This window comes from Streptococcus sp. 68, from assembly GCF_013277415.1.
GTDB lineage: Bacteria > Bacillota > Bacilli > Lactobacillales > Streptococcaceae > Streptococcus.
The window spans coordinates 132,776-182,789 of the sequence record NZ_VMMX01000011.1 but is presented as its reverse complement, the minus strand read 5'-3'; the positions used below and the strand labels follow the sequence as shown (position 1 = coordinate 182,789).

Annotated in this window: 46 protein-coding genes and 1 pseudogene; 14 read left to right on the top strand and 33 right to left on the bottom strand. The window is 40.1% G+C overall.

Features of this window, described 5'->3' with window-relative positions:
• Positions 1-173 precede the first annotated feature (173 nt).
• The 4 genes from patB to argR form a co-directional block, all read right to left on the bottom strand.
• Positions 174-1,940, bottom strand: coding sequence for a multidrug efflux ABC transporter subunit PatB (gene patB, locus HT720_RS07385; RefSeq protein WP_173275293.1), 1,767 nt, complete (start codon positions 1,938-1,940; stop codon positions 174-176).
• Between the two features lies 1 nt (position 1,941).
• Entirely contained in the window at positions 1,942-3,648 is a 1,707-nt protein-coding gene (gene patA / locus HT720_RS07380) for a multidrug efflux ABC transporter subunit PatA (RefSeq protein ID WP_173275291.1), read from the bottom strand.
• A 146-nt stretch (positions 3,649-3,794) separates the two neighbouring features.
• Positions 3,795-6,329, bottom strand: coding sequence for a DNA mismatch repair protein MutS (gene mutS, locus HT720_RS07375; protein WP_173275289.1), 2,535 nt, complete (start codon positions 6,327-6,329; stop codon positions 3,795-3,797).
• Positions 6,330-6,379: 50 nt separating this feature from the next.
• Complete coding sequence (gene argR / locus HT720_RS07370; protein ID WP_001231476.1) at positions 6,380-6,826, bottom strand: arginine repressor; 447 nt, start codon at positions 6,824-6,826, stop codon at positions 6,380-6,382.
• A gap of 135 nt (positions 6,827-6,961) precedes the next feature.
• Between argR and argS the strand changes: the two genes are divergently transcribed.
• Positions 6,962-8,662, top strand: a complete 1,701-nt coding sequence (gene argS / locus HT720_RS07365) for an arginine--tRNA ligase (RefSeq protein WP_173275287.1) — start codon at positions 6,962-6,964, stop codon at positions 8,660-8,662.
• A 378-nt stretch (positions 8,663-9,040) separates the two neighbouring features.
• Positions 9,041-9,286 carry a hypothetical protein gene (locus HT720_RS07360; RefSeq protein WP_023943963.1) on the top strand — a complete coding sequence of 82 codons (246 nt, stop codon included), beginning with the start codon at positions 9,041-9,043 and terminating at the stop codon, positions 9,284-9,286.
• 142 nt (positions 9,287-9,428) lie between these two features.
• Here HT720_RS07360 and HT720_RS07355 read toward each other — a convergent pair whose 3' ends face one another.
• The 5 genes from HT720_RS07355 to HT720_RS07335 all read right to left on the bottom strand — a co-directional run bounded on the left by HT720_RS07355 (position 9,429) and on the right by HT720_RS07335 (position 13,350).
• Entirely contained in the window at positions 9,429-9,737 is a 309-nt protein-coding gene (locus HT720_RS07355) for a hypothetical protein (RefSeq protein WP_049511642.1), read from the bottom strand.
• Between the two features lie 73 nt (positions 9,738-9,810).
• Positions 9,811-10,227, bottom strand: coding sequence for a hypothetical protein (locus tag HT720_RS10275; RefSeq protein WP_240156330.1), 417 nt, complete (start codon positions 10,225-10,227; stop codon positions 9,811-9,813).
• A gap of 28 nt (positions 10,228-10,255) precedes the next feature.
• Entirely contained in the window at positions 10,256-11,410 is a 1,155-nt protein-coding gene (locus HT720_RS07345) for an FtsX-like permease family protein (protein WP_173275283.1), read from the bottom strand.
• The gene (locus HT720_RS07340; RefSeq protein ID WP_173214509.1) at positions 11,400-12,080 is read right to left on the bottom strand and encodes an ABC transporter ATP-binding protein; all 681 of its coding nucleotides are present in this window, start codon (positions 12,078-12,080) and stop codon (positions 11,400-11,402) included. The genes HT720_RS07345 and HT720_RS07340 overlap by 11 nt, the downstream gene beginning before the upstream one ends.
• A 349-nt stretch (positions 12,081-12,429) precedes the next feature.
• Positions 12,430-13,350, bottom strand: a complete 921-nt coding sequence (locus HT720_RS07335; RefSeq protein ID WP_173275280.1) for an XRE family transcriptional regulator — start codon at positions 13,348-13,350, stop codon at positions 12,430-12,432.
• Positions 13,351-13,572: 222 nt separating this feature from the next.
• On the opposite strand from HT720_RS07335, the gene HT720_RS07330 reads away from it, so the two are divergent.
• Positions 13,573-14,589, top strand: a complete 1,017-nt coding sequence (locus tag HT720_RS07330) for an NAD(P)H-dependent glycerol-3-phosphate dehydrogenase (protein WP_173275277.1) — start codon at positions 13,573-13,575, stop codon at positions 14,587-14,589.
• Positions 14,590-14,610: 21 nt separating this feature from the next.
• On the top strand, positions 14,611-15,510 hold the full coding sequence (gene galU / locus HT720_RS07325) for a UTP--glucose-1-phosphate uridylyltransferase GalU (RefSeq protein WP_050392047.1): 900 nt from the start codon (positions 14,611-14,613) through the stop codon (positions 15,508-15,510).
• A 196-nt stretch (positions 15,511-15,706) separates the two neighbouring features.
• Here galU and HT720_RS07320 read toward each other — a convergent pair whose 3' ends face one another.
• The 6 genes from HT720_RS07320 to pbp1b all read right to left on the bottom strand — a co-directional run bounded on the left by HT720_RS07320 (position 15,707) and on the right by pbp1b (position 22,506).
• Entirely contained in the window at positions 15,707-16,384 is a 678-nt protein-coding gene (locus HT720_RS07320) for a rhomboid family intramembrane serine protease (protein ID WP_050392046.1), read from the bottom strand.
• Positions 16,368-16,907, bottom strand: a complete 540-nt coding sequence (locus tag HT720_RS07315) for a 5-formyltetrahydrofolate cyclo-ligase (RefSeq protein WP_050392045.1) — start codon at positions 16,905-16,907, stop codon at positions 16,368-16,370. Before HT720_RS07315 ends, HT720_RS07320 begins: the two co-directional genes overlap by 17 nt.
• An 11-nt stretch (positions 16,908-16,918) precedes the next feature.
• Positions 16,919-18,049, bottom strand: a complete 1,131-nt coding sequence (locus HT720_RS07310; RefSeq protein WP_050392044.1) for an N-acetyldiaminopimelate deacetylase — start codon at positions 18,047-18,049, stop codon at positions 16,919-16,921.
• A 67-nt stretch (positions 18,050-18,116) separates the two neighbouring features.
• The gene (gene dapD / locus HT720_RS07305) at positions 18,117-18,815 is read right to left on the bottom strand and encodes a 2,3,4,5-tetrahydropyridine-2,6-dicarboxylate N-acetyltransferase (RefSeq protein ID WP_164226280.1); all 699 of its coding nucleotides are present in this window, start codon (positions 18,813-18,815) and stop codon (positions 18,117-18,119) included.
• A gap of 228 nt (positions 18,816-19,043) precedes the next feature.
• Entirely contained in the window at positions 19,044-19,955 is a 912-nt protein-coding gene (locus HT720_RS07300; RefSeq protein WP_050243304.1) for a DMT family transporter, read from the bottom strand.
• Positions 19,956-20,037: 82 nt separating this feature from the next.
• Positions 20,038-22,506 (bottom strand): penicillin-binding protein PBP1B, encoded by a 2,469-nt coding sequence (gene pbp1b, locus HT720_RS07295; protein ID WP_173275273.1) that lies wholly within the window; start codon positions 22,504-22,506, stop codon positions 20,038-20,040.
• A 141-nt stretch (positions 22,507-22,647) separates the two neighbouring features.
• Between pbp1b and tyrS the strand changes: the two genes are divergently transcribed.
• Entirely contained in the window at positions 22,648-23,904 is a 1,257-nt protein-coding gene (gene tyrS / locus HT720_RS07290) for a tyrosine--tRNA ligase (RefSeq protein WP_173275271.1), read from the top strand.
• Between the two features lie 58 nt (positions 23,905-23,962).
• Here tyrS and HT720_RS07285 read toward each other — a convergent pair whose 3' ends face one another.
• A complete protein-coding gene (locus HT720_RS07285) occupies positions 23,963-26,026 on the bottom strand; it encodes a heavy metal translocating P-type ATPase (RefSeq protein WP_173275268.1) in 2,064 nt (687 codons plus the stop codon).
• A gap of 1 nt (position 26,027) precedes the next feature.
• Positions 26,028-26,306, bottom strand: coding sequence for a DUF6110 family protein (locus HT720_RS07280; protein WP_000910909.1), 279 nt, complete (start codon positions 26,304-26,306; stop codon positions 26,028-26,030).
• Between the two features lie 151 nt (positions 26,307-26,457).
• Between HT720_RS07280 and HT720_RS07275 the strand changes: the two genes are divergently transcribed.
• A complete protein-coding gene (locus HT720_RS07275; RefSeq protein WP_173275264.1) occupies positions 26,458-27,306 on the top strand; it encodes a putative RNA methyltransferase in 849 nt (282 codons plus the stop codon).
• A gap of 105 nt (positions 27,307-27,411) precedes the next feature.
• Here HT720_RS07275 and HT720_RS10415 read toward each other — a convergent pair whose 3' ends face one another.
• A complete protein-coding gene (locus HT720_RS10415; RefSeq protein WP_078375516.1) occupies positions 27,412-27,627 on the bottom strand; it encodes a hypothetical protein in 216 nt (71 codons plus the stop codon).
• Positions 27,628-27,695: 68 nt separating this feature from the next.
• On the opposite strand from HT720_RS10415, the gene HT720_RS07270 reads away from it, so the two are divergent.
• Together HT720_RS07270 and HT720_RS07265 are read left to right on the top strand one after the other, a co-directional pair.
• Complete coding sequence (locus HT720_RS07270; RefSeq protein WP_050116737.1) at positions 27,696-27,884, top strand: hypothetical protein; 189 nt, start codon at positions 27,696-27,698, stop codon at positions 27,882-27,884.
• A gap of 100 nt (positions 27,885-27,984) precedes the next feature.
• Positions 27,985-29,378: pseudogene (locus HT720_RS07265) on the top strand (IS3 family transposase).
• A gap of 222 nt (positions 29,379-29,600) precedes the next feature.
• Here HT720_RS07265 and HT720_RS10270 read toward each other — a convergent pair.
• From HT720_RS10270 to malQ, 3 genes are all read right to left on the bottom strand, one after another.
• On the bottom strand, positions 29,601-29,807 hold the full coding sequence (locus HT720_RS10270) for a hypothetical protein (protein ID WP_078706315.1): 207 nt from the start codon (positions 29,805-29,807) through the stop codon (positions 29,601-29,603).
• Between the two features lie 243 nt (positions 29,808-30,050).
• Positions 30,051-32,309 carry a glycogen/starch/alpha-glucan family phosphorylase gene (gene glgP, locus HT720_RS07260; RefSeq protein ID WP_173275261.1) on the bottom strand — a complete coding sequence of 753 codons (2,259 nt, stop codon included), beginning with the start codon at positions 32,307-32,309 and terminating at the stop codon, positions 30,051-30,053.
• 25 nt (positions 32,310-32,334) lie between these two features.
• On the bottom strand, positions 32,335-33,852 hold the full coding sequence (gene malQ, locus HT720_RS07255) for a 4-alpha-glucanotransferase (RefSeq protein WP_173275258.1): 1,518 nt from the start codon (positions 33,850-33,852) through the stop codon (positions 32,335-32,337).
• A 658-nt stretch (positions 33,853-34,510) separates the two neighbouring features.
• On the opposite strand from malQ, the gene HT720_RS07250 reads away from it, so the two are divergent.
• From HT720_RS07250 to HT720_RS07230, 5 genes are all read left to right on the top strand, one after another.
• Positions 34,511-35,782: a maltodextrin ABC transporter substrate-binding protein gene (locus tag HT720_RS07250; RefSeq protein WP_173224770.1), complete on the top strand. Its 1,272-nt coding sequence runs from the start codon at positions 34,511-34,513 to the stop codon at positions 35,780-35,782.
• 110 nt (positions 35,783-35,892) lie between these two features.
• Positions 35,893-37,185, top strand: coding sequence for a sugar ABC transporter permease (locus tag HT720_RS07245; RefSeq protein ID WP_173275255.1), 1,293 nt, complete (start codon positions 35,893-35,895; stop codon positions 37,183-37,185).
• A 1-nt stretch (position 37,186) separates the two neighbouring features.
• A complete protein-coding gene (locus HT720_RS07240; protein WP_004236955.1) occupies positions 37,187-38,029 on the top strand; it encodes a sugar ABC transporter permease in 843 nt (280 codons plus the stop codon).
• Positions 38,030-38,290: 261 nt separating this feature from the next.
• Complete coding sequence (locus tag HT720_RS07235; protein WP_173234499.1) at positions 38,291-39,091, top strand: DUF1189 domain-containing protein; 801 nt, start codon at positions 38,291-38,293, stop codon at positions 39,089-39,091.
• Positions 39,092-39,100: 9 nt separating this feature from the next.
• Positions 39,101-40,087, top strand: a complete 987-nt coding sequence (locus HT720_RS07230) for a LacI family DNA-binding transcriptional regulator (protein WP_173275252.1) — start codon at positions 39,101-39,103, stop codon at positions 40,085-40,087.
• Between the two features lie 107 nt (positions 40,088-40,194).
• Here HT720_RS07230 and HT720_RS07225 read toward each other — a convergent pair whose 3' ends face one another.
• From HT720_RS07225 to rgg, 12 genes are all read right to left on the bottom strand, one after another.
• Positions 40,195-41,136 carry a YitT family protein gene (locus HT720_RS07225; protein ID WP_050261019.1) on the bottom strand — a complete coding sequence of 314 codons (942 nt, stop codon included), beginning with the start codon at positions 41,134-41,136 and terminating at the stop codon, positions 40,195-40,197.
• The gene (aspS, locus tag HT720_RS07220) at positions 41,114-42,877 is read right to left on the bottom strand and encodes an aspartate--tRNA ligase (RefSeq protein WP_049539080.1); all 1,764 of its coding nucleotides are present in this window, start codon (positions 42,875-42,877) and stop codon (positions 41,114-41,116) included. The genes HT720_RS07225 and aspS overlap by 23 nt, the downstream gene beginning before the upstream one ends.
• 134 nt (positions 42,878-43,011) lie before the next feature.
• Positions 43,012-43,242, bottom strand: coding sequence for a hypothetical protein (locus HT720_RS07215; protein ID WP_000832181.1), 231 nt, complete (start codon positions 43,240-43,242; stop codon positions 43,012-43,014).
• 17 nt (positions 43,243-43,259) lie between these two features.
• Positions 43,260-43,901: a type II CAAX endopeptidase family protein gene (locus HT720_RS07210; RefSeq protein ID WP_173275250.1), complete on the bottom strand. Its 642-nt coding sequence runs from the start codon at positions 43,899-43,901 to the stop codon at positions 43,260-43,262.
• A gap of 9 nt (positions 43,902-43,910) precedes the next feature.
• Positions 43,911-44,651, bottom strand: a complete 741-nt coding sequence (locus HT720_RS07205; protein WP_173275247.1) for a DUF3169 family protein — start codon at positions 44,649-44,651, stop codon at positions 43,911-43,913.
• Between the two features lie 11 nt (positions 44,652-44,662).
• Entirely contained in the window at positions 44,663-44,851 is a 189-nt protein-coding gene (locus HT720_RS07200) for a hypothetical protein (RefSeq protein WP_001046123.1), read from the bottom strand.
• A complete protein-coding gene (locus tag HT720_RS07195; protein WP_049513531.1) occupies positions 44,838-45,026 on the bottom strand; it encodes a hypothetical protein in 189 nt (62 codons plus the stop codon). The genes HT720_RS07200 and HT720_RS07195 overlap by 14 nt, the downstream gene beginning before the upstream one ends.
• A complete protein-coding gene (locus HT720_RS07190; RefSeq protein WP_173275244.1) occupies positions 45,026-45,232 on the bottom strand; it encodes a helix-turn-helix transcriptional regulator in 207 nt (68 codons plus the stop codon). The genes HT720_RS07195 and HT720_RS07190 overlap by 1 nt, the downstream gene beginning before the upstream one ends.
• A gap of 9 nt (positions 45,233-45,241) precedes the next feature.
• Complete coding sequence (locus tag HT720_RS07185; protein ID WP_173253475.1) at positions 45,242-45,556, bottom strand: hypothetical protein; 315 nt, start codon at positions 45,554-45,556, stop codon at positions 45,242-45,244.
• A gap of 144 nt (positions 45,557-45,700) precedes the next feature.
• Positions 45,701-46,981, bottom strand: coding sequence for a histidine--tRNA ligase (gene hisS / locus HT720_RS07180; RefSeq protein ID WP_173275242.1), 1,281 nt, complete (start codon positions 46,979-46,981; stop codon positions 45,701-45,703).
• Between the two features lie 77 nt (positions 46,982-47,058).
• Positions 47,059-48,306, bottom strand: coding sequence for a transporter (locus tag HT720_RS07175; protein WP_173275239.1), 1,248 nt, complete (start codon positions 48,304-48,306; stop codon positions 47,059-47,061).
• 305 nt (positions 48,307-48,611) lie between these two features.
• Positions 48,612-49,463: a quorum-sensing system transcriptional regulator Rgg gene (gene rgg, locus HT720_RS07170; protein ID WP_173275236.1), complete on the bottom strand. Its 852-nt coding sequence runs from the start codon at positions 49,461-49,463 to the stop codon at positions 48,612-48,614.
• Between the two features lie 123 nt (positions 49,464-49,586).
• On the opposite strand from rgg, the gene HT720_RS07165 reads away from it, so the two are divergent.
• Positions 49,587-49,928: a metal-sulfur cluster assembly factor gene (locus tag HT720_RS07165; protein WP_001204052.1), complete on the top strand. Its 342-nt coding sequence runs from the start codon at positions 49,587-49,589 to the stop codon at positions 49,926-49,928.
• The last annotated feature ends 86 nt before the right edge of the window (positions 49,929-50,014 follow it).

Below are 50,014 nucleotides of genomic sequence, written 5' to 3'. Positions count from 1 at the left end.
TGCTTTGAGCAACCTACGGTTAGCTTCCTAGTTTGCTCTTTGATTTTCATTGAGTATAACGATAGTCCTATCATATCACTCAAAACAACTTTCGTCTAATATGTTTTTTTAAAGGCCGTGATAAATATTTTTTATGGACAAGAAAAAGCTGCCCACATAGGACAACTTTTTTCTTATTCGAAGACAAATTGATTGTGATAGAGTTCTGAGTAGAATCCACCTAGTTTCAAGAGTTCATGATGGTTACCACGTTCAATGACTTCTCCATCTTTAAGGACAATAATCTGGTCTGCATTGAGAATGGTTTTCAAGCGATGGGCAATGACAAAACTGGTTCTGCCTGCTACAACCGCCTCCATGGCATGCTGAATCTTGCTTTCTGTCACCGTATCTACGTTTGAAGTTGCTTCATCGAGAATGAGAACTTCTGGATCTGTCATCAGAGTTCGAGCGATAGAAATCAATTGTTTTTGTCCTGTCGAGAAGATGCTCTGGTCATCATCGATAAGGGTATCATATTTATCAGGCAAACTTTCGATATAGTCGTGAATGTGGGTTGCCTTGGCTGCTGCCTCAACCATTTCCTGACTGGCATCTGGCACACCAAAACGGATATTGTCTCGAATCGTTCCGCTAAATAAAACCGAATCTTGCAAGACAATTCCCACCTTGCTTCTGAGACTATCTAAATCATAGTCACGAATGTCTTTGCCGTCAAAATAAATACCACCAGCATCAACATCATAAAAGCGATTGATAAGGTTCATAATAGTCGTTTTCCCTGACCCTGTCGGACCAACAACTGCTGTCATCTGACCTTTAGGGGCAGAAATGCTAACATCTTTCAAAATAGGTTTATCAGGCAAGTATGAAAAATCAATGTGACTGATTTCAACACCTTCTTGCAACTGAGTGAAGGTCGGGGCGTTTTCAGGTCGGATTTCTTCCTCTGCATCGAACATTTCCTGAATCCGTTCAGCCCCTGTAAAGGCCAACTGAAGACTTCCCCAACTAGCTGCAACTTGGATAATAGGCTGGTAGTACTGCTGGGAAAATTGGGCAAACATAACAATCAAACCTAGGGCTGTACTTGTTTCAATAGATTTATCATTCAATAGAAAAGCTGAACCCGCAAAGATGACGATAGCTGTGTTAACCAAACTCATCCCATTCATGACAGGGAACAGAATTCCTGAGAACATTCTTCCTTTAAAGGTTGCCTTGCGCACGCGCTCATTTTGTTCAAGAAAGCCTGTCATCATATCCTCTTGAATTCCTTGCACAATCACGGCTTTTTGGCCTGAAATACTCTCGTCCATATAGGCGTTGAGCTTCCCTACCTCTTTCTGCTGGAGGTTGGTATATTTCCGTGCCATTTTTACGATAAAAATCAGCATGAGGAAGGCTACTGGTGTGCTGGCAATGGTGATGAGGGCCAGCGTCACATTTCTCGAAAACATGACAAGAATCAGACCAATGTATAAAACAATATTGCTCATGACCTGAACCAGACTTTCATTAAAGGCTTGGAGGATATTATCCAAATCACTGGTAAAACGAGATAGGATATCGCCATCTTGTCGGCGGTCAAAGAAAGAAACCGTCAAGCGAGCAAGCTTACCGAATAGGCCTTTGCGCATCTCGTTGGTCGATTCTGCAATCACGCGCGTCATGAGACACATGTATATGACACTGGAGATAAATAGAACCAAAACCAGCAGGCCAAGATTGACCATGATTCCTGATAGGCTTTGCCAAACAAGTTCTGGATTACCATCTTGATAAGCTTGAACTAAATTAGCTAACTGCGTCACTGCTTGTCCAGAAAAGACCGGAAAGAGGGCTTGGGCAAGAGTCGCCAGAACAATCATCAGGATGACAACTACAAATGATAGCTTATAGACTTTAAAATAATTCCAAAAAAATTGAACTGTCTTCATTTTACTCCTCCTTTCCTTTCTGTGTTTCATAGATTTCGCGGTAAACAGCATTGTTGGCAACCAAGTCTGCATGCGTACCTTGACCAATCAATCGTCCTTGATCTAGAACCAGAATTTTATCTGCATGGACAACCGAGCTAATCTTTTGCGCGATGATAATGGTTGTTGTTCCCTTCAAGTCCTTATTCAAGGCTTCTTGCACCAGGCGCTCTGACTTGGCATCCAAGGCCGAGGTCGAATCGTCAAAAATCAGAATACGTGGATTGCTGACAATTCCACGAGCAATCGACATCCGTTGCTTTTGCCCACCAGAGAAATTAGTCCCCCGTTCCTCAACTGGACTTTCAAAGGTTTTCTCCATACGATGAATGAATTCGCTAGCCTGGGCAATATTGGCTGCACGCTCCATTTCAAATAGAGTAGCATCTCCCTTACCCTGTCTCAAGTTATCAGCAATCGTTCCACTAAAGAGAATGGCACGTTGAAGAACGATAGACACTGTTTTACGCAGGGTCCCTTCACTCACTTCTCGAATATCCTTGCCACCGATTTTGATAGCCCCTTCCTGCGGGTCAAAGAGACGTGGAATCAATTGAGCCAAGGTTGATTTTCCTGCACCAGTCGCTCCAACGACACCAACCATTTGACCAGGTTCAATAGTAAAGCTCACATCTTTCAGCATCGGTTCCTTGTCCATTGGATAGGTAAAGGTCACATTTTCAAAGCTAAGACTTCCGACCAACTCTTCATCTGGGACATCCTTGAAAGTCATGGCTGGCTCTGCGTCCAGAATTTCTCGAATACGACGCATGGAAATCATGGCACGACTGACAGAATTTCCCAAAAATCCAACCATAACAATGGTAAAGATAATCTGGCTTAGGTAATTAACAAAAGAAGCGATGGAACCAACAACAGACGGATTCGACTGAACCATTCCAGCAACCAGCCAAATAGAGAGGAAAACCGCCCCGTAGCCGACCAACATCATAAAGGGTTCCACTACTGAAAAGGCATAACCAATGTAAAGGTTTTGACCGAGAAGTTCGTCTGAAACCTCCGTAAACTTAGCAAATTGCTCTTTTTCTTGGACAAAGGACTTGACCACACGAACGCCACGCAAATTTTCCTTGGCAATGGCATTGATGCGTTCAAGAAGGGTTTGAAACTTGGCAAAACGAGGTCCCATCATTCCCATCATGACAGCAGTCAAACCAAAAATCAAGACTACCATGAGAACAATCACCCACCACAGAGAAGGTAAGGTTTGAACCGCCAAGATAAACGAACCGATGAACAAGAGGGGAAGTCTGAAAAGAATTTGGAAGGTCATCATGACGACATTCTGAATCTGGTTGATATCATTTGTCATGCGAACGACTAGATTTCCCGCATTAAATTGTTCAATATTGGCATAAGAAAAGGTTTGGATTTTACGGAAGGCATCCTCTCGAAGGTCGGATGAAACTCCTTGGGCAATATAGGCTGCGAGGACAACATTGAGCCCACCAGCAACTAGACCGACCAAAGCCACACCAATCAACCAAGCCCCGATACTATAAATAGCTTCATATTTTCCAGCAAGGAGGGCGTCTAACACTTCCTGCAGGTAACGCGGTTGCAAAAGTGAACTGGCAACCATCAAGCCTGTCATCAGGAGCGAAGCCAAGGCCTGCCACTTGTAGGTTTTTATTTTCTGAATCAGCATACTTTCTCCTTAAAAAATAGACAAAAGGGAGCGACAATGCGTCAGCTCCTTTTCATTCTGTTTGTGTGATGTTATTCTAGCAAAAAAGTGGGGGATTGTCAAAGAAGTCTCCTTGATACAGCTAGACTAACTAGTGAGTCTTGGTTTTATAGTTTCTGTTTTAACTCAACTAAGACATTCATAGCCTGCATAGGTGTCATATTGTAAACATCCAGTTTAGCTAATTCTTCTAGGATAGGATGTTCTTCAGTCGTATCAAAGAGTGAAATCTGTTCTGTGACAGCACTTGTTTGCCTCACGGGAGCAGGACTTTCTGTCCCTTGATTCTCTAACTGAGTCAAAATCTTATCCGCCCTTGCTAAAAGGTCTGCCGGCAAGCCAGCAATCTTGGCAACATGGATACCGTAGGATTTATCAGCTGGCCCTGGTTCAATCTTGTGAAGGAAGGTAACCTGCCCATCCTGTTCCAAAGTTGCCACGTGGACATTGACTAAGTGTTGTAAACTAGACTCCAGACTAGTCAACTCATGGTAGTGGGTCGCAAAGAGGGTCTTGGCTCCGATATGTTCATGGATGTATTCGATGATGGACTGAGCAAGAGCCATACCATCATAAGTTGCAGTTCCCCGTCCCAATTCATCAAAGAGAATGAGAGAGTTCTTGGTCGCATGCGAAATGGCATTGTTGGCCTCCATCATCTCTACCATGAAGGTTGATTGACCCGAAACCAAATCATCGGCTGCTCCGATACGGGTAAAAATCGCATCAAAAATCGGTAAATGGGCGCTTTCTGCTGGCACATAAGACCCCAACTGGGCCATAACCGCCGTCATGGCTAATTGACGCATGTAGGTTGACTTACCACTCATGTTTGGCCCTGTAATCAGTTGAATACTGGTATCTTCTGCCATCTGAATCGTATTTGGAATATAGGTCTGAGCTCCCATAACCTTTTCAACGACAGCATGGCGCCCTTTCTGGATATCAATCCGCGAATCATCTCCAAACTCAGGTCGAATCAAATGCTGGGTTTCAGCTACAACCGCCAGACTTTGCAAGACATCAACGGTCGCAATTCCTTGAGCTAAAGCCTGCAAACGCTGGATGTACTTGCTGACCTCTTCACGAATGCGCATAAAAATTTCGTACTCTAGATTAGCTGACTTCTCACGCGCCTCCAACATATCGCCCTCGATACGGGCTAATTCTTCGGTTCCAAAGCGTTCCGAGTTTTTCAGCGTTGCCTTGCGGAAAAAGTGGGGTGGCACATTTCCCAGTTGTGAATTGGTCACATGGAAATAGTAGCCATCCTTTTTATTGTAGTCAATCTTAAGCGTGCTGATACCAGAGTTTTCGCGTTCCTTAGCCTCAATCTCAGCAATCCAACCAGTCCCTTCTCTGAGAACGCGACGGTACTTGTCTAAAGTCTCATCAAATCCAGTCCAGATAATTCCCCCATCTGTAATCACATGAGGAGCTTCAGGAGCAATCGCTGCACTAATCAAGTTCTCCAACTCTGGAATGGCATCTAGTTGTTCGATGAGATAGGCTAGAGCAGGTTGCTCCATCCCTTCTAAAATCGCACGAATCCGTGGCACACTAGACAAGGTAGTCGCCAGCTGCAAGAGGTCCTTTGGATTGGTCTTGCCAAAAGAAACCCGACTAGCCAAGCGTTCGATATCATAAACACCCTTGAGACTGTCTGTCAAATCACTACGCTCAAAGAAGTGGTCAAGAAAGACCTGCACCACCTCTTGACGTTGGATGATTCGTTCCTTATCAATCAAGGGACGATGAATCCAAGAACGCAAGAGACGCATACCCATAGCCGTTTTGGTTTCATCCAAAAGCCAGAAAAGACTGCCTTGTTTCTTGCCTGAACGAGCATTCTCAACCAAATCCAGACTAGCCTTGGTCGCATAATCCATCTGCAAGAAATCCTTGATTTCATAGCGGATAACAGGTTTGAGGTGGTTCAATTCCCTCATCTGGGTTCGATGGACATACTGGAGCAACTTACTAGATGCCGCTTGCTCCACAGCTGCTAATCGTGAATCCAGTAAATGAAGGTCTTCAAAGCCTCCTTTTTCATAGGAAAGTACCAGATTCATCTGACGACTAAGGATTTGTTCCTCTTCCTCAGACAAGTCATAGCCCAGCACCACTTCTCGTGCCTTGAGATTACGGATTTCCCCACAAACCAGCGTGAAATCCAAAAGACCTGTCACATAAAAGTCACCCGTCACCAGGTCCATATAAGCTAGGCCAAATTGATTGCCTTCGCGGTCTATGGCAACCAAAAAATTATTCTGACTGTCCGGCTTACTGCTATCAACCACTGTCCCTGGCGTAATGACCTGAACAACCTCTCGTTTCACAACCCCAACTGCTTGTTTAGGATCTTCCATCTGCTCTGCGATAGCCACCTTATAACCCTGCTCAATCAAGACATCAATGTACTGTTGGGCAGAATGATAGGGAACACCCGCCATAGGAATCGGATTGTCGGCATTCTTGTTGCGACTCGTTAAGGAAATTTCCAGAATCTGCGCAGCATTGACCGCATCCTCATAAAATAATTCATAAAAATCACCCATCCGAAAGAGCAAAAAAGCATCTGGATATTGCTTTTTTATATCCACATACTGTTGCATGCCGGGTGATAGCTTTTCTGTCGCCATTTTCCGTCTCTCCTTGTCAAAAATAAGTCTTGAGAGCAACTCCCAAGACCTTACTTATCTTTCATCAAATCTAGCAAACGATCTTCCATGAGTTTGGCAACGTGCTGGTCTCGACAAATGACCAATAAGGTATTGGCACCAGCAACTGTTCCTAAAATCCATTCATCCTTGTTTGCATCTACAATATTTGCCAAAACAGAGGCTTCTCCCAGTTTGGTATGAAGCACCAAGGTAAACTCTGCTCTCGCAACACCTTCTAAATGATGAGACAAAAATTCCACCAAATCAATCTTTTCTGTCTCATTTGCTAGTACATAATACACCATATCATTTTTCTTGACCTTGGTCAAGCCGATTTCGCGCAAATCACGAGACAGGGTTGTCTGCGTCACAAAAACATTATGCGCCTCCAACCGATCTTGAATTTCTTTTTGTGTACTTAATTTCTCCTCAGTAATCATTTTTTTTATTAACTGATGACGATCTCTTTTTCTCATAAAATCCTCTTATGTGAATATTTATAACTATTTTTATAACTATATTATACCAAAAAAATAGGAGATTTCAAAAATTTTTTCTTCTTTCTTTAAAATTGTGATAAAATAGTAGAAAAGTCCAAAAAGGAGCTCTTAATGAATACAAAAGAATTGATTGCTAGCGAATTGGCTAGCGTCATTGATAGCCTAGACCAAGAGGCTATTTTAAATTTACTGGAAACCCCTAAAAACTCAGAAATGGGAGACATCGCTTTCCCTGCTTTTTCTCTTGCAAAAGTCGAACGTAAAGCACCTCAAATGATTGCGGCTGAACTGGCTGAAAAAATTAACAGCCAAGCCTTTGAAAAGGTTGTCGCAACAGGACCTTACGTTAACTTTTTCCTTGATAAATCTGCCATTTCTGCTCAAGTATTGCAAGCTGTTATCACTCAAAAAGAACACTATGCTGACCAAACTATTGGCAAACAAGAAAATGTTGTTATCGATATGTCTAGTCCCAATATCGCTAAACCATTCTCTATTGGTCACCTGCGCTCAACTGTCATCGGAGATAGCTTATCACATATCTTCCAAAAAATCGGTTATCAAACGGTCAAGATCAACCATTTGGGAGACTGGGGTAAACAGTTTGGGATGCTGATTGTTGCCTACAAAAAATGGGGTGACGAAGAAGCTGTAAAAGCTCATCCAATTGATGAACTTCTTAAACTCTATGTCCGCATCAATGCTGAAGCTGAAAATGACCCTAGCTTGGATGAAGAAGCACGCGAATGGTTCCGTAAACTTGAAAATGGAGACGAGGAAGCTCTCGCTCTTTGGCAATGGTTCCGTGATGAAAGTTTAGTAGAATTTAACCGTCTTTACAATGAATTGCAAGTCGAATTTGACAGCTACAATGGGGAAGCCTTCTACAACGATAAGATGGATGCAGTTGTAGACATTCTTTCTGAAAAAGGACTTCTTGTTGAATCAGAAGGTGCCCAAGTTGTGAATCTTGAGAAATATGGAATTGAACATCCAGCCCTTATCAAGAAATCTGATGGTGCAACTCTCTATATCACACGTGACTTAGCTGCAGCCCTTTACCGTAAAAACGAATACCAATTTGCTAAATCTATCTATGTCGTTGGTCAAGAGCAATCTGCCCACTTTAAACAGCTCAAAGCTGTTTTGCAAGAGATGGGCTACGATTGGAGTGACGACATTACCCATGTTCCTTTTGGTTTGGTTACAAAAGAAGGGAAGAAACTCTCTACTCGAAAAGGGAATGTCATCCTGCTAGAACCTACTGTTGCAGAGGCTGTTAGCCGTGCCAAAGCCCAAATCGAAGCTAAAAATCCTGAATTGGAAAATAAAGACCAAGTAGCGCATGCTGTTGGGGTTGGAGCCATTAAATTCTATGACCTCAAAACCGACCGTACAAATGGATACGACTTCGACTTAGAGGCTATGGTATCCTTCGAGGGTGAAACTGGACCTTACGTTCAATATGCCTACGCTCGTATCCAATCGATCTTACGCAAAGCCGATTTCAAACCAGAAACAGCTGGCAACTATAGCTTGAATGATACTGAAAGCTGGGAAAGCTGGGAAATCATTAAACTCATTCAAGACTTCCCACGTATTATCAACCGTGCGGCAGATAACTTTGAACCTTCTATCATTGCTAAATTTGCAATTAACCTAGCTCAATCCTTTAACAAATACTATGCACATACACGTATCTTGGATGAAAGCCCAGAACGCGACAGCCGTCTAGCCCTCAGCTACGCAACCGCAGTCGTTCTCAAAGAAGCCCTTCGCTTGCTTGGAGTAGAAGCGCCAGAGAAGATGTGATTCAGTACTAACAATTGGAACTAAAGTTCCTAATTGTTAGACGCTAGCCGCTTATATGCGGACTAGCTAACTGCTTCACTAGCCATGGACTCTAAATATAATCGATTTAGAGTCCATGACGTCGTAACTAGAGACACTTGTCTAAACGCTTTACTAATTCATCTAACCAAATAATATCGATTTGGTTAGGTTCATGTCGTAATATTTTAAATTACTTGATTGCAAAATAATCTAAGTAACTTACACTAAAGCCTATACGTAATTTGGTTTAGAGGCCTATCAAAAATCTTATCAAGTTTTGCTGACTTGTTCTGCTATTTTAGGTCCACTAAATCGATTTACTCACTACTACTTCTTTATCATACAGGGAGATTTCCTATGAGCCAATATGCTTATGTCCTCGTTGTGATTAGCTTGGTTTTCCTTTTTCTGCTCAATAAGTACGAGAAGGAGAGACTGCAAAGGCTCTACCAAGAACAACTTTTGAAGGATGAAACATTTAGGGCTGACATCAAGGAGAAAATTCACACGACTGAAAATATCAATGATGTCATTGCTTACATCAATAAAACTTATCATCTGGGAATGTTGCTATCAAAAGACATTACAGATCAATTGAAATAAACCTAACTATACTATAACGAATATAAAAACCGAGACTGAGAGTTTAATACTGAGTCTCGGTTTTTAGTATGTTCAGTTGAAACAAGTGTTGAAAACTTGTTGTAGCAATTCTAATATAGGGATGGATAGACTTTTAAAAATATCATTTACAAATATTTTTAAAGAAATTAAACTCCCTATATTTACTATTCTTATAGACTGTTAAATCAACATCCTCTACAACTTCTTTCACATCTATATTGACATCATAGGGCAAAGAAAGAAAATCTAAATTATAAAATTCTGTACTCATCTCTTTTAAAATAAGAAGGTCTAACAAGTAGTCCTCCACTCTGATTTCAACTTGAATTGTCTTAGACATGAAATTTTTTAGAATCATAAAGTCCTTTACTTGCTTTCTTTTAGGACTGATATACTCAAATCTTTTTCGTTCAAAAATAATTTTCTCCAAATGTTACACCATGTCAATAATATAATTTTCTAAATAACTGCAGAAGCAATTCTTCTTTTTAATGCCGGCTTCATTAAAATTTCCCTTGTTTAATTCTTCCAAAAATTTTTGAAATAGTGCAAATAAAAGCTCCTAGTAAAAATTCCTGTAGGAAAAATCCAAAATAAGTTCCTAACTGTAAATTTCTATTGAATGTAAATACGGAAGTTTCAGATTGAATCGTATTTTGTTCTATAAGCGTCATAGGAGTAACTCTGAGAATTCCAAACATCATTAAAGCATAGATTATTCCAAAAATAATTAATAACACCCAGCTGTGCTTACTTCTAGAAGAAATACTTCCCGATAACAAAGCTAATACTATTGACGGTATAATTTGTACAAACAGCATAAATTGAAAAAGATTAAAATTATCTAGTGTAAAAAAACATATTGTAAATTCCACAATTAGCAATAGAGAAAATACTCTATCTATTTTTGTAAATTTCATTCTACCTCCTTTAAATTCACATCCATCATTACCTTAGACCTTCAATAACATTTTTATTTGCTGCAACCATTGCAGGCATAATACTAAATACAATTCCAAATACACCCGTTGTGAATAGAGTAATCAAAATATGATCCAGAGTTAATGTCGTAACAAAACCACTCATATTCATTAAAATAACAAATAATGTCGCTACTCCAATACCAGCTATAGCTCCCATAATCGATAAAAGAGTCCCCTCCATCATATATGATTGATAAATATCAGATTTTTTAGCTCCCAAAGCTCGACGAATCGCTATCTCCTTGCTACGTTCGCTAACAGAAGACAACATAGCATTCATAACCCCAAAACCAGCTACAAAAATTGAAATGCTTGATAAAAGTGCAATGAAATTTAATATTGTAGTAGCTTGAGCCTTTGTTTCCTCATATACCCTTCTATTATCTATATATGCATAGGTTCCTTCCTTTCGGAATGTTCCATAAGTATCTAAAGCAGATAAAGCCTTATTTATATTCTCCAACTGATTAGTTTCTACCACTAACTCATCAAAATATTCCCTTTTTCCTAAAAGTAACTCTTTGATTTCATTAGTAACCAATAAAGAAGGTAATCTTTCATTAACAGCTGATCCATAATATATTGCCTGGATTGGATATTCTTTCCCAGATATATTGATAGTCTCTCCTAAAAAAGTTTCAATATTTTCCTTTCGAGTCAATGACATGAGAGCCTTATCGCTAATAGCGACACCTCCATCTAGTTCCTCTAAGGCTCTTCCTTTTAATAAAGCAGGCATAACTAAACCATTCTTATTCAAATCGCCCAATGTTCGAAAACTAAGATTCTGCTTAGAATCATTAAAATACGTTTCAGCATACAAAGCATAAGAGCTGGAAGAAAGTCTTGCATGTTTTCCAATAGTTTGCTCAACCAATTGTTTATCTTCCTGTGTAAACCCTCTAATATCCAACATATTTTGAGGAGTATAAGTCATTGTTGCTGTGTCTTCTTCTATCTTTAAATCATTTCCTAATGTAGAAGTTGTATAGGAAGAACTTGATAGTATTACTAATAAAACAAATGTTGCCACTGTGATGGCTAGGGATGTCAGAATACTCTGTCTTTTATTCCTCTTTAACAGCTTTAAAGTATCTATTAACAGCTTTTTAAACTTCATGTAATCCTTCTCCCTCAAGTGTTAGATACCCATTTTTCATTCGATACCTTGTTCTACAATGACTGGCAACAAACTCATCGTGAGTTACTACAATAATTGTCGTTCCAGAATGATTCAAATTTTGTAGGATTTGCAATATCTCATTCCTATTTTTCTCATCTAATGCACCTGTAGGTTCATCTGCTATAAGAAATCTAGGTTTATGAGCAAGAGCTCTAATTAAAGCAACTCGTTGCTTCTGTCCGCCTGATAAATGACTTGGGTACTCATTCATCTTATCTATAAGCCCTAAGTCTTGTAATAAACTATCAATGTATTCTATATCTGGCTGTTGATCAGAATATAGGAATGATAATAAAATATTTTCTTTAACAGTATATTCATCAATAAGATGAAATTGTTGAAAAACAAATCCAATATCACGATTACGGTAACTTGCTTGTTGATTTTCATTTAACTTCTCAATACTTTTTCCGTCTAATATATATTCTCCTTCAAATTCAGAATCAATCAGTCCCAAAATATTGATAAATGTCGATTTGCCCGAACCTGATGGTCCCATTATCGATACAAATTCTCCTTCAGCTACCTTAAAATTTATTTCTCTTAAGACATTATTTTTTAGCGTCCCTTGTCCGTAACTTTTGCTAATATTTTTTAGTTCTAACATAGACCTTCCTATTCTATCTTTATTATTTATAAATCCAAAAAATGGCAACAACTAGCACTAACATATTTTCTCTCCTTATTTTTTCTACAGGATTATTATACTTCTATGTTACACATTCTCCAAGGTCATAAATGTCACTAATTTCAACAACTTATCTACTAATAAGTACTCAATTAGTATAAAAAGGAACTCGATACGAACTCAATCTAAGGGAAAAACATAATAACTCTTTAAATGATAAAACGCATAATATCAAGTTTTTAAACACCTGATATCATGCGTTTTTATGATTTCGAAAACTTTCTCTCGGTCTTTTTAACTAGTGACATTTTTGTCACTTTTTTATTTTCTAATGTTTATTTTTAAAAAAATCCTGGAGGTCATGTTGCCATTGTTTTTCTAGCTGTTCTATCAAATGACTATTATCAATCATTCTAGCAAATATTTTTGCTTCTTGAAAATAATTTTCAGCTACTGAATAATCTTTTTTTACAAATAATGCATAGCGCCACTCCCATAGTCGAATAATTGGTTTTTTCTGATAGTCGTATGATTTTGAGGTAATTTCATTTAATTTGTAAAGAATATCTTCAAATTGACTGTAATTAGCAATTTTTTCAAATATTCCTAACAACAAAAGTAATGAATCTCTGATTAGAAATGAATATTCAATATCAAACATCTCAACTTGTTGTAAAATTTTATCAGCTATTACTAAGAAGGTATTCACTTCAATCTCATCTATTATTGTATCTTGGTGTACTAATCTTACCAAAAATAGCTTTATGATTAAAATATCGTTAACTTCATATTTTGATTTCAACAAAATGTGATCGAAATACTCTTGTAAAATCATTCCTAAATTGCTATCATCATTCCACCAACCAAAATCATCATATGCTTGTAAAACATCTATGATAAACCTTTCTTCCTCAGGAAGTCTATCATAATATTCTTCAAAAATCTTATCAAAAACACTCTCTTTCTTTTGGGCGATAGTTTCATCTTCGTATGTAGGAGTCCTCATCAAGAAATACTTCAATTCTAGGTATTCCTTATCCAACTCTATATAACTTGGCATCAACTTGTAATCTTCAACTCCCAAACGCTCAGCGATATATTTTAACTTTGTTAGTGTTGGTCTGGATTCTCCATTTTCAATTCTAATTAATTGACGGATACTTAATTCAGACTCATCACCACAAAATTCTGAACGACTGATTTCTTTAGCCAAACGTAATCTTTTAATTTTTTCGCCAAACTCTCGCAACCTACAAGAACCTCCTGAGTTGTTTACCTCTATTATAGCATATACTGAATCAAACTATCTATCAGATTTCTTCTCACTTTAACTAAAGACTAAGAGTTTAATACTGAGTCTCGGTTTTTGTGTATTTTTGAAGTCACAAAGCCACCACTCCCCAGCAATGCAAGTGCAAAATCCCCTAGAATATGATAGAATAAGAGAAAGAACTCTATTAAGGAGGAAATCATGGAAAAACAAACCGTCGCCGTCTTGGGGCCTGGTTCTTGGGGAACTGCCCTTTCACAAGTCTTAAATGACAATGGACACGAGGTACGTATTTGGGGAAATCTTCCCGAGCAAATCAATGAAATTAATACCTATCATACTAACAAGCACTATTTTAAAGATGTCGTTCTAGACGAAAATATCATTGCCTGCACCGACTTAGCAGAGGCATTAAAAGATGTAGATGCGATTTTGTTTGTTGTCCCAACAAAAGTGACACGACTTGTTGCCCAACAAGTTGCAAAAACCTTGGATCATAAGGCTATCATCATGCACGCATCAAAGGGATTAGAACCTGATAGCCATAAACGATTATCAACCATTCTTGAAGAAGAAATTCCTGAACATCTCCGCAGTGAGATTGTCGTTGTGTCAGGGCCTAGTCATGCGGAAGAAACCATTGTGCGTGACCTGACCTTAATAACTGCTGCTTCTAAAGATTTACAAACAGCTCAATACGTTCAAGAGCTCTTTAGTAATCACTACTTCCGACTTTATACCAATACGGATGTTATTGGAGTTGAAACCGCTGGTGCTCTTAAAAATATTATCGCTGTCGGTGCCGGAGCTTTACATGGTTTGGGATTTGGTGACAATGCCAAGGCAGCCATCATCGCTCGAGGCTTGGCAGAAATTACCCGCCTAGGGGTGGCACTCGGGGCTAGTCCATTGACCTATAGTGGCTTGTCTGGTGTAGGAGACTTGATCGTAACGGGAACCTCCATCCACTCTCGTAACTGGAGAGCCGGAGATGCCCTTGGTCGTGGAGAATCCCTAGCTGATATCGAAGCCAATATGGGAATGGTGATTGAAGGAATTTCAACGACTCGAGCAGCCTATGAACTAGCGCAAGAACTTGGAGTCTATATGCCGATTACGCAGGCCATTTACCAAGTTATCTACCACGGAACCAATATCAAAGATGCCATTTATGACATCATGAACAATGAATTTAAAGCAGAAAATGAGTGGTCTTAACCCTCTAAAGAAAGGATTCTTATGGCACTGAAAGTTAGAAAAGCAGTCATTCCTGCTGCTGGACTAGGAACTCGATTTTTACCAGCAACCAAGGCTCTTGCCAAAGAAATGTTGCCAATTGTAGACAAACCAACTATCCAGTTTATCGTGGAAGAAGCTCTCAAATCAGGTATTGAAGATATTCTAGTTGTCACTGGTAAGTCAAAACGTTCTATTGAGGACCACTTTGACTCAAACTTTGAGCTTGAATACAATCTTAAGGAAAAAGGCAAAACGGATTTGTTAAAATTGGTAGATGAAGCAACTGGTATGCGCCTCCATTTCATTCGCCAAACTCACCCTCGTGGTCTTGGAGATGCTGTCCTACAAGCCAAAGCTTTTGTAGGAAATGAGCCCTTCGTTGTTATGCTGGGCGATGACCTTATGGACATCACAGATGAGAACGCCGTTCCTTTGACAAAACAACTGATGAATGATTACGAAAAGACACACGCATCAACCATTGCTGTCATGCCTGTACCACACGAAGACGTTTCATCATATGGAGTCATTGCTCCTCAAGGAGAAGGAATCAATGGTCTCTACAGTGTCGAAACTTTCGTTGAAAAACCAGCTCCCGAAGATGCACCAAGTGATTTAGCAATTATCGGTCGCTATCTTCTGACACCAGAAATTTTCGACATCCTCGAAAAGCAAGCTCCTGGCGCTGGAAATGAAATCCAGCTTACCGACGCTATTGATACCCTTAATAAAACACAACGTGTTTTCGCCCGTGAATTTACAGGAGCTCGTTACGACGTTGGGGATAAGTTTGGATTTATGAAAACATCTATTGACTACGCCCTCAAACATCCACAAGTCAAAGATGACTTGAAGGATTACCTCATCCAACTTGGAAAAGAATTGGCTGAGAAGGAATAATACTCTTCGAAAATCTCTTCAAACCACGTCAGCGTCGCCTTACCGTATATATGGTTACTGACTTCGTNNAGTGCTTTGAGCAACCTGCTGCTAGTTTCCTAGTTTGCTTTTTGATTTTCATTGAGTATAAAATAAAAAGATAAGGTTCAAAAAATGCCTTATCTTTTTTCATTACACAACTATTATTATAAGCTCGTCACATTCCCATTCCCTTGTAGAGAAGTAAGACTGCGAGTCCTACGAACAACACTAACGCTACCAGTCTCTGACTAGCGCCATACATCCGTCTTTCTCCTCTAACTGGAAAGATAACTGCTAGAAATGCGCCACCAACTGCACCTCCGATATGACCTGCTAGACTGATTCCTGGAATCAGAACACTTCCAATAATGTTAATCACAAAAAGTGTCAGATAAGATTGCCCCAACTGCTGGATATAAGGATTACGCGTTGCATAGCGAAGAACAATAATCGCAGCAAATAGCCCATAGAGAGAAGTAGAAGCTCCTGCTGCTAAGGATTTTGGACTAAATACAAAAACAAAGAGATTGCCCATCATTCCAGATAAGAGATAGAGAAAGCAAAACTTCTTGGATCCGAAAATCTCCTCTACTTGCCTACCAAGATAATAGAGCGAAAGCATATTAACAATGAAATGCTCCCACCCAATATGAACAAAAATAGCAGAGAAGAGACGCCAAACCTGCTCGGGAAAGAGCCGAATAACAGGCCCATACATAGCTCCAAATCGAAATAGGGTATCTGCCCTGTAAAAGTTTCCTCCTGTGGTCACCAACATTAGTAGAAATACCAAGGTCGTCACTAAGAGGAAGAAACTCGTCACAGGGTAACGCCTATCAAAGATTTCTTTCATCAATCAGAACCTCCTGAACAGGAATATCATGCTTTTCAGGGATAAAGTCCTGAACTTGATAATGATAAACCGTACTCAAAGTATGACCAGTAAACTGTTCCAGATAGCGGTCATAATAACCTCCGCCATAGCCAATTCGATAACCCTTTGTCGTAAAAGCCAGCCCCGGAACATGAATCAAATCAATCTTAGAGGCATCCAATACTTCCAAATCTCCCTGTGGTTCCAGTAAGCCAAAGGAAGTTTTTACCAACTGCTGCGGATCATAGACCACAAAGTCCATGTGCCCCTTGGGATAGGTTTTGGGTATCAGAACCTTCTTGCCATCCTTCAGCGCCTGCTCAATCAATCCCTGCGTTTGAAACTCATGAGGAAAAGAGAGATAGGTTGCAATAACCTTGGCTTCTTGGTAAAAGGGGTGTTGTAACAATCGCTCGGTTAAAGCTTGCTCTATAGCCTGTTTTTGCTCTTGAGATATAGTCTTCATTTCTTGCAAGACTTGCTTGCGTAATTCTGCTTTCATAGACAATTCCTCTACTCTGCTGCCTTCTTTTTCAGGAAACTAGAGACCGCATCCACCCCAATAGATAAAGCCTCTTCCTTAGGACTCATTTGAGGGTGATGAAGAGCGTAGGGACTATCGATACCTAGCCAAAACATAACACCATCAACCTTTGAAAGAAGATAACCAAAGTCTTCACCTGTCATAGCAGGCTCGATATCAATCAGCTCGATTCCGTCTTTTTCTTCAAAGAAATCCATCAGTTCACGCGCCAAGGCTGGATTGTTCTCAACAGGTAGGTATCCACCTTGCTTGAGTTCCACTTCAACTTCCATATCAAAGGCAGCTGCAACTCCTTCTGCAACTGTTTTGACCCGCTTTTGCACCAAGAGGCTCATATCCTGAGTTAAGGCACGAATAGTTCCATGTAAAAAGGCTGTGTCTGTGATGACATTGTTGGTTGTTCCAGCCTGAAAAACGCCAAAGGTCACCACTGCTCCCTCGATTGGGTTGACATTGCGGCTGACAACTGACTGCACTTGGGTTACAAAGTAACTAGCCGCCACCAAAGCGTCATTGGCTTCATGCGGAAAGGCTGCGTGGCCACCTTTGCCTTTGAAACGAATCTTCACCTCACAAGTCCCTGCAAAAAGTGTATGAGTATTGGTCGCAATCTGGCCAACTTTCAGATCTGGACGGACATGGAGGCCATAAAACTGGTCTGGCAACCAGTCTCCAAAAGCGCCATCCTCATACATGAGCATGCCACCAGCTTCATTTTCTTCAGCAGGCTGAAATAGGAAGAGTAGATTGTTCTTTGGTTGCTCCTCAAGGGCGCGCTCAAGACAGCCCAAGGCAATGGTCATGTGGAAATCATGTCCACAAGCATGCATACTACCTTGGTGCTGAGAAGCGAAAGGAAATCCTGTTTGTTCAACGATAGGCAGACCATCAATATCTGTCCGCCAACCAATGGTCCTCTCTGGCTGACTTCCCTGCAAATAGACCAAAATACCTGTCCGCCAAGTACGAACTTGAACAAACTTCTTGCCCGCAGTCAATTTCTCAATCACATCTAGCAAATAAGCATGAGTCTTGAACTCCTCCAAGCCAATCTCTGGAATCTGGTGCAAATCTCGTCTAGTCTGAATCAAATCTAACATCTATCTGTCCTCCTATATAGCAGAAAGAGGCTGGAAGAAGGGTTCCGCCTCTATTTTTCTTTTACAATTATAAGGTACGAAGCGCATCTTCTAGCGCTGTTTTTTGTTGGGTTTGGGCATCAATCTCTTTGATGATACGAGCTGGAACACCTGCTACTACTACGTTTTCTGGGACATCTTGGGTAACAATAGCTCCTGCTGCGACAACTGAACCACTACCGATTTGAACTCCTTCGATGACCACTGCATTAGCGCCGATAAGAACATTATCTCCAACACGGACTGGTTCTGCGCTAGCTGGCTCAATCACACCTGCAAGAACGGCACCTGCACCAACGTGACTGTTTTTCCCAACAATAGCACGGCCACCAAGGATAGCCCCCATGTCAATCATGGTTCCTGCACCAATTTCAGCACCGATATTGATGACTGCTCCCATCATGATAACAGCACTGTCACCAATTTCAACCTGGTCACGGATAATAGCACCCGGCTCAATACGAGCATTGATAGCACGTTTGTCTAGCAAGGGAACTGCAGAATTACGAGCATCTTGCTCAACAACATAGTCTTGATTTTCTACCAAACCATCGAGAAGCGGAGCCACATCTTTCCAGTCTCCAAATAGGACATTCCCTAGTTTGACAACAGAGCTAGGTACAGCAGTTGCGAGTTGTCCCTCAAATGTTACTTTCACACTGGTTTTCTTTTCGGCATTGGCGATAAATTGGATAATTTCTTGAGCGTTCATTTTTGTAGCAGTCATAAGCGTCTCCTAGTTCATTTTAATGATACCTATTCTACCAAAAAAGGCCTCAAATTTGAAGCCTTTTTGTTTGTTTTTAGGTATGATTTTTAGGGATGTGAGATAAAACGTGCTGTCGGTAAAAGCAAGCCTCTACCGATACAACCTAAAAACAATCTTCACAACTATCTCCCCGTGTTTTATTGACTATTCTAGTATAGCACACTTTTAGAATTAAGAAAAGACTTTTTATCTACTTTCTTTCGCTTCTTCTATAGACAAAAATATCATAGGCAAAATAATCAAGGCCATCGCTAGAAGAAGGGACCAATCCACTACCAATCCTAAAAATAAAACACTCAAAAGGGCAGAAGAGAGAGGTTCACTGGCACTGATAACGGAAACCACCAAAGGAGAAACCAAGGACACCGCCTTCATGGAAATGAAAAAGGCAAAAGCCGTTCCAAAGAAAGCGATAATGAGACAAATCAAGATACTCCAAATATCAAGAATAAAGGAAAGCTGATAAACCGGCGAAAGGACATTGCTAAACAAACCGGCCAAAATCATCCCCCACCCAACCGTAGGAACAAAACCATAGCGCTTCGCAAAAGGCTGGGGTAAGATAACATTAAACATGACCCCCATGGCACTCAGCAAACCTGTTATAAGGGCTAGTGGTGTCATGGATAACTGAGAGAGATCTCCCTTTGTCGCCATCAGGCAAACACCCAACATGGCAACCAAAACATAAAAAATAGCGCTTTTTGATGCTCGTTTTTGATAAACCAAGCGATTGTAAAAGAGGATAAAGACAGGGCTAATAAACTGTAAAATAGTTGCTGTCGCTGCATTAGAAAATTCTACACAGAGATAGAAAAAATACTGGACTGAGAAAATTCCCAAAATAGCATAGGCCAAAAAGGGAAGGTAATTTTTCTTATCTCGCCAAATATCTAGCACTTGCGATTTTAATTGTATTGCAGACCAAACGAGCACAAGACTCCCTGCCAGTGTCAAACGCATAGAGGTAATCCAGCCAGAGGACACTTGATAATGAGTAAAGAAATATTCTCCTAAAATTCCACAGATTCCCCAGATTAAGCCGGATAGAAGAGAATAAATGGTTCCTTTAACAATCTTTTTCTGATACTGATTCATACTTTTATTGTAACACGAAAGGGAAAAAGAAAAAAGTGGCAATCCATTGATTAGCCACTTCATTTAGCACAGTTTATAGAACTTATCGTCTCGCCCTTGAAGAAGAAGGTCGTGTAGTACTTGAGTTACTACTGTCGCTAGAACTGCTACTTGAACTAGTGCTGGAGCTTGATGGAGTTGGTAGACTCCCCACAATGCTAGACCAAGCATTCTGATAATCCGCATCACTTCCACCAATAGCAAAGCGATAACTGGTCGTTGGCGCTCCTGTCTTATTAGCCCAATAGCTGGTAACAGTCGAACCTGTAACATCTACCTCTTTTCCTTCAACAGAAACCTTCCCTGGTTTTTGACCTGTTGATTTCAAGACTTCGGATTTTACGACACTAGGATCTAAAGCGAAGCGCTCGTTCCCCCAAATGTTTGGGGAGGCTTGCTGAATCGCATTTACCAAATGAGCCATGTAATTAGAGTTATTAGAATAACCTGCTCTACGTGACAACGAATGATTATCATCATGCCCAATCCAGCCACCTAGGGTTAATCTAGGTGTCGAAAGCATGAGCCACATATTTTCGTCTTGGTTGGTTGTACCAGTCTTCCCAATCCAATCTGCATTAGCCAGATTAGGATTTAAAGAAGTCAGATTCGTCTTGAAGGTTGTTGTCACACGAGAGGATAGAACTTCTCGCAACAATCCCTGCATAATCGTCGCAGTCGCTTTTGAATAGACTTGAACTGGTTTATCCTGATACTCATACACCACTCTACCATCTGCTGCTTCAATTTTAGAAATCACATGCTTCTGATGATAAACTCCGTTATTAGCTAAGGTCTGATAGCCATTAGTATGCTGGGCAACTGTGACTTCAATACCACCACCCATTGGCAGGCTCTCAATACCGTACTCAGGAATCTCGTAACCCATCTTTTCCATATAACCCTTGACATCAACACCCTTTTCACGAAGCATACGATAGGTCCAGTAAGCAGGGATATTCCATGAATAGTTCAGAGCTTCTCCCAAGGTCATCATTCCTGTTCCCTTGCTATTAGCATACATAATCGGATTACCATTAGCAAAGTTTGTTGGATAGTTAGATAGAATCGTTTCGCTTCCCATCAAGCCCTGATCAATAGCAATACCGTAGGCCAGCAAAGGTTTGGTAGTAGAAGCTGGCGAACGTTTGGTATCAAAGGCATGATTATTTTGATTTTCTTGATAATTGCGACCACCTACAAAGCCTAGAATAGCACCTGTTTGGTTGTCCATAAGCACATTCCCTACTTCTACACGACCTGTTCCATCGTCTAAAAGATAGCCATAGTCAGAAACTGCATTTTGCATAGCAGAATGAATTTTCTGGTCTATGGTAGTAGTAATCTTATAACCACCATTTTCAATTTCCTTGGCTGCCAAATCGCGATAAAACTTCTGAGTTGCCTCATTTTTCAACTCCTTAGCGGAGACATTGTCTCTCTGAGCTAGATAGTCATACATACGTTCTTGAGCTTCTGCCAAAGTTGTAAAATATAAGTAGTCTCGTGAAATTCCTGTGACCGTGCCCGATGGTAAAAAGTCCTGTTTGAGGTCATAATCCTTGTACTGAGAATACTCGTCTTGGCTTAATGCACCTGTGCGATACATGCTGTAAAGAACTGCCTTAGCCCGTCTCAAGCCAATTTCTAGGTCTTCATCACTCTTCAACTCTCCAGTATTTTCATAAGGAGAATAGGTAATGGGACTCTGTGGAAGTCCTGCTAAAAATGCTGCTTGAGGAACCGTCAACTGACTCGCATCTACACCGAAAATCCCCTCAGCTGCCTGCTGAGCTCCTGCAATATTCTGCCCCTTATTATTTCGCCCAAAGGGAGCAACATTGAGATAGGTGGTCAAGATTTCATCTTTGCTCATATTACGTTCCAAGGCAAGAGCATCCACGATCTCTGTCGCCTTACGAGCCAAGGTCGGCGCATCCCCAACCACCTGCTGTTTAATCAGTTGCTGGGTCAAGGTTGAACCCCCACTAGAGGAACCCAAACCTACAAATTTCCCCAAGGTCGCACGAATCACCGCCTTGGGCACTACACCCTTATGTTCTTTAAAGTGTTCATCTTCCGTCGCAATGATAGCCTTCTTCAGATTTTCCGAAATTTGCTCAGATGAGATAGAAGTGCGCAACAAATCACTCTCTATGGAGGCAATCACCGTCCCATCCGCATAGGTAATCTCTGAAATAGAAGAGATGTCCTTGACCTGATGTACCAATTCTTCTGTCTGAGGTACCCGAACCCTGTCAAACAAGGCCACTCCGTACCCCAAAGCAATCCCAGCTCCCAACATTCCTCCTAGAAAACCGAGCACAAAGAGTAAGTTAAATAGGGCTTTTATACTCAGTAAAATAGCTGGAAAAATGGCTGGCCTATCTAGGGATTTAGATTTTTCGGCACTTGAATCTTTCTTGCCTGGCCTAGCGTTTTTTTTATTTCTTTGTTTTTGCTGGAAAAATTCCAGCATTTTTCGTTTTATTTCATTTAATTGATTTTGCATGGATTTCCTCACTCTATCTATTATACCACAAAAGGGAAACTTTCAATAAAATAGCCACTTTCTTCCCTATTCTGCTAGGCTATTTCCTGACTTTGTGATACAATAGATAGAAACAATAATTTTAAAAAGGAGAAAAGACACATGCACATTTTTGATGAGCTAAAAGAGCGTGGTTTGATATTTCAAACGACTGATGAAGAAGCTTTGCGTAAAGCCCTAGAAGAAGGTCAAGTTTCTTATTATACTGGCTACGATCCAACTGCTGACAGCCTTCACCTAGGCCACCTTGTCGCAATCTTGACAAGTCGTCGCTTGCAGCTAGCAGGTCACAAACCTTATGCGCTCGTTGGCGGTGCTACAGGTCTCATCGGAGATCCGTCCTTCAAAGATGCTGAACGTAGTCTCCAAACAAAAGACACGGTAGATGGCTGGGTCAAGTCTATCCAAGGACAACTTTCTCGTTTTCTTGACTTTGAAAATGGCGAAAATAAAGCTGTCATGGTCAACAACTACGACTGGTTTGGCAGCATCAGCTTCATTGACTTCCTCCGTGATATCGGAAAATACTTCACGGTCAACTACATGATGAGTAAGGAGTCTGTGAAAAAACGGATCGAAACAGGAATTTCTTACACTGAGTTTGCCTACCAAATCATGCAAGGTTACGACTTCTTCGTCCTTAACCAAGACCACAACGTAACGCTACAAATCGGTGGTTCTGACCAGTGGGGAAATATGACAGCTGGTACCGAATTGCTTCGTCGTAAGTCTGACAAGACTGGTCACGTTATCACTGTTCCATTGATTACAGATGCAACTGGTAAAAAATTTGGTAAATCTGAAGGAAACGCAGTCTGGCTCAATCCTGAAAAGACTTCTCCATACGAAATGTACCAATTCTGGATGAATGTGATGGACGCTGACGCTGTTCGCTTCTTGAAAATCTTTACCTTCTTGTCACTTGATGAGATTGAAGACATCCGTAAACAATTTGAAGCGGCTCCACACGAACGCTTGGCTCAAAAAGTCTTGGCTCGTGAAGTTGTTACACTTGTTCACGGCGAAGAAGCTTACAAAGAAGCTCTCAACATCACTGAGCAACTCTTTGCAGGAAACATCAAAAACCTTTCTGTCAAAGAGCTCAAACAAGGACTTCGTGGAGTACCAAACTACCAAGTTCAAGCAGACGAAAACCACAATATCGTGGAACTGCTCGTCTCATCTGGTGTAGTTAACTCAAAACGCCAAGCCCGTGAAGACGTCCAAAACGGAGCTATCTACGTCAACGGCGACCGTATCCAAGACCTTGATTATGTCTTGAGTGACGCTGATAAGTTAGAAAATGAACTGACTGTTATCCGTCGTGGGAAGAAAAAATACTTTGTATTGACTTACTAAGCTGTTCAACATTTATCAACAACAAAAAGGANNTCCTTTTTGTTGTTGATAACCACACCTATCTAGCCTTAATAGACAGGCTACGCAAAACTATGCGTAAGGTTGTTAGATTATGTAAGATAGAGAGATTTGAAGGACTGAGCCAATTAAACAAGCCAAAGCCAATCAAACTACTATTTACGACAACGGTATCTTGAATATTCTTCTTAATGAGTGTTTGCAAAGATGATGATAGTGAATCCAACTCTTGGAAGAAATCCAAGCGATTATCTAACAATAAGATATCACTCATCTGCTTAGAAATATCTGCACTCTCATTCATCACCACACCGATATCTGACAGGGTTAGAGCCGCTGAGTCATTCAATCCATCTCCAACCATCAAAATAGTGTGACCTGCTTTCTGCAGTTCCTCTACTAACTCAAATTTCCCATCAGGTTTCAAGTCTGTATATACCTGATCAAAGGGCAAATCTTTGACTAATTCCTCTGTCCTAACCAAGGTGTCCCCTGTTGCCAGAATCAATTTTTTCCCCTGTGCCTTAAGTTTATCCAAGGCTGTTTTTGCTTCTTTTCTCAAAGGAGTATGAATGCAGAACATTCCAATCAATTCATTCTGATAAGCCAAGAATAAGAGATTGTAGTGACTCTTGTACTCTTCAATTAAAGCATTTTGTTCTAAACTGATATGAATCTGCTCATCCTGCATCAAGACATAATTCCCAATAAGAACTGGTTGGCCATCTATATGGGACTTAATTCCCTTGCTTGCGATATATTGGAGTTTCCCATGCATTTCCTCATGTTCAATCCCCTCTATCTCAGCTTGCTTGACAATGGCATTAGCGATAGGATGATAGATGTGTTCCTCAAGACAGGCACTTATTCTTAAGATTTCTTCCTCACTATAGTCTCCAAAAGGTAACACCTTTTCAACTATAGGATAGCTAGTTGTGATTGTCCCAGTCTTATCAAATAAGAAGGTATCGACTTCCAGATATTTCTCCAGAACATCCCCATCCTTAATCACCATTTCACGGTTCAACCCCTCCTTGATAGCTGTCAAATAAGCTACAGGAGTAGAGATTTTCAAAGCGCAGGAGAAATCGACCAATAGGAAAGAAATAGCCTTAGAAAAAGAACCTGTCAATAGGTAAGTCAGCCCAGCACCCAAGAAATTATATTTGACGACCTTATCCGCCATTTTGATGAAATAGCGTTGTTTCGTTTTCTTGTTTTCTTCAGATTTCTTCATCAACTCAATCAGTTGTAAAATCCGGCTGTTCATCTGATTATCGGTTACACGAATGCGTAGCTCTCCCGTCTCCAAGACTGTATTTGCACAAACCGAATCAAACTCTCTTTTTTCAACAGGAAAACTCTCTCCCGTCAAGGAACTTTCGTTGACCATACCTAAACCTGAAACTACTTGTCCATCAAACAGAATTTCATTTCCTTGAGATAGGACCAAGACATCTCCTATTTGAACATCGGAACTCTTGATACTAACGACCGTATCGCCCTGTACCAAGAATACATCGCTTTCTTTTGCAAGAAGGCTTTGTTCTAAATCTGTTGCAGTTTTTTTCAAGGACCACTGATCTAAATGATTCCCCAAATCAAGCATAAACATGATATTGCTAGCCGTCTTGGATTGGTTCATAAACAAGGACAATAAAATCGCCGAACAGTCCAAGACCTCCATCGTTAGTTCCTTACGCGCTAGTGTTTGATAGGCTTCTCTAACATAACCCAAAGCCTGATAACAAGTCCATATATAGCGAATTGGAGACGGTACAAGACTACGAAAAAGCACACGCTTAATCGCTGCACCTGAAACAATAGAATAAGCACTCTCTTCTCTACGAATGGGAAGAGTCATCAACTCAGAAACTTTCCCTTTATCAATTCTTTTTAAAAAGGCTTCTGCATTATCTAATACAGAAAAGCCTTCTTTTATACGTAGAGTAAAGTGCTGTTGATCCATGTAAAACTGGATAGACTCAATCCCCTTTTCATCTCTCGCCAAGGAACGAAGATAGTCTTGAATATCCAAGGTGAGTGAAAAAGAAGATGATAGTCGGATATGTTGGTATCCTCTATGTAGCACTTTAAAAGACATATTATTCTCCTATAAGGCTATCTAATTGCTCTTCTTTTTTCTCTTGCTCGTACAAATATTTGGCATCTTGCAAGACATCGTCTCCATGTTGCTTCACAACAGAAACAGATGCATCTAGCTCGTCTTTCAACTTGTAAGCCTTAGCCAAAGCTTTAGAATAACCTTTTTTAGCTTCCTTACTTGCTAAGATTTTCAAACCAAGGGTACCGAATGCGACACCACCCAAAAAGAGTGATGATTTTTTCGCAACTTTTGCAACGGTTAATACTTCTTTTAACATACTTATTTCCTCCTTATCATTATTATATAGCAATTTAGATATAAAAGCAATTTTATTCCATAAATTAGAGAATTAGTTTTATTTCTACTGAATCTCCCATCTACTTATTCCTAAGGTTGCTTTCATTTGCCTCTTTTGATACACTTAAACTATGAATACAAATCTCAAACCCAAACTTCAACGTTTTGCTTCTGCCACTGCCTTTGCCTGTCCTATCTGTCAAGAAAATCTGACTCTTCTAGAGACTAGTCTCAAGTGCTGCAACCGTCATTCTTTTGACTTGGCGAAATTTGGCTATGTCAATCTAGCGCCTCAAATCAAGCAATCTGCTAACTACGACAAGGAAAACTTTCAAAACAGACAACAAATCCTAGAAGCTGGTTTTTACCAAGCTATTTTAGAGGCCATCTCTGATTTACTTTCAAACTCAAAAAATGCCAAAACAATTTTAGATATCGGCTGTGGCGAAGGTTTCTATTCTCGCAAACTCCAAGAAAGTCACCCTGACAAAACCTTTTATGCCTTTGACATCTCCAAAGATTCAGTCCAAATCGCTGCCAAGAGCGAACCCAACTGGGCAGTCAATTGGTTTGTGGGCGACTTGGCTCGTCTTCCTATAAAAGACGCTAGCATGGATATTCTGCTTGATGTCTTCTCGCCTGCCAACTATGGAGAATTTCGTCGCGTTCTATCCAAAGACGGTATCTTGATAAAAGTCATCCCAACTGAAAATCACCTCAAGGAAATTCGTCAAAAGATACAAGACCGGCTAACAAAGAAGGATTATTCCAACCAAGATATCAAAAATCATTTCCAAGAACATTTTACCATCCTATCTAGCCAAACTGCCTCTCTGACTAAGACTATCACAACAGAGCAGCTCCAAGCCCTACTCAGTATGACACCTCTACTCTTTCACGTTGACCAGAGCAAGATTGACTGGAGCCAACTGACAGAGATTACCATTGAGGCTGAGGTTCTGGTTGGGAAAGTACTATAATTGACACAAAAAACCGCATTTCAAGAAGATCTGCGGTTTTAAATTTCAATTTTTAAACTATCTATCCCAAAAGTCTAAAACATTTAAAGCTTTTAGCTTCTCCATTTATTTTCGATTCGAAATAATAAATTTATCAATAAATAGCAATTGATATAAGGCAAGTACAGATCCCCAGAAACTCCCTCGAAGCGAGATTTCTTGATGATTGAGAGGAAACAAATCATGGTTACCTATATAGAGGCAGATCAAAATAACAAATAAAATCCAAAATAAATCCGTCCATTTATATTTTGAAAAATATTTTTTAACATAATAGCACATTTTCTTGACTACAATAACATTATATGATAAAATGTAAGCGGATACAAATAAAAAGGAGGATTGATATTATGAACGAAAAAAAACATACATATTTTATTTGTGCAAGTATTATTATTTCATCTATAATTTTAGGACTCTTTATTTATAAAGGAATTTATGACGGATTTGACGTTTTGGGTCAATTTACAAACGATGGCCTCAGGGTAATTAGTACTAATATTAGTACTGTTGGTAATAATATTAGTAATAATAGGTAGTTAATAGTAATAGAATTCAAACAAAAAACGGTAATTTAGTGAATGAACTGCACCCCAAAAGTTAGACAGAAAAAAATCTAACTTTTGGGGTGTTTTTATCATGAAGTTAACTTATGATGATAAAGTTCAGATCTATGAACTTAGAAAACAAGGATATAGCTTAGAGAAGCTTTCGAATAAATTTGGGATAAATAATTCTAATATTAGATACATGATTAAATTGATTGATCGTTACGGAATAGAGTTCGTCAAAAAAGGAAAAAATCGTTACTATTCTCCTGATTTAAAACAAGAAATGATTCATAAAGTCTTACATGAAGGCTGGACTAAAGATAGAGTTTCTCTTGAATACGGTCTCCCAAGTCGTACGATACTTCTTAATTGACTAGCACAATACAAGAAAAACGGGTATACTATTGTTGAGAAAACAAGAGGGAGAGTACCTAAAATGGGACGTAAGCCAAAAAAGAGACCTGAAGAGAGAACAGAATTAGAACGTCTTCAAGCAGAAAATGAGTACCTGAGAGCGGAGAATGCCATCCTAAAAAAGTTAAGAGAACTCCGATTGAAGGAGGAAAAAGAGAAAGAAGAAAGACAGAAATTGTTCAAGAATTAATGACTGAGTTTTCGTTAGATATTCTTCTAAAAGTCATTAAACTAGCTCGTTCGACCTACTACTATCACTTGAAACAGCTAGATAAACCAGATAAGGACCGAGAGCTTAAAGCTGAAATTCAATTCATTTTTATCGAACACAAGGGAAATTATGGTTATCGTCGGGTTCATTTAGAACTAAGAAATCGTGGTTATCTGGTAAATCATAAAAGAGTTCAACGCTTGATGGAAGTACTCAATTTACAAGCTAAAATGCGACAGAAACGAAAATATTCTTCTCATAAAGGAGACGTTGGCAAGAAGGCAGAGAATCTCATTCAACGTCAATTTGAAGGCTCTAAAATAATGGAAAAGTGCTACACAGATGTGACAGAATTTGCCATTCCAGCAAGTACTCAAAAGCTTTACTTATCACCAGTTTTAGATGGCTTTAATAGCGAAATTATCGCCTATAATCTTTCAACTTCACCCAACTTAGAACAAGCAAAAGCAATGTTGGAACAGGCATTCACAGAGAAACGCTACGAGAATACCTTTCTCCATAGTGACCAAGGCTGGCAATACCAACACGATTCTTATCATCAGTTTCTTGAGGGTAAGGGAATTCAAGCATCCATGTCACGTAAGGGTAACAGCCCAGACAACGGTATGATGGAGTCCTTCTTTGGGATTTTGAAATCGGAAATGTTTTACGGTTATGAGAAGTCGTTTCAGTCGCTTAAGCAATTGGAACAAGCCATTGTAGACTATATTGATTACTACAACAATAAACGAATTAAGGTAAAACTAAAAGGACTCAGTCCTGTGCAATACAGAACTAAATCCTTAATCTTATGCGTTTTGTTATGCAAAAATCACTGGAGTTTCTATACACATTAAGGGGAAATAGTTGAAATCAGTTCTCTTAATAACCATTGAATACCATATAGTACATTTATCCCAAATATGATATAGGCCGTATAAATCAAGTATTTCGATTTCTCCCGCCTCAAAGAATAGATCTTGTACAAGATAAACAAATTTAAAATAATAAATAATAGAGACAAAATCTTCCCTCCAAAATAAATTCTAAAAGTACACAGTTAAGCATAGCCCTAATCTTTATTTTCGATTCGAGATAACAAACTTATCAATAAATAGCAAGTGATATAAGGCAAGTGTAATTCCCAATAAGCACCCATGATAAGAGATTTCTTGATGGGTAAGGGGGAAAAGAGTATTATTACCCGTCAAGAGGCATGTCAAAATAACAAATAGTATCCAAAATAAATCAGTCCATTTATATTTTGAAAAATATTTTTTCCACATAAGAACACCTTCTTTCCTATAATCATATTATAATACTTTATATAAGCGAATACAAGAAATTTGAGGTGATTTTTAAGTAGATTTTGAAGCTGAAAGACCGTAAAAACCAGCATTTAAAGCCTTCACTGTATCTATAATTTCCCTATTTTTAGACAAGATTGACCCAAATCCACAGCATTTAAAAAAGCGAATTTCAATCGAAACTCGCTTTTTTACAAAATGTATTAAGTATAGATTTGTATCTTAGTTCAAGTGCCAGATATCTTCGTTATACTGAGCAATTGTACGGTCAGATGAGAAGAATCCTGCTTTAGAAATGTTAACGATAACTTTATCCAACCATGCGTCACGGTCTTCGTAGTCAGCCAACATTTGCTCTTTCACTTTGATATAGTCTTCCAAGTCAAGAAGAGTCATGAACCAGTCTTTGTTGATCAATTCATTGCAAAGACGTTCCAAGCGCTCTTTGTTTCCAGCTGCAAGAACTGCATCGCTAACGATGAAGTCAACCAATGGTTTGATAGCTTTACGAGCGTAGAATTCGCTTGATTTGTAAGCTGCTTTTGCGTAAAGGTCGATAACAGTTTCTGAATCTTCACCAAAGATGTAGATGTTTTCGTCGCCAACCAACTCAGCGATTTCCACGTTAGCACCGTCCATAGTACCAAGAGTCAAAGCTCCGTTCAACATGAATTTCATGTTACCAGTACCTGAAGCTTCTTTAGAAGCAAGTGAGATTTGTTCTGAAATATCACATGCTGGGATAAGGAAGCTTGCTGCAGTAACGTTGTAGTTTTCAACCATAACTACTTGCAAGTGTGGAGCTACTGCTGGATCGTTAGCAATCACTTCTGACATGCAAAGGATCAAGTGGATGATGTCTTGAGCGATTGTGTAGGCTGGAGCTGCTTTACCACCAAAGAAGATTGTGATTGGGCGAGCAGGGATGTTACCAGCTTTAATGTCAAGGTATTTGTGGATCACGTACAAGGCGTTCATTTGTTGGCGTTTGTACTCGTGAAGACGTTTGATTTGGATATCAAAGATAGAGTTTGGATTGATTTCCACACCTTGGTGTTCTTTCAAGTGACGAGCCAATTTACGTTTATTGTGAGCCTTGATGCTTTCCAATTTTTCTTTGACAGCTGCTTTATCTTCATAAGACAAGAGTTTTTCAAGCTCATCTGCTTCATGGTGCCAACCTTCTCCAAGAATCTCATCCAAGTAGTGAGACAAGCTTGGGTTAGCATGCATGAGCCAACGACGGAAAGTGATACCGTTTGTTTTGTTGTTGAATTTTTCTGGGTAAAGGTCGTAGAAAGCTTTCAACTCAGAATTTTTCAAGATTTCAGTGTGAAGTGCCGCAACCCCGTTAACGCTGTATCCGTAGTGGATATCCATGTGAGCCATGTGAACACGTTCGCTCTCATCGATAATTTGAACAGCTGGATCTTTGTATTCTGCTTTCACGCGACGGTCCAATTCTTCAATGATTGGTACCAAGTGAGGAACCACTTCTTGCAAGAATTCAAGAGGCCATTTTTCAAGCGCTTCAGCAAGGATTGTGTGGTTAGTGTAGGCAGTCATGCTACGAACGATTGAGATTGCTTCGTCAAGTTCGATACCACGTGCAGTCAAAAGACGGATCAATTCAGGGATAACCATTGATGGGTGAGTATCGTTAATTTGTACAACAGCGTAGTCAGCAAGGTCATGCAAGTTGCTTCCTTTTTCGATTGCTTCGTCGATGATCAATTGCGCACCGTTTGAAACCATGAAGTATTGTTGGAAGATACGGAGCAATTCACCTTGACGGTCACTATCATCTGGGTAAAGGAAGAGAGTCAAGTTGCGAGCGATATCTGTCTTGTCAAAGCTAATACCGTCTTTAATAATAGAAGAATCAACTGAATCCAAGTCAAACAAACGCAAGCGGTTCTTCGTTTCTGTCTTGTAACCAGGAACATCAATATCATAAAGAGTTGATGTCAAAGTAAAGTCTGCAAATGGTACTTGGTAGCTACGGCTTGAGCGAACCAACCAGTTTTGCTCTGTCAACCATGCATTTGGAATTGTTTCTTGTTGGTTGTTTTTAAGAACTTGTTGGAAAAGACCAAAGTGGTAGTTAAGACCAACACCGTCACCATTCAAACCAAGAGTAGCAATTGAGTCGATAAAGCAGGCAGCCAAACGTCCCAAACCACCATTACCAAGAGATGGTTCCAATTCAACTTCTTCAACTTCGATCAAGTCTTTACCTGCAGCAGCAAGTTCTTTTTTAACATCGTCATAAAGACCAAGGTTGATCAAGTTGTTTGACAAGAGTTTACCAATCAAGAACTCAGCTGAGATATAGTAAACTTTCTTTTTACCAGTGTTGACTGGTTTTTGGCTGCTTGCAAGCTTGCTGTAGTTAAGAAGAGCAAGGTAAAGCTCTTCATTGCTACATTCTGCAATGGTTTTATTGTAACGATTTTGTACAAATTCTTGTAGTGATAACATGTTTAGTTGTCTCCTGATTATTGTCTTATTTCTTTAATTCTACCAAATTTTCATTGATTCGGCGATAAATTGTTGTCAAGTCAAGCAAACCTTCCTCGACAGCTGGTGTCAATTGATCTTCAGTCATACGCCAAGACCAGTTTCCACCAAGGGTAGATGGGAAGTTCATACGAGCTGTCTCATCCAATTCAAGCAAATCTTGCATAGTTGCAATTGCCATGAAGCTAACTGATGAAAAGACTGTACGAAGCATAGCATGTGGCACTGTTTCATATTCTTTACGGTTAGTGTAGCGCGCCATGTACTCACGAGTCGCATCATCAATCTCGTTACGGTACCAACCAAGGACCGTATTGTTATCGTGTGTTCCTGTATACATAACTGAGTTAGCAGGTGCCAAGTGTGGGCTATCAATGCTTTCATCTTCTGGGTTGAAGGCAAATTGAAGAATCTTCATTCCTGGGAAGCCAGTACGTTCACGCAACTCGATCACTTCATCAGTCATGAAGCCAAGGTCTTCAGCGATGATGTTTAGCTCACCAAGTTCTTCCTTAACGGCTGCAAAGAGCTTGTAGCCAGGACCTTTCACCCACTCACCAGGTGCTGCTGTATCGGAACCAGCAGGGATTTCCCAGTAAGATTCGAAACCACGGAAGTGGTCGATACGAACGATATCGTAGATTTTGAAGCTTTCACGCAAGCGTTCAATCCACCATTTGTAGCCGTCTTTGTCCATTGCTTCCCAGTCATAGATTGGGTTACCCCAAAGCTGACCAGTTGCAGAAAACTCATCTGGTGGGCATCCTGCGATGCAAGTTGCCTTACCGTTGACATCTGTTTTGAAGAGATGTGGATTTGCCCACATATCGCTTGAATCTTCCGCTACGTAGATTGGCATGTCCCCAACGATTTCGATGTGGTTGTCGTTAGCGTAAGTTTTCAATTTCAACCATTGTTGGAAGAAGAAGTACTGAGTCACACGGTGGTAAACCAATTTGTCTGCCAATTGCTCACGGTAGCTTTCAAGTGCTGAAGCTTTACGAGCACGAGCATCTGCATCTGGCCATTCAGTCCAAGCGAGATTGTCAAAATGCTCTTTGATAGCCATATACTCAGCAAAGAGCTCAAGCCATGATTGGTTGTCTTGAGCAAATTTCTCAAAATCTTTAACATCTCCGACTTCAAAGAAACGTTTCACCGCTTTTTCTAAAAGGGGACGACGTGCATAGTAGATTTTAGCATAGTCAACTTCAGACGCATCGCTACCAAAGTCAACTCCTTCAAGGTCACTTGCTTCCAACAAACCTTGCTCCACCAAGATATCTAAATCGATAAAATGAGTGTTTCCTGCGAAGGCTGAGAAAGATTGGTAAGGAGAATCCCCGTAACTAGTTGTTCCTAATGGAAGGATTTGCCAGTAACGTTGTTTTGTGCGGACCAAGAAATCAACGAAGTCATAAGCACTTTGACCAAATGATCCGATTCCGTAAGCTCCTGGGAGAGAAGAGATGTGCATCAACACACCACTTTGACGTTTTTTCATAATAGCACCTCATGTGTTAAAATAATGGAACGTTGCGTATTTTAACAGACGCAAACGTTTGCGTTACTTATAATTATACTCCTTTTCAAACATAATTGCAAGCGTTTTTAAAAAACTTTTTTGATTATTTTTAAGGAGACTAACTCATTTTAGCAAAGATAACTTATACTCAATGAAAATCAAAGAGCAAACTAGGAAACTAGCCGCAGGCTGTACTTGAGTACGGCAAGGCGACGTTGACGCGGTTTGAATTTGATTTTCGAAGAGTATTAAAACTATCTAATCCTAAAGTTTGAGCCTCACGGGACAGTCTACAAACTGCAAATCCTCTCCAGAAAACTTGAATTTAGATGTAGGAGGACACAAAGGTCCATAGAAAATAGATAGGAATTAGAAACAGGGAGGTAGACCCTCCTGATTTCCCTATTTATATAGATTCCATATATTTTTTATTAAAAATACTGTATTCTTATCTATTTCACACTTTTCTTCTATTAAAAAGCAAAATCATGCTATCAAATCAAGCTTAAAAATTTTTTAAAATTTTTAACAAAAACACTTGCAACCGTTTTCTATTTGTGCTATACTAAGCTCATAAAGGAAAACGTTTGCGTTTTTCTTGTCAATAAAACTTGTTATTCTTTAGGAGGAATACACTATGTCATCTAAATTCACGAAGAGCGCTGCTGTGCTTGGAACTGTTACACTTGCTAGCTTGCTTTTGGTAGCTTGCGGAAGCAAAACTGCTGATAAGCCTGCTGATTCTGGTTCATCTGAAGCCAAAGAACTCACTGTATATGTAGACGAAGGATATAAGAGCTATATTGAAGAGATTGCTAAAGCTTATGAAAAAGAAGCTGGCGTAAAAATTACTCTTAAAACTGGTGATGCTCTAGGAGGTCTTGATAAACTTTCACTTGACAACCAATCTGGTAATGTCCCTGATATTATGATGGCTCCATACGACCGTGTAGGTAGCCTTGGTTCTGACGGACAACTTTCAGAAGTGAAATTGAGCGATGGTGCTAAAACAGACGACACAACTAAATCTCTTGTAACCGCTGCTAATGGTAAAGTTTACGGTGCTCCTGCCGTTATCGAGTCACTTGTTATGTACTACAACAAAGACTTGGTAAAAGATGCTCCAAAAACATTTGCTGACTTGGAAAACCTTGCTAAAGATAGCAAATATGCCTTCGCTGGAGAAGATGGCAAAACTACTGCCTTCCTAGCTGACTGGACAAACTTCTACTATGCATACGGACTTCTTGCTGGTAACGGCGGATACGTATTCGGTCAAAATGGTAAAGATCCTAAAGACATCGGTCTTGCAAACGACGGTTCTATCGCAGGTATCAACTACGCTAAATCTTGGTATGAAAAATGGCCTAAAGGTATGCAAGATACAGAAGGTGCTGGAAACTTGATCCAAACTCATTTCCAAGAAGGTAAAACAGCTGCTATCATCGACGGACCTTGGAAAGCTCAAGCTTTCAAAGATGCTAAAGTAAACTACGGAGTTGCAACTATTCCAACTCTTCCAAATGGAAAAGAATATGCTGCATTCGGTGGTGGTAAAGCCTGGGTCATCCCTCAAGCCGTTAAGAACCTTGAAGCCGCACAAAAATTTGTAGACTTCCTTGTTTCAACTGAACAACAAAAAGCCTTATACGATAAGACTAATGAAATCCCAGCGAATACTGAAGCTCGTTCATACGCTGAAGGTAAAAACGATGAGTTGACAACAGCTGTTATCAAACAGTTCAAGAGCACTCAGCCACTGCCAAACATCTCTCAAATGTCTGCAGTTTGGGATCCAGCGAAAAACATGCTCTTTGATGCTGTAAGTGGTCAAAAAGATGCGAAAACATCTGCTAACGATGCTGTAACATTGATTAAAGAAACAATCAAACAAAAATTTGGTGAATAACAAATTTGTTCAAGGGGGGTGGAAATCAAATCCCCCTTTGAATTTATCAATAGAAACACAAATAATTTAGCTTTCTTATAAAAAAGCAGTATCCTATGAAAGGAGTTATTATGGAAAAGCAACAACCTAGTAAAGCAGCCCTGCTGTCTATCATTCCTGGGTTAGGACAGATTTACAATAAACAAAAAGCCAAAGGTTTTATCTTCCTTGGTGTAACCATCGTATTTGTCCTTTACTTCCTAGCACTTGCAGCCCCTGAATTGAGCAACCTCATCACTCTTGGTGACAAGCCAGGTCGTGACAATTCCCTCTTTATGCTGATTCGTGGTGCCTTCCATTTAATCTTTGTAGTCGTTTATGTACTCTTTTATTTCTCAAATATTAAAGATGCACATACGATTGCAAAACGCATTAACAATGGAATTCCAGTTCCACGTACCCTCAAAGAAATGATCAAAGGAATCTATGAAAATGGCTTCCCTTACCTCTTGATCATTCCATCTTATGTTGCCATGACTTTTGCGATTATCTTCCCAGTTATCGTAACCTTGATGATCGCCTTTACTAACTATGACTTCCAACACTTACCACCAAACAAATTGTTGGACTGGGTTGGTTTGACCAACTTTACAAACATTTGGAGCTTGAGTACCTTCCGTTCTGCCTTTGGTTCTGTTCTTTCTTGGACTATCATCTGGGCTTTATCTGCCTCAACTTTGCAGATCGTGATTGGTATCTTCACAGCTATCATTGCTAACCAACCATTTATCAAAGGAAAACGTATCTTCGGTGTTATTTTCCTTCTTCCTTGGGCTGTCCCAGCCTTCATCACTATCTTGACATTCTCAAATATGTTTAATGATAGTGTCGGTGCTATCAACACTCAAGTCTTGCCGATCTTTGCTAAATTCCTTCCATTCCTTGATGGGGCTCTTATCCCTTGGAAAACAGACCCTACTTGGACAAAGGTTGCCTTGATTATGATGCAAGGTTGGCTTGGATTCCCATACATCTACGTTTTGACTTTAGGTATCTTACAATCTATTCCTAACGACCTTTACGAAGCAGCTTATATTGACGGTGCCAATGCTTGGCAAAAATTCCGCAACATCACTTTCCCAATGATCTTGGCTGTTGCAGCACCTACTTTGATTAGCCAATACACCTTCAACTTTAACAACTTCTCTATCATGTACCTCTTCAATGGTGGAGGACCTGGTAGTGTCGGTGGAGGAGCTGGTTCAACAGATATCTTGATCTCATGGATCTACCGTTTGACAACAGGTACATCTCCTCAATACTCAATGGCGGCAGCTGTTACCTTGATTATCTCTATCATTGTCATCTCAATCTCTATGATCGCATTCAAGAAACTACACGCATTTGATATGGAGGACGTCTAAGATGAATAACTCAATTAAACTCAAACGTAGACTGACTCAAACCCTTACTTACCTTTACCTGATTGGTCTATCAATTGTCATTATCTATCCACTTTTGATTACCATCATGTCAGCCTTTAAAGCAGGTAACGTCTCAGCCTTTAAACTAGATACTAACATCGACCTCAATTTTGATAACTTTAAAGGCCTCTTCACTGAAACCTTGTACGGTACTTGGTACCTCAACACTTTGATTATCGCCTTGATTACCATGGCTGTTCAAACAAGTATTATCGTACTTGCTGGTTATGCTTACAGCCGTTACAACTTCTTGGCTCGTAAACAAAGTTTGGTCTTCTTCTTGATTATCCAAATGGTGCCAACCATGGCCGCTTTGACAGCCTTCTTCGTTATGGCGCTTATGTTGAACGCCCTTAACCACAGCTGGTTCCTCATCTTCCTCTACGTTGGTGGTGGTATCCCGATGAATGCTTGGCTCATGAAAGGCTACTTCGATACAGTACCAATGTCTTTAGACGAATCTGCAAAACTAGACGGTGCAGGACACTTCCGCCGCTTCTGGCAAATTGTTCTTCCACTTGTTCGCCCAATGGTTGCCGTACAAGCTCTCTGGGCCTTCATGGGACCTTTCGGGGACTACATCCTCTCTAGTTTCTTGCTTCGTGAGAAAGAATACTTTACTGTTGCCGTAGGTCTCCAAACCTTCGTTAGCAATGTGAAAAACATGAAGATTGCCTACTTCTCAGCAGGTGCTATCCTCATCGCCCTTCCAATCTGTATTCTCTTCTTCTTCCTACAAAAGAACTTTGTTTCAGGACTTACAAGTGGTGGCGACAAGGGATAATATATCCCCGCCACCCTTTTTCATTTTATACTCTTCGGAAATCTCTTCAAACCACGTCAGCTTCCATCTGCAACCTCAAAACACTGTTTTGAGCAACCTGTGGCTAGCTTCCTAGTTTGCTCTTTGATTTTCATTGAGTATTAACGATTGTTACTGTAAGTAATGTCCTTACAACAAGCAATTTTTCTCCTAGACTTGAAATAAAGCACATTTCTCTATATAATAATACTCATATAGAAAACACCTTTTAGAAAGATACCTATGCTTCCATATCCATTTTCCTATTTTTCAAGTATTTGGGGATTTCGTAAGCCCCTGTCCAAACGTTTCGGACTCAACTGGTTTCAACTTCTCTTTACCAGTATCTTCCTTATCAGCTTGTCTATGGTACCCATTGCCATCCAAAACAGCTCACAGGAGACTTATCCGCTAGAAACTTTTATCGATAATGTCTATGAACCTCTGACAGATGAGGTTATCCAGGATCTCTCTGAACATGCTAGAATTGTTGATGGCACATTAACTTATACAGGAACAGCTAATCAAGCGCCTTCTGTTGTGATTGGTCCAAGCCCAAGTAAGGAGTTCCCGAAGGACTTGCAACTGCATTTCGATACAAATGAGCTGATCATCAGCAAGGAAAGTAAGGAACTGACCCGAATCTCTTACCGAGCGATTCAGACTGAGAGTTTCAAAAGTAAGGACAGCTTGACCCAAGCAATTTCTAAAGACTGGTACCAGCAGAATCGTGTCTATATCAGTCTCTTCCTAGTTCTCGGTGCGAGCTTCCTCTTTGGTTTGAATTTCTTTATCGTCTCTTTAGGAGCGAGTCTTCTCCTTTATATCACTAAGAAATCACGCCTCTTTTCATTTAGGACCTTTAAAGAGTGCTACCATTTTATCTTGAACTGTTTAGGATTGCCAACTCTGATTACGCTTATTTTGGGATTGTTTGGCCAAAATATGTCAACCCTTATCACTGTACAAAACATTCTTTTTGTTCTATATCTGGTCACTATTTTTTATAAAACACATTTCCGTGATCCAGATTACCATAAATAGGAGATTTTTATGCCCGTTACGATTAAAGATGTGGCCAAGGCTGCTGGTGTTTCACCTTCAACCGTAACCCGTGTTATTCAAAATAAATCAACCATTAGCGACGAAACGAAAAAACGCGTTCGCAAGGCTATGAAGGAGCTCAATTACCACCCCAACCTCAATGCTCGTAGCTTGGTAAGCAGTTATACCCAAGTTATTGGCTTGGTGCTTCCTGACGACTCAGATGCCTTCTATCAAAATCCTTTCTTCCCATCTGTTCTCCGTGGCATTGCCCAAGTCGCTTCTGAAAATCACTACGCCATTCAGATTGCGACAGGTAAAGATGCCAAAGAGCGTCTTAAAGCTATTTCTCAGATGGTCTATGGTAAGCGTGTAGATGGTTTGATTTTCCTCTATGCCCAAGAAGAGGACCCTTTGGTTAAGTTAGTAGCAGACGAGCAATTTCCTTTCCTTATCTTAGGTAAATCTCTATCTCCCTTCATTCCACTTGTCGATAATGACAATGTCCAAGCTGGTTTTGATGCGACTGAATATTTCATCAAAAAAGGCTGCAAACGAATTGCCTTTATTGGAGGGACTAAGAGACTCTTCGTAACACAAGACCGTCTGACAGGTTACGAGCTAGCTCTAAAACAATACCAACTTCCTCTCGATACTAATCTGACTTACTTTGCTACTGAATTTCTTGAAGATAATGGTTATCGCTTTAGTAGACTTCTCTTCAAACACGATCCAAATATTGACGCTATTATTACCATTGATAGTCTCCTTGCTGCAGGGGTCTGTGATTACATCGCAAAACACCAACTGGATGTCCCTGTCCTCAGCTTCGACTCAGTCAATCCCAAGCTCAACTTGGCAGCCTATGTCGATATTAATAGCCTAGAACTTGGTCGAACATCATTTGAAACGATTCTCTGCATCATCAATGATTCTAAAGAAAATAGACAAATCTGCTACCGTCAGTTAATCGCCCACAAAATTATTGAAAAATAAGAGACTGGGCAAAAAGTCGTTAAAAGCAAAAAACGCATACTATCAGGTGTTTAAAAACTTGATAGTATGCGTTTTATTGTGGGAAAACTCATTTTAAGTACTAGTCACTAGTTATCTATCTCAACAAATCGTCCCAGAATATGAACATTCTCCGATACAGAGACAAAGGCGCCTGGATCCACTTGTGTCATAATCTGTTTAAATTCATTAAACTCTGCACGTGTAATAACAGTGATTAAAACTGCCTTTCTCTCGTGATTATAGGTTCCTTCTGCATCGTGGATCATGGTTGCGCCGCGGTGCAATTTTTTATGTATTTTTTCAATTACCTTATCTGGATGATTGGTCACAATCATGGCCTGCATACGCTTTTGCTTAGTAAAGACCGCATCTGTCACACGGCTAGAGACAAAGATGGTAATCATAGAGTAGAGAGCGTATTTCCAACCAAAGGTCAAACCTGCTATCAGCATGATAGTCCCATTTACTAAGAAAGAAATACTACCGACATTCTTACCTGTTTTCTTGCGAATAGTCAAACTGACAATATCCGTCCCACCACTAGAGATATTGTTGCGAAGAGCAAAACCAATCCCCAAGCCCATGACAACGCCCCCAAAAAGGGCATTGATAATGGGATCCTCCGTCAAGGTTGCCACAGGGACAAACTGGATAAAGAAGGAACTCATGGATACCGTGATAAAGGTAAAGACGGTGAACTTATGGCCAATCTGATACCAAGCCAAGACCATCAAAGGGAAGTTAATAGCGTAAAAGGTTAGCGAAATCGGAATATGAAAACCAAACCAGTGATTACTCAAGGCAGAGATAATCTGTGCCAGACCTGTCGCACCACTCGAATACACATGCCCTGGTTGGAAAAAGAAATTGACTGCCACTGCTGATAAAAAACCATAGACCAGAGAAGCTGAAATCTTCTCATCATATTTTTCCCGAGAGATGCTTTGTAAGACACGTAAAATTTTTATCTGATAAGCAAAGCGGCGCAGATAATAGCGCCACCGCTTAATTCGTTTTGCTTGTTTCATCTTCTTCTACTTGTAAGCTGAGTTCCTCTAGTTGTTTGAGAGCGACTGTTGAAGGAGCTTGTGTCATTGGGTCACTTGCCTTGTTGTTCTTAGGAAAGGCAATGACTTCACGGATATTTTCTTCTCCTGCTAAGAGCATGACAAAACGATCAAGCCCTATAGCCAAACCACCGTGTGGTGGGAAACCATAGTCCATGGCTTCAAGAAGGAAACCAAACTGGTCATTTGCTTCTTCAGCTGAGAAACCAAGAGCCTTGAACATGCGTTCTTGAAGGTCTTTTTGGTTGATACGAAGACTACCACCACCAAGCTCATAACCGTTCAAGACAATATCGTAAGCAATGGCACGAACCTTAGCCAAATCACCTTCTAATTCGTGAGCAGTCTCTTCCTGTGGAAGTGTGAATGGATGGTGGGCGCTCATGTAGCGGCCTTCTTCTTCAGACCATTCAAACATTGGCCAGTCAACCACCCAAAGGAAGTTGAATTTATCGTTATCAATCAAGCCAAGCTCTTTGGCAATACGTCCACGAAGGGCACCGAGCGTTGCATTGGCTACCTCCAGCGTATCTGCCACAAAGAGAACCAAGTCCTTATCTTCAAGAGCAAGCGCTGTTGTCAATTCTGCTTGGATGCTAGTCAAGAACTTGGCAACTGGTCCGTTTAATTCTCCATCAACAACCTTAACCCAAGCAAGACCTTTGGCACCGTACTGCTTGGCTACTTCAGTCATCTTGTCGATGTCTTTACGTGAATAGTTGTCCGCAGCGCCTTTGACTACAATTGCTTTTACAGCAGGTGCTTCTGAAAAGACTTTAAAGTCTACACCTTTGACCACTTCTGTCAAGTCCTGAAGCAACATGTCAAAACGGGTATCTGGCTTGTCAGAACCGTAAAGAGCCATAGCATCATCATATTTCATACGAGGGAATGGAAGCGTTACTTCGATGCCTTTGGTTTCTTTCATCACACGCGCAATCAAGCCTTCTGTAATATCTTGGATTTCTTGCTCAGTAAGGAAAGATGTTTCCAAGTCGACCTGAGTAAATTCAGGCTGACGGTCACCACGCAAGTCCTCATCACGGAAACATTTAACGATTTGATAGTAACGGTCAAAACCAGCATTCATCAAGAGCTGTTTCGTGATTTGTGGACTTTGAGGAAGAGCATAAAAATGCCCTTTATTAACACGAGATGGCACCAAGTAGTCACGCGCCCCTTCAGGAGTTGACTTAGAAAGGAATGGTGTCTCCACGTCGATAAACTCCAACTCATCCAAGTAGTTGCGGATAGAGTGGGTCACCTTAGCACGAAGTTTGAGATTTTCCAACATCTCTGGACGACGAAGGTCAAGGTAACGGTAACGTAAACGTGTATCGTCATTAGCCTCAATGCCATCCTTAATCTCAAATGGGGTTGTCTTAGCTGTATTAAGCACTGTCAGAGCTGTCACGTTTAACTCAACTGCACCAGTTGGCAACTTATCATTGGCTTGCTCACGCGCAGCGACCTGTCCAGTCACCTCGATAACAAATTCGCTACGAAGGCTTTCAGCTGTTGCCATAACCTCTGCAGATACTTTTTCAGGGTTGATAACCAACTGCATGATTCCTTCACGGTCACGAAGGTCGATAAAGATCAAACCACCGAGGTCACGACGACGGCCAACCCATCCTTTCAAGGTTATTTCTTGTCCGATGTGTTCCTCACGAACACGACCAGCATACATACTACGTTTCATGTTTTCTCTCCTCTTTTATTCTGTTACTATTTTACCATAAAAGCGCAGGCTCTTCATGAAAATCAGCAGAAAAGTTTGCCAGTCTTTAAAAATTAACGCCCATACAAAAATCCGATGAAGTTCATCGGACTCTTTTATTTTGAATTGTTGCCTGCTTTACGCTTTTCAGCAATTTCGGCTGCCTTTCGAGGCAAGACAATTTCCGTTATGTAAGCTGTCCCAAAACGCAAGACACCTGCAATAGGGGCAAAAACAACTGCTAGATAGTTATAGAAGAAATCGCCTTTGAAGGCATAAGCTAGCGCCCCAATGATGAAAAATAGAACGACTGCCTGAATCACTGCTAATAAAATTACTCGTTTCATGTGACCTCCTGACTCTATTATAGCATGAGAATCATCAAAAAGCTGACTAAATTATTCAAAGCATGTAGAGAAATACTGTAGACCAGACCTTTTCTGCTAATATAGGCCAATCCCAAACTAAAACCAAGGCTAAAATAGACAAAAAATTGTTGCACATCACCTGGGAAATGAATCAAGGTAAACAGAACACTGGATACCAGAAGAAAAATCAGAGTTTGTTTACTATTGTCCTGCTTAGGAAAAAGGTAGCGTGCTAACATCCCTCTAAAGATAAGTTCTTCCGTCAAAGGAGCAAAAATAACGACCGCAAAGAAGGAGAAGAGTGGTTGAGACAAGGTCAAGTCTATCGCTATTTGCTGATTTACTGAAGGATCATTTGGCAAGAAAAACTGGACAACCAGAGATAAGAACCAAACCAAGGCAGGAAGCCAAATAAATCGGTTGAAGCCACTCTTCTCAATACGAACAGGAGCTTTCTGATACCATTTGTAAATACCGTACACATAAACTCCAGCCAAGGCCACATAGAGCAAGGTCACAGCATAGGGTGAAGCGCCTAAGGCAAGCGACGTAGTCGCGAGCACCTGAATGAAGCCATAGATGAATAAAAAGGATAGAATGGCTAGAAGAAACCAGCCAAGGTTTTTAAGTAGTTTCATAAAGTTCTCCTATTTGAAATAGCGTTTTACCATAGGTATATACATTATATTGATATAAATATGGACTACAGCTACAGCTAAAAGACCTAATAACTGAATTTCTCCCGTAAGTACAGAAACAATATCAATCAAAATATACAAACCTGGTAAAACATATTGGTTTAATTGAAATAAAATCCGAAAACTCTGTTCCAAATTAGCTTGTCGTTCTCCTTCATCGTAAGAATTTACATAATCTAACATATCTTTTGGAATAGAGAAAAATGCCAAATCAAACTGACGAACAATCGAAATCGTCTTGAAAAGATATTTTTGAACACTGAAAATCAGCACTAATGCCAAAAAAGAAAGAGATAAGGTTATATGGCTTCCATTTAGTACAACCGCTTCACTACCTGAGATGAAAAGAGCCAATAAAATCGCTACACTTGCAATATTAAAAGCAATGGTTCCAAACTCGAGATTCCGATACATTTGCACATAATAGGTTTCATTCAGATCATCATCCATTTCCTCTTGGTATAAGGAATGAAATTTTCTGCTTTTCTTTAAGAAATTGAATGTCAAAAGAATGCTAATGAAACCTAACACTAAACAAATAGCTGATATCCAGGGTATCAAGATTTTTACATCTAACATAATTCCGTGGGATTCGGCAACAGCCTTAAACATCCCTACAAAAATGCCCAAGAAAAATCCCAAGACAACAACCATTAAAAACAACAATCCACGTTTCTTTTTCTTTTCCATATTCATTCTCCTTATTTACTTGCTAGATTTTTGGATTTCTTTTCAATCCAGTCAACGACTGGGATAAGAGCAAAGTAGGCCCAGATAAATTGGTCGCTGTAATAGAGATCAAACCATCCTAGATTTGTTCCAATTAGTAGACACAGGCTGACTAATAGAGCTATGGCAACTACATAATAAATCACTTTATACTTGTTCATCATTTTTCTCCTTCTTCTTCAACCAGTTGAAAATGGACAAGAGGACTAAGTTAACCCAAAACAAATACTTACTTTCAACAAAATAGAACCACCCCAGTAATGTTCCAATCATAGCGAAAGCATTCACAATGAGGGCAAGAACACTCATGTAATAAATCACTTTATACTTGTTCATCACTCGTCCTCCTCCAAGCGAAATACCGATTCGACTGTTTCGTTGAAAATTTGAGATATTTTCAAGGCAATCACAACGGACGGGGTGTATTCGTCCCGTTCTAATAGGCTGATAGTCTGTCTGGAAACCCCTGCTAGCTTGGCTAGTTCGGTTTGATTGAGGCCATCGCGAGCCCGCAGCTCTTTTAGACGATTTTTTAGTTGCATGTCACACACCTACTCTCCGTCAAATTCAACTGTTTGGATATCCTCAATACGTTGCAACTTGATTTTTTCTTTTCCCGTCTTATCTACGTATCGTAGCTTGACCCATTCCTCATCAACATCCACAACTTCCCAAAAATTTGTTCCAAATAGTTCTCCAATGATTGTTGGTTTCTTTCCAATCATTTCTTGCAATAATCTCGACATTTCTGCGTTTCCTTTCTCTTTTCTTTCGATTACCTTTAACCTCTTCTCTAACCGCTTGATTTTCTTAGATTGACTCATATAAATCAAGACGAGAAAAGGAAACAAAATCCATACCCACATGTGGCTCCCTCCTATTTCTTAACTTGCTTACATTGTAACACATCTTTTTCTTTTTGACAATCATATTTGTCAAAAAGTTTATGATTTTTGTCATTTTGCAAAAGAAAAAGGTCAGGAGTGGGTTCCTGACCAGTTTATCTATCATTAAAATCCTAGTTTTTCAAAGATTTCTGAGAAGTTTTGGATGATTGTCTCAAGTGACACTTGCACTTCTTCTCGGGTTTGGTTGTTCTTGACCGTTACTTGTCCGCTTTCGACTTCGCTCTCTCCTAGGGTGATGAGGGTCTTAGCTGCAAAGACATCGGCTGACTTGAACTGAGCTTTGAGTTTACGGTTGAGGTAATCACGCTCTGCTTTGAAACCTTGTTGGCGAAGAGCCTGTACCAATTCCAAGGCCTTGACATTTGCTCCTTCGCCCAAAACCGCGATATAGACATCTAGGGCGTTTTCGATAGGGAGGGCCACACCTTGCTTTTCAAGAATGAGAAGCAGACGCTCTACACCAAGTCCAAATCCAAATCCAGCAGTTTCAGGGCCTCCAAAATAAGAAACCAAACCATCGTAACGACCACCCGCACAGACTGTCAGGTCATTGCCCTCAATCTCAGTAATAAACTCGAAAATGGTGTGGTTATAGTAGTCCAGACCACGCACCATATTGGTATCGATGATATAGTCTACTCCAAGATTTTCCAACATCTGACGCACAGCATCAAAGTGAGCTTGGCTTTCTTCATCGAGGAAATCCAAGATAGACGGTGCATTCTCTACAGCCACCTTGTCTTCTTTTTCCTTAGAGTCCAAGACACGGAGAGGATTTTCCTTCAAACGACGTTGGCTATCCTTAGACAAGGTTTCCTTGAGCGGTGTCAAATAGTCAATCAAGGCTTGACGGTATGCCGCACGGCTCTCAGGATTTCCAAGAGTGTTGAGGTGCAATTTGACACCTTGGATGCCGATTTCTTTCAAGAAATGGGCTGCCATAGCGATGGTTTCTACATCGGTAGCTGGATTGCTAGAGCCAAAGCACTCAACACCAATCTGGTGGAACTGGCGCAAACGTCCTGCCTGTGGACGCTCATAACGGAACATAGGTCCCATGTAGTAGAACTTACTTGGCTTTTGCACTTCTGGCGCGAAGAGTTTATTTTCCACATAGGAACGGACAACGGGCGCAGTTCCTTCTGGACGTAGGGTGATATGACGGTCACCCTTGTCATAGAAGTCATACATTTCCTTGGTTACGATATCGGTCGTATCTCCGACAGAGCGACTGATAACCTCGTAATGCTCAAAAATAGGCGTGCGCACTTCTGCATAGTTATAGCGCTTGAAAATCTCACGGGCAAAGCCCTCAACGTACTGCCACTTGGCAGATTCAGCAGGTAAAATATCCTGCGTTCCTTTTGGTTTTTGTAATTTCATAGGGAATCCTCTTTAAACTTAATAGTCTTATTTTACCATAAATAGAGGGATTAAAACAGTGAGAAAAAAATTAGGATTCAAATATCATTTTTGAGATTAAAAATTGTCAAAAAAATAGCTAGCAAGGAAAAACCAACAAATAGCATCCAAGTCAACTGTATATTCCATACGGCTACTAGTGAAAAACAGGCTGTTCCCACAGGTATGGATAAGGTAAACAAGAGACCTAAAAAATTACTGGTACGAGCCAGAACCTCTGGGGCTAGATTTTTCATGAGCATGGCACTAATCTTTGGTTGAACTTTACCAGACACATACAGAGTTAAAAAGAGAAATAGTAAACCAAGTACGACTTGATTGAATAAGTTAGCTAGACCAACTAGACTGAGTCCTACGGTCACCCACATCATCAATCTAGGCAAGGACTGCTTCCCAAAATAATCATTGCCCGTAAGGCTACTGATGATGATTGCTAACAAAGCACAGAATTGACTGATAAATAATGCCTCTGTGTAAGAAAAGGCCAAAAGAGAATGGCTCAAAAAGAAGATGTTATAGATGCTTCCTAAAGCGCCACCCAAGGCATTGATAAGCAAGACAGCAAAGAGCATAAAACCAAAGTTTTTCTGTCCACTTTTAAGAAAAACGAGACGTAAATTTCGGTAAATTGTTAGGAACTGGTCTTTGATAGAAAGCTTCTCATTTTTTAGGTTTTCACCATCAGCAGATGACATTGACAGGCTCAATTTGCTTTTTCCTAAAAAGAGAACAGAGGCTGATACTAGGAAAAAACAGGCATTGATTCCCGCAACGAGGGAAAAATTGTTGACCGATAGCCCTAAGAGCCAGACTCCGAAAGCTTGACCACCAATAGCTGAAATATAGGTGATGAATTGGGAAAAAGAGTAAGCCTCCATCAAATCATTTTCAGCTACTTTTTCCTTAATGAGAGGCATGCGCAAACCACCTGCAAAATCACTGATGACATCACTAATGACATTGATCAAACACAGGCTAGAAAAGGCAAATAAACTAGCTTGCTGGACAACTAAAGCTGCTAGAAAAAATAAAACCGCCTGAAACAAACCGCTATAGATCATCCATTTGACCTTGTCCCTCGTGTAATCTGCCCGAATCCCTACAAAAACTGTAAAGAGAGTCGGAAGAAGCATGACAATATTCGCCATAGCAACCGCAAAAGAGGCTTGTGGCAAGGTCGATGCATAGACGATAAAAACTAGATTGAAAATCGAAGCACCAAAAGCATTGAAGAAGCGTGACAAAGTCAAGAGACGATAAGCTTGATTTCTGAACAATAGTTTCATAGATAATCTCCCTTCTTGTTCAAATACTCAATGAAAATCAAAGAGCAAACTAGGAAGCTAGCCGAAGGCTGTACTTGAGTACGGCAAGGTGAAGCTGACGTGGTTTGAAGAGATTTTCGAAGAGTATAAGTTTTATGTGAAGTATGACTATAGTATAGCACTTAGAAATTTTAGAGGAAAAACTTTTGAATATATGCAACAAATAAAATGATCAAAAAGAAACGATAGAATTTCTCCAGTGACACGAGAGAGCCCAAAAGTTCTATCGCTTCAAATTTCAAATTATTTTCTTAGTTTGCAAATATTCAACAATCGGTCGTTTTTCTATAGTATTCAGCAGATTTATTACAACCAAGCATCTCAAAAATACGGACAGCATCCTCCATCTTTTTCTGGCCTTCCTTGACTCTACCTTGCTTGCTATCAAGAAGACCTTCCGCCCACAAATAGACAATTCGGAAATAGGTTTCATTTTCATTGTAAAAATGCTCTTCGATAACACGTTTAAAATAAGAGGCATTGGTAAATTCTTCACACTCAATGCTGGCTAAAAAACCATTCAATAGTATAGTGTGAAACAGGTTTCGATTGCCAGACACTTCCATTAGAAAATCAGATTTACGTACCATTTCTCTAACATACCTAGTGAAAAGAGAAACAGATAGAAATGGTGAACTGACTGAAAATAAATTGAGTTCATAGATTCCCCAGATCTCGGTAGAAAACAAATAATCATGAAGGACTTTCCCCTCCTCTGCCGTTAACTCTACCCTTTCGTCCATGCTCTTCATATAAGACTTGATAATAATGGCATTTAAAATATGTTTCTGTTTGTTTTGAGAATGGGCATGCTTTTGATACTCCTTGCGATACAAGTCCTCAAGCGGAGCTATATTCTTTGGATCCAAGACATCTATGATTTCTTTTCTCAACTCAGAATCTGTATCATACTGAAACCCTCTCGCCAGAAAGAGGATTTCCTCTACACTGGCAGATATATTTTCTAGGGCAAATAGAAACTTTTCCACCGAAAGCTCACTCTGACCAGTTTCAAAGCGAGATAACATAGACGGCGAAAATTGTCCCCCAGTTGCTTGTCTCAGCGAGATATTTCTTGACTCTCGTAATTGTCTAAAGACTTTTCCAATCTGCTCCATAGGCTTCCCCTTGATTCCGTATTTTCTTCATTTTATCATATTTTTCAGAAAATTCATCAAAAGCTTGCCAAATTGTCAGAATTATGAGAAAATAGAGGATATTTATCACGTGGAGGGACTGTAATGAGAGACGATATCAAAATCAATGACCGTGCTTTGGCCTTACAAGACCAAATTATCGAAAAACTAGAGAAGGTTTTTGATACAGATGTGGAATTGGATGTTTACAATCTAGGGTTGATTTATGAAATCAATCTGGATGAAACGGGTCTCTGCAAGATTGTCATGACCTTCACTGACACCGCCTGCGATTGTGCCGAAAGCCTGCCTATCGAAATCGTGGCAGGTCTGAAACAAATCGAGGGTATCGAAGATGTCAAGGTTGAAGTTACCTGGTCGCCTGCCTGGAAAATCACACGAATCAGTCGCTACGGCCGCATTGCCCTTGGACTGCCACCTCGTTAATACTCTTCAAAAATCTCTTCAAACCACGTCAGCTTAGCCTTATCGTATAGATGTTACTGACTTCGTCAGTTCTATCTGCAACCTCA

What these genes read in the sequence shown, in the direction of transcription:
- glgP (WP_173275261.1), bottom strand. Translation starts at nt 32,309, where the DNA reads ATGTTATCACTACAAGAATTTGTACAAAATCGTTACAATAAAACCATT.
- HT720_RS07210 (WP_173275250.1), bottom strand. Translation starts at nt 43,901, where the DNA reads ATGAAACTACTTAAAAACCTTGGCTGGTTTCTTCTAGCCATTCTATCC.
- HT720_RS07320 (WP_050392046.1), bottom strand. Translation starts at nt 16,384, where the DNA reads ATGAAAGAAATCTTTGATAGGCGTTACCCTGTGACGAGTTTCTTCCTC.
- tyrS (WP_173275271.1), top strand. Translation starts at nt 22,648, where the DNA reads ATGCACATTTTTGATGAGCTAAAAGAGCGTGGTTTGATATTTCAAACG.
- HT720_RS10270 (WP_078706315.1), bottom strand. Translation starts at nt 29,807, where the DNA reads ATGTGGAAAAAATATTTTTCAAAATATAAATGGACTGATTTATTTTGG.
- HT720_RS07300 (WP_050243304.1), bottom strand. Translation starts at nt 19,955, where the DNA reads ATGAATCAGTATCAGAAAAAGATTGTTAAAGGAACCATTTATTCTCTT.
- rgg (WP_173275236.1), bottom strand. Translation starts at nt 49,463, where the DNA reads ATGGAGCAGATTGGAAAAGTCTTTAGACAATTACGAGAGTCAAGAAAT.
- mutS (WP_173275289.1), bottom strand. Translation starts at nt 6,329, where the DNA reads ATGGCGACAGAAAAGCTATCACCCGGCATGCAACAGTATGTGGATATA.
- argR (WP_001231476.1), bottom strand. Translation starts at nt 6,826, where the DNA reads ATGAGAAAAAGAGATCGTCATCAGTTAATAAAAAAAATGATTACTGAG.
- HT720_RS07240 (WP_004236955.1), top strand. Translation starts at nt 37,187, where the DNA reads ATGAATAACTCAATTAAACTCAAACGTAGACTGACTCAAACCCTTACT.
- HT720_RS10275 (WP_240156330.1), bottom strand. Translation starts at nt 10,227, where the DNA reads ATGAAATTTACAAAAATAGATAGAGTATTTTCTCTATTGCTAATTGTG.
- HT720_RS07360 (WP_023943963.1), top strand. Translation starts at nt 9,041, where the DNA reads ATGAGCCAATATGCTTATGTCCTCGTTGTGATTAGCTTGGTTTTCCTT.
- HT720_RS10415 (WP_078375516.1), bottom strand. Translation starts at nt 27,627, where the DNA reads ATGTGCTATTATGTTAAAAAATATTTTTCAAAATATAAATGGACGGAT.
- HT720_RS07215 (WP_000832181.1), bottom strand. Translation starts at nt 43,242, where the DNA reads ATGAAACGAGTAATTTTATTAGCAGTGATTCAGGCAGTCGTTCTATTT.
- HT720_RS07280 (WP_000910909.1), bottom strand. Translation starts at nt 26,306, where the DNA reads ATGTTAAAAGAAGTATTAACCGTTGCAAAAGTTGCGAAAAAATCATCA.
- HT720_RS07185 (WP_173253475.1), bottom strand. Translation starts at nt 45,556, where the DNA reads ATGTGGGTATGGATTTTGTTTCCTTTTCTCGTCTTGATTTATATGAGT.
- HT720_RS07340 (WP_173214509.1), bottom strand. Translation starts at nt 12,080, where the DNA reads ATGTTAGAACTAAAAAATATTAGCAAAAGTTACGGACAAGGGACGCTA.
- argS (WP_173275287.1), top strand. Translation starts at nt 6,962, where the DNA reads ATGAATACAAAAGAATTGATTGCTAGCGAATTGGCTAGCGTCATTGAT.
- HT720_RS07190 (WP_173275244.1), bottom strand. Translation starts at nt 45,232, where the DNA reads ATGCAACTAAAAAATCGTCTAAAAGAGCTGCGGGCTCGCGATGGCCTC.
- HT720_RS07205 (WP_173275247.1), bottom strand. Translation starts at nt 44,651, where the DNA reads ATGGAAAAGAAAAAGAAACGTGGATTGTTGTTTTTAATGGTTGTTGTC.
- patA (WP_173275291.1), bottom strand. Translation starts at nt 3,648, where the DNA reads ATGCTGATTCAGAAAATAAAAACCTACAAGTGGCAGGCCTTGGCTTCG.
- patB (WP_173275293.1), bottom strand. Translation starts at nt 1,940, where the DNA reads ATGAAGACAGTTCAATTTTTTTGGAATTATTTTAAAGTCTATAAGCTA.
- malQ (WP_173275258.1), bottom strand. Translation starts at nt 33,852, where the DNA reads ATGAAAAAACGTCAAAGTGGTGTGTTGATGCACATCTCTTCTCTCCCA.
- HT720_RS07345 (WP_173275283.1), bottom strand. Translation starts at nt 11,410, where the DNA reads ATGAAGTTTAAAAAGCTGTTAATAGATACTTTAAAGCTGTTAAAGAGG.
- HT720_RS07330 (WP_173275277.1), top strand. Translation starts at nt 13,573, where the DNA reads ATGGAAAAACAAACCGTCGCCGTCTTGGGGCCTGGTTCTTGGGGAACT.
- HT720_RS07175 (WP_173275239.1), bottom strand. Translation starts at nt 48,306, where the DNA reads ATGAAACTATTGTTCAGAAATCAAGCTTATCGTCTCTTGACTTTGTCA.
- HT720_RS07230 (WP_173275252.1), top strand. Translation starts at nt 39,101, where the DNA reads ATGCCCGTTACGATTAAAGATGTGGCCAAGGCTGCTGGTGTTTCACCT.
- HT720_RS07270 (WP_050116737.1), top strand. Translation starts at nt 27,696, where the DNA reads ATGAACGAAAAAAAACATACATATTTTATTTGTGCAAGTATTATTATT.
- HT720_RS07285 (WP_173275268.1), bottom strand. Translation starts at nt 26,026, where the DNA reads ATGTCTTTTAAAGTGCTACATAGAGGATACCAACATATCCGACTATCA.
- HT720_RS07250 (WP_173224770.1), top strand. Translation starts at nt 34,511, where the DNA reads ATGTCATCTAAATTCACGAAGAGCGCTGCTGTGCTTGGAACTGTTACA.
- pbp1b (WP_173275273.1), bottom strand. Translation starts at nt 22,506, where the DNA reads ATGCAAAATCAATTAAATGAAATAAAACGAAAAATGCTGGAATTTTTC.
- aspS (WP_049539080.1), bottom strand. Translation starts at nt 42,877, where the DNA reads ATGAAACGTAGTATGTATGCTGGTCGTGTTCGTGAGGAACACATCGGA.
- HT720_RS07165 (WP_001204052.1), top strand. Translation starts at nt 49,587, where the DNA reads ATGAGAGACGATATCAAAATCAATGACCGTGCTTTGGCCTTACAAGAC.
- HT720_RS07225 (WP_050261019.1), bottom strand. Translation starts at nt 41,136, where the DNA reads ATGAAACAAGCAAAACGAATTAAGCGGTGGCGCTATTATCTGCGCCGC.
- HT720_RS07310 (WP_050392044.1), bottom strand. Translation starts at nt 18,049, where the DNA reads ATGTTAGATTTGATTCAGACTAGACGAGATTTGCACCAGATTCCAGAG.
- hisS (WP_173275242.1), bottom strand. Translation starts at nt 46,981, where the DNA reads ATGAAATTACAAAAACCAAAAGGAACGCAGGATATTTTACCTGCTGAA.
- HT720_RS07275 (WP_173275264.1), top strand. Translation starts at nt 26,458, where the DNA reads ATGAATACAAATCTCAAACCCAAACTTCAACGTTTTGCTTCTGCCACT.
- galU (WP_050392047.1), top strand. Translation starts at nt 14,611, where the DNA reads ATGGCACTGAAAGTTAGAAAAGCAGTCATTCCTGCTGCTGGACTAGGA.
- HT720_RS07195 (WP_049513531.1), bottom strand. Translation starts at nt 45,026, where the DNA reads ATGAACAAGTATAAAGTGATTTATTACATGAGTGTTCTTGCCCTCATT.
- HT720_RS07245 (WP_173275255.1), top strand. Translation starts at nt 35,893, where the DNA reads ATGGAAAAGCAACAACCTAGTAAAGCAGCCCTGCTGTCTATCATTCCT.
- HT720_RS07200 (WP_001046123.1), bottom strand. Translation starts at nt 44,851, where the DNA reads ATGAACAAGTATAAAGTGATTTATTATGTAGTTGCCATAGCTCTATTA.
- dapD (WP_164226280.1), bottom strand. Translation starts at nt 18,815, where the DNA reads ATGACTGCTACAAAAATGAACGCTCAAGAAATTATCCAATTTATCGCC.
- HT720_RS07315 (WP_050392045.1), bottom strand. Translation starts at nt 16,907, where the DNA reads ATGAAAGCAGAATTACGCAAGCAAGTCTTGCAAGAAATGAAGACTATA.
- HT720_RS07235 (WP_173234499.1), top strand. Translation starts at nt 38,291, where the DNA reads ATGCTTCCATATCCATTTTCCTATTTTTCAAGTATTTGGGGATTTCGT.